Annotated in this window: 41 protein-coding genes (1 of these 41 cut by a window edge); 27 read left to right on the plus strand and 14 right to left on the minus strand. The window is 64.6% G+C overall.

Annotation, left to right across the window (positions count from 1 at the left end; genetic code table 11):
* Positions 1-983 carry the 3' portion of a replicative DNA helicase gene (locus VNT00_RS16550; protein WP_325589476.1) on the plus strand. The gene continues 397 nt to the left of window position 1, outside the view, so the window shows 983 of its 1,380 coding nt (coding positions 398-1,380); its start codon lies beyond the left edge, outside the window; it ends in the stop codon at positions 981-983.
* Between the two features lie 83 nt (positions 984-1,066).
* Here the strand turns inward: VNT00_RS16550 and pdxA are convergent, their stop codons facing one another.
* From pdxA to VNT00_RS16570, 4 genes are all read right to left on the minus strand, one after another.
* The gene (gene pdxA, locus VNT00_RS16555; RefSeq protein ID WP_325589557.1) at positions 1,067-2,065 is read right to left on the minus strand and encodes a 4-hydroxythreonine-4-phosphate dehydrogenase PdxA; all 999 of its coding nucleotides are present in this window, start codon (positions 2,063-2,065) and stop codon (positions 1,067-1,069) included.
* Entirely contained in the window at positions 2,065-3,690 is a 1,626-nt protein-coding gene (locus tag VNT00_RS16560; RefSeq protein WP_325589478.1) for a PhoH family protein, read from the minus strand. Before VNT00_RS16560 ends, pdxA begins: the two co-directional genes overlap by 1 nt.
* 207 nt (positions 3,691-3,897) lie before the next feature.
* Entirely contained in the window at positions 3,898-4,374 is a 477-nt protein-coding gene (locus tag VNT00_RS16565; protein WP_325589480.1) for a peroxiredoxin, read from the minus strand.
* A gap of 4 nt (positions 4,375-4,378) precedes the next feature.
* Positions 4,379-4,819 carry an Mth938-like domain-containing protein gene (locus VNT00_RS16570; RefSeq protein WP_325589482.1) on the minus strand — a complete coding sequence of 147 codons (441 nt, stop codon included), beginning with the start codon at positions 4,817-4,819 and terminating at the stop codon, positions 4,379-4,381.
* 303 nt (positions 4,820-5,122) lie between these two features.
* On the opposite strand from VNT00_RS16570, the gene alaC reads away from it, so the two are divergent.
* The 5 genes from alaC to crcB all read left to right on the plus strand — a co-directional run bounded on the left by alaC (position 5,123) and on the right by crcB (position 10,602).
* Positions 5,123-6,310, plus strand: a complete 1,188-nt coding sequence (gene alaC, locus VNT00_RS16575; RefSeq protein ID WP_325589484.1) for an alanine transaminase — start codon at positions 5,123-5,125, stop codon at positions 6,308-6,310.
* Positions 6,307-7,617, plus strand: a complete 1,311-nt coding sequence (locus VNT00_RS16580; protein ID WP_325589486.1) for a homoserine dehydrogenase — start codon at positions 6,307-6,309, stop codon at positions 7,615-7,617. The genes alaC and VNT00_RS16580 overlap by 4 nt, the downstream gene beginning before the upstream one ends.
* Positions 7,614-9,020 carry a threonine synthase gene (gene thrC / locus VNT00_RS16585; protein WP_325589488.1) on the plus strand — a complete coding sequence of 469 codons (1,407 nt, stop codon included), beginning with the start codon at positions 7,614-7,616 and terminating at the stop codon, positions 9,018-9,020. The genes VNT00_RS16580 and thrC overlap by 4 nt, the downstream gene beginning before the upstream one ends.
* Before the next feature lie 75 nt (positions 9,021-9,095).
* Positions 9,096-10,022, plus strand: a complete 927-nt coding sequence (rocF, locus tag VNT00_RS16590) for an arginase (RefSeq protein ID WP_325589490.1) — start codon at positions 9,096-9,098, stop codon at positions 10,020-10,022.
* A 196-nt stretch (positions 10,023-10,218) separates the two neighbouring features.
* Complete coding sequence (crcB, locus tag VNT00_RS16595; protein ID WP_325589492.1) at positions 10,219-10,602, plus strand: fluoride efflux transporter CrcB; 384 nt, start codon at positions 10,219-10,221, stop codon at positions 10,600-10,602.
* A gap of 16 nt (positions 10,603-10,618) precedes the next feature.
* On the opposite strand, the gene hpnE is transcribed toward crcB, so the two are convergent.
* From hpnE to hpnC, 3 genes are read right to left on the minus strand one after another with little or no spacing between them, the layout of a single operon-like run.
* Positions 10,619-11,947, minus strand: coding sequence for a hydroxysqualene dehydroxylase HpnE (hpnE, locus tag VNT00_RS16600; protein ID WP_325589494.1), 1,329 nt, complete (start codon positions 11,945-11,947; stop codon positions 10,619-10,621).
* Entirely contained in the window at positions 11,944-12,807 is an 864-nt protein-coding gene (gene hpnD / locus VNT00_RS16605; RefSeq protein WP_325589496.1) for a presqualene diphosphate synthase HpnD, read from the minus strand. The genes hpnE and hpnD overlap by 4 nt, the downstream gene beginning before the upstream one ends.
* Positions 12,804-13,673: a squalene synthase HpnC gene (hpnC, locus tag VNT00_RS16610; protein WP_325589498.1), complete on the minus strand. Its 870-nt coding sequence runs from the start codon at positions 13,671-13,673 to the stop codon at positions 12,804-12,806. Before hpnC ends, hpnD begins: the two co-directional genes overlap by 4 nt.
* 147 nt (positions 13,674-13,820) lie before the next feature.
* Between hpnC and alr the strand changes: the two genes are divergently transcribed.
* The 12 genes from alr (at position 13,821) to phoU (ending at position 26,318) form a co-directional block, all read left to right on the plus strand.
* Entirely contained in the window at positions 13,821-14,960 is a 1,140-nt protein-coding gene (gene alr / locus VNT00_RS16615; protein WP_325589500.1) for an alanine racemase, read from the plus strand.
* The gene (locus VNT00_RS16620; RefSeq protein ID WP_325589502.1) at positions 14,957-15,673 is read left to right on the plus strand and encodes an SDR family oxidoreductase; all 717 of its coding nucleotides are present in this window, start codon (positions 14,957-14,959) and stop codon (positions 15,671-15,673) included. Before alr ends, VNT00_RS16620 begins: the two co-directional genes overlap by 4 nt.
* A 21-nt stretch (positions 15,674-15,694) precedes the next feature.
* Positions 15,695-17,050 (plus strand): DNA repair protein RadA, encoded by a 1,356-nt coding sequence (gene radA, locus VNT00_RS16625; protein WP_325589504.1) that lies wholly within the window; start codon positions 15,695-15,697, stop codon positions 17,048-17,050.
* 35 nt (positions 17,051-17,085) lie between these two features.
* Entirely contained in the window at positions 17,086-19,593 is a 2,508-nt protein-coding gene (locus tag VNT00_RS16630; RefSeq protein WP_325589506.1) for an ABC transporter permease, read from the plus strand.
* A complete protein-coding gene (locus VNT00_RS16635; RefSeq protein ID WP_325589508.1) occupies positions 19,590-20,294 on the plus strand; it encodes a 3-deoxy-D-manno-octulosonic acid kinase in 705 nt (234 codons plus the stop codon). The genes VNT00_RS16630 and VNT00_RS16635 overlap by 4 nt, the downstream gene beginning before the upstream one ends.
* 101 nt (positions 20,295-20,395) lie before the next feature.
* Complete coding sequence (locus VNT00_RS16640) at positions 20,396-21,496, plus strand: polyamine ABC transporter substrate-binding protein (protein WP_325589510.1); 1,101 nt, start codon at positions 20,396-20,398, stop codon at positions 21,494-21,496.
* 4 nt (positions 21,497-21,500) lie between these two features.
* On the plus strand, positions 21,501-22,631 hold the full coding sequence (locus VNT00_RS16645; RefSeq protein ID WP_325589512.1) for an ABC transporter ATP-binding protein: 1,131 nt from the start codon (positions 21,501-21,503) through the stop codon (positions 22,629-22,631).
* A gap of 11 nt (positions 22,632-22,642) precedes the next feature.
* Positions 22,643-23,548: an ABC transporter permease subunit gene (locus VNT00_RS16650; RefSeq protein WP_414650948.1), complete on the plus strand. Its 906-nt coding sequence runs from the start codon at positions 22,643-22,645 to the stop codon at positions 23,546-23,548.
* Positions 23,545-24,348, plus strand: a complete 804-nt coding sequence (locus tag VNT00_RS16655; RefSeq protein WP_325589516.1) for an ABC transporter permease subunit — start codon at positions 23,545-23,547, stop codon at positions 24,346-24,348. The genes VNT00_RS16650 and VNT00_RS16655 overlap by 4 nt, the downstream gene beginning before the upstream one ends.
* Positions 24,345-24,704, plus strand: a complete 360-nt coding sequence (locus VNT00_RS16660) for a Spx/MgsR family RNA polymerase-binding regulatory protein (protein WP_325589518.1) — start codon at positions 24,345-24,347, stop codon at positions 24,702-24,704. The genes VNT00_RS16655 and VNT00_RS16660 overlap by 4 nt, the downstream gene beginning before the upstream one ends.
* Positions 24,705-24,708: 4 nt before the next feature.
* On the plus strand, positions 24,709-25,392 hold the full coding sequence (gene rpiA / locus VNT00_RS16665) for a ribose-5-phosphate isomerase RpiA (RefSeq protein ID WP_325589520.1): 684 nt from the start codon (positions 24,709-24,711) through the stop codon (positions 25,390-25,392).
* 197 nt (positions 25,393-25,589) lie between these two features.
* Complete coding sequence (phoU, locus tag VNT00_RS16670) at positions 25,590-26,318, plus strand: phosphate signaling complex protein PhoU (protein WP_325589521.1); 729 nt, start codon at positions 25,590-25,592, stop codon at positions 26,316-26,318.
* Between the two features lie 219 nt (positions 26,319-26,537).
* Here phoU and VNT00_RS16675 read toward each other — a convergent pair whose 3' ends face one another.
* Entirely contained in the window at positions 26,538-26,810 is a 273-nt protein-coding gene (locus VNT00_RS16675; protein ID WP_325589523.1) for an oxidative damage protection protein, read from the minus strand.
* A 92-nt stretch (positions 26,811-26,902) separates the two neighbouring features.
* Positions 26,903-28,258, minus strand: a complete 1,356-nt coding sequence (gene argA, locus VNT00_RS16680; RefSeq protein WP_325589525.1) for an amino-acid N-acetyltransferase — start codon at positions 28,256-28,258, stop codon at positions 26,903-26,905.
* Between the two features lie 84 nt (positions 28,259-28,342).
* Between argA and hrpA the strand changes: the two genes are divergently transcribed.
* From hrpA to VNT00_RS16715, 7 genes are all read left to right on the plus strand, one after another.
* Complete coding sequence (gene hrpA / locus VNT00_RS16685; RefSeq protein WP_325589527.1) at positions 28,343-32,170, plus strand: ATP-dependent RNA helicase HrpA; 3,828 nt, start codon at positions 28,343-28,345, stop codon at positions 32,168-32,170.
* 103 nt (positions 32,171-32,273) lie between these two features.
* Positions 32,274-35,765 carry a DNA polymerase III subunit alpha gene (dnaE, locus tag VNT00_RS16690; protein WP_325589529.1) on the plus strand — a complete coding sequence of 1,164 codons (3,492 nt, stop codon included), beginning with the start codon at positions 32,274-32,276 and terminating at the stop codon, positions 35,763-35,765.
* Positions 35,762-36,862: a glycosyltransferase family 4 protein gene (locus VNT00_RS16695; protein ID WP_325589531.1), complete on the plus strand. Its 1,101-nt coding sequence runs from the start codon at positions 35,762-35,764 to the stop codon at positions 36,860-36,862. The genes dnaE and VNT00_RS16695 overlap by 4 nt, the downstream gene beginning before the upstream one ends.
* Positions 36,859-37,701: a polysaccharide deacetylase family protein gene (locus tag VNT00_RS16700; protein ID WP_325589533.1), complete on the plus strand. Its 843-nt coding sequence runs from the start codon at positions 36,859-36,861 to the stop codon at positions 37,699-37,701. The genes VNT00_RS16695 and VNT00_RS16700 overlap by 4 nt, the downstream gene beginning before the upstream one ends.
* Positions 37,698-38,453 (plus strand): glycosyltransferase family 2 protein, encoded by a 756-nt coding sequence (locus VNT00_RS16705; RefSeq protein ID WP_325589535.1) that lies wholly within the window; start codon positions 37,698-37,700, stop codon positions 38,451-38,453. The genes VNT00_RS16700 and VNT00_RS16705 overlap by 4 nt, the downstream gene beginning before the upstream one ends.
* Positions 38,454-38,472: 19 nt before the next feature.
* Positions 38,473-39,183, plus strand: a complete 711-nt coding sequence (locus tag VNT00_RS16710) for a polysaccharide deacetylase family protein (RefSeq protein ID WP_325589559.1) — start codon at positions 38,473-38,475, stop codon at positions 39,181-39,183.
* Positions 39,184-39,274: 91 nt separating this feature from the next.
* On the plus strand, positions 39,275-40,423 hold the full coding sequence (locus VNT00_RS16715; RefSeq protein WP_414650949.1) for a glycosyltransferase family 4 protein: 1,149 nt from the start codon (positions 39,275-39,277) through the stop codon (positions 40,421-40,423).
* A gap of 33 nt (positions 40,424-40,456) precedes the next feature.
* On the opposite strand, the gene VNT00_RS16720 is transcribed toward VNT00_RS16715, so the two are convergent.
* The 4 genes from VNT00_RS16720 to VNT00_RS16735 all read right to left on the minus strand — a co-directional run bounded on the left by VNT00_RS16720 (position 40,457) and on the right by VNT00_RS16735 (position 43,361).
* On the minus strand, positions 40,457-41,272 hold the full coding sequence (locus tag VNT00_RS16720) for an alpha/beta fold hydrolase (RefSeq protein WP_325589537.1): 816 nt from the start codon (positions 41,270-41,272) through the stop codon (positions 40,457-40,459).
* Positions 41,273-41,342: 70 nt separating this feature from the next.
* Positions 41,343-41,612, minus strand: a complete 270-nt coding sequence (locus VNT00_RS16725) for a YkgJ family cysteine cluster protein (protein WP_325589539.1) — start codon at positions 41,610-41,612, stop codon at positions 41,343-41,345.
* A gap of 13 nt (positions 41,613-41,625) precedes the next feature.
* Positions 41,626-42,390 (minus strand): YdcF family protein, encoded by a 765-nt coding sequence (locus tag VNT00_RS16730; RefSeq protein ID WP_325589541.1) that lies wholly within the window; start codon positions 42,388-42,390, stop codon positions 41,626-41,628.
* Complete coding sequence (locus VNT00_RS16735; RefSeq protein ID WP_325589543.1) at positions 42,387-43,361, minus strand: glycosyltransferase family 9 protein; 975 nt, start codon at positions 43,359-43,361, stop codon at positions 42,387-42,389. The genes VNT00_RS16730 and VNT00_RS16735 overlap by 4 nt, the downstream gene beginning before the upstream one ends.
* Positions 43,362-43,444: 83 nt before the next feature.
* Here VNT00_RS16735 and msbA point away from each other — a divergent pair, with 83 nt between their 5' ends.
* Together msbA and VNT00_RS16745 are read left to right on the plus strand one after the other, a co-directional pair.
* The gene (gene msbA / locus VNT00_RS16740; RefSeq protein ID WP_325589545.1) at positions 43,445-45,217 is read left to right on the plus strand and encodes a lipid A export permease/ATP-binding protein MsbA; all 1,773 of its coding nucleotides are present in this window, start codon (positions 43,445-43,447) and stop codon (positions 45,215-45,217) included.
* Positions 45,218-45,335: 118 nt separating this feature from the next.
* Positions 45,336-45,800, plus strand: coding sequence for a hypothetical protein (locus VNT00_RS16745; protein WP_325589547.1), 465 nt, complete (start codon positions 45,336-45,338; stop codon positions 45,798-45,800).
* Between the two features lie 95 nt (positions 45,801-45,895).
* Here the strand turns inward: VNT00_RS16745 and rng are convergent, their stop codons facing one another.
* Positions 45,896-47,359, minus strand: coding sequence for a ribonuclease G (gene rng, locus VNT00_RS16750; RefSeq protein ID WP_325589549.1), 1,464 nt, complete (start codon positions 47,357-47,359; stop codon positions 45,896-45,898).
* Positions 47,360-47,781 lie beyond the last annotated feature (422 nt).

The following is a 47,781-nucleotide window of genomic DNA, read 5'->3' on the forward strand; positions in this document are numbered from 1 at the left end:
CCGCCTTCAACCCCAAAGGCAAAGAGGCCCGGCAACTGCTGGACGAAGCCGAGTCGCGCGTGTTCCAGATCGCCCAGGAGGGCTCGCGCGGCGTGTCCGGCTTCCAGGACATCCAGCCCTTGCTGACCCAGGTGGTCGAGCGCATCGACGAGCTCTATCACCGGGAGGGGGATTCGGACATCACCGGCGTTCCCACCGGCTTCAGCGACCTGGACCGAATGACATCCGGCCTGCAGCCAGGCGACCTCATCATCGTCGCGGGGCGCCCGTCCATGGGGAAGACCTCGTTCTCCATGAATATCGGCGAGCACGTGGCCATCGAGCAGGGTTTGCCGGTGGCGGTGTTTTCCATGGAAATGGGTGCGGTGCAGCTGGCCATGCGTATGGTCGGGTCGGTGGGCATGCTGGACCAGCATCGCATGCGCACCGGCAAGCTGACCGCCGACGACTGGCCGCGCCTGACTCATGCCGTGCAGCAGGTGCAGGAAGCCCAGATCTACATCGATGAAACCCCCGCGCTCAGCTCCATGGAGGTGCGCGCCCGGGCGCGGCGCCTGGCGCGCCAATGCGGCCAGCTCGGCCTGATCATCATCGACTACATGCAGCTCATGTCCGCCAATTCGGCGGGCGAGAACCGGGCGACCGAAATCTCCGAAATCAGCCGTTCGCTGAAGGGCCTGGCCAAAGAGCTCAACTGCCCGCTCATTGCTCTGTCGCAGCTCAACCGCAGCCTGGAACAGCGCCCCAACAAGCGCCCCGTCATGAGCGACCTGCGCGAGTCGGGCGCCATCGAGCAGGATGCCGACCTGATTCTTTTCATTTACCGGGACGAGGTCTACAACCCCGACTCTCCCGACAAGGGCACGGCCGAGATCATCATCGGCAAGCAGCGTAACGGCCCCATCGGCAGCGTGCGGCTTACCTTCCAGGGCGCCAGCACCCGCTTCCTGAACTTCTCGTCGGGCATGGGCGGCGGCATGTAGCGTGCGCCCGCTGCCGGGTGCATTCATGTAAATCGAATCCGATCCTTGCGGGGGCCGGCGTCCGGCGCGTTCCGGCGCCCCGTTCAGTCCCGCCCGGGCGTCATGGCCAGGGCCAGGTCGTAGGCGGCGCGCAGCGAGCTGGGATCCGCAATGCCCTGGCCGGCGATGTCGAAGGCCGTGCCGTGGTCGACGCTGGTGCGCACGAAAGGCAGGCCCACGGTGACGTTGACGCCGTGATCCACGCCCAGATACTTGACGGGAATAAGGCCCTGGTCGTGGTATTGGGCGACGACGATGTCGAATTCGCCCCGCCGCGCCCGCATGAATACGGTATCGCCAGGCCAGGGCCCGCTGGCGTCGATGCCTTCGCGGCGCGCCTGTTCGATGGCGGGGCCGATGACCTGTACTTCCTCGAGGCCGAAGCGGCCGTTTTCGCCGGCATGGGGGTTAAGTCCCGCCACGGCCACGCGCGGCGCCGCCACGCCTGCCTGCAGACAGGCCTTGTGCGCCAGGCGTATGGTGTTCAGTTCGGTGTCGGGCGTAATGAGGGCGCTGACGTTGGCCAGGGCGGTATGGATGGTTGCCAGGATGACGCGCAGTTCGGGGTTGGCGAGCATCATGGCGTAATGTTCGGTGCCGGTGCGCTCGGCCAGGATCTCGGTGTGGCCGGGGTAGTCGGCGCCGCCGGCCTGCATGGCTTCCTTGTTGAGCGGCGCCGTCACGATGGCCCTCAGCAGGCCGCGGCCTGCGTCGTCGATGGCCTGGCACAGGTATTCATAGGCGCCTCTGCCGGCCTGCGCGTTGAGCCTTCCGGGAGGAAGATCGGCCGGCAGGGGCAGCCAGCGATTGATCACGGGCACGACGCCGGGTGCGGCCGTGCCGCCGGCGGGGGAGTCCAGCTCCTGGATCCGCAGCATGGCGTCCAGCCCCAGGCGCCGCAGCGTGCTTTGCAGGACGCCCGCGTCGCCGTACACCACGCCGTGGTACGGCAAGCCCTGGGCGAACAGCTTGGCGATGATTTCGGGGCCGATGCCCGCGGCGTCACCCATGGTGATGCCGATGGGCGGGCCGGCCCGGGCCATCATAGCGCTTCGCTGGCGTAGTCGGCCAGGCGCGAGCGCTCGCCGCGCTGCAGGGTTATGTGGCCCGCGTGCGGCCATCCCTTGAAGCGATCCACGACATAGGTCAGTCCCGAACTGCCCTCGGTGAGGTAGGGGGTGTCGATTTGCGCGATATTGCCCAGGCACACGATCTTGGTGCCCGGACCCGCCCGGGTTACCAGGGTCTTCATTTGCTTGGGCGTGAGGTTCTGCGCTTCGTCGATGATCAGGAACTTGTTCAGGAAGGTACGGCCGCGCATGAAGTTCAGGGACTTGACCTTGATGCGCGAGCGGATGAGCTCCATGGTGGAGTTCTTGCTCCATTCCTGGGCGCCGTTGCCGCCGCCCGAACCCGACATGACCTCGTTGCCGGCCCCCAGGTGCAGGACTTCCAGGTTGTCCTCCAGGGCGCCCATCCAGGGCAGCATCTTTTCTTCCTCGGTGCCGGGCAGGAAGCCGATGTCGTCGCCGACCGGGACGGTGGCGCGGGTGATGATGATCTCGTTGTAGCGCTTGGTTTCCAGCGTCTGGGTCAGCGCCGCCGCCAGGGCCAGCAGCGTCTTGCCGGTGCCGGCCTGGCCCAGCAGCGAGACGAAGTCGCATTCGGGGTTCATCAGCAGGTTCAGGGCGAAATTCTGTTCGCGGTTGCGCGCGGTGATGCCCCACACATTGTTCTTGCCATGGCTGTAGTCGCGCAGCGTCGCCAGCACCGCGCTTTTGCCGGTGACTTCCTTGACCTGGGCGTACAGGGGCAGTTCGCCTTCAAAATAGACGAACTCGTTGACGATGAACTCGGAGCACAGGGGGCCCTTGATGCGGTAGTACGTCGTGCCGCCTTGCTGCCAGGACTCCACGTCCTTGCCGTGCTTGGTCCAGAAGTTCTCGGGCAGCGGCAGCACGCCGTCGTACAGCAGGTCCGAGTCGTCCAGGACATGGTCGTTGAAGTAGTCCTCGGCCTGCATGCCCAGGGACAGCGCCTTGAGCCGCATATTGATGTCTTTCGACACCAGGGTGATCTGGCGCTTGGGCATGGTTTCCTGCAGCGCGTGCACGACGCTGAGGATGACGTTGTCGGCCTTGCCGTGGGGCAGTTCGATGGGCAGTTGGGAGTGCAGCGCCGTGGTCTGGAAATGCAGGGATCCCAGCGCCTCCTGGTTGCCCAGGGTGTCGAGCGCTATGCCGTCCTTCAGTTTGCTGGAGGTGCCCACCAGGCCGTCCAGGAAGCGGCTGACCTGGCGCGCATTGCGCGCCACCTCGGACATGCCCTTTTTTTGGTGATCGAGCTCTTCGAGCACGATCATAGGCAGGAAGATGTCGTGTTCTTCGAACTTGAACAGCGAGTTGGGGTCGTGCAGCAGCACATTGGTGTCCAGGACGAACAATTTGCGCCGCGCCGCGGGCAGGCGGGTTTTCTTCTTGGGGCGCGCGCTGCCGACCACGGACAGGCGCGGCGACTCGGGAGACGGCGCGGGGGCTGCCGGGGGTTGTGCGGGTTGCTTGGCAACGGGAGCGGGCGGGACTTCGAGAATGTCAGACTCTTCCGCGAGCCGGGCTTCGGCGGCGCCAACGAGTGCTCCCATCAGGTTTGGCAGCTTGGGTAGCGGCATAAGGTGTGTGCTCCTGTGCGTTGTAAAGTCGTCGAAACAAAAATGTGCCCCCCACGCTGCGCCTTCGGCTTGCTGCCCCCCCAAGGGGGGCGCTTTTTGCCTTGGGGGCGGCCCGGCGGCAAAATATGCCCCTCACGCTGCGCCTTCGGCTTGCTGCCCCCCGAGGGGGCTTTTTTGCCTTGGGGCGGCCCGGCGGCAAAAATCGGGCTATTTATTGCCGGCGCGCTCCTTCAGTGTTTGCAGGACCTCGTCGACATGGCCCGGCACCCGCAGCTTGCGCCATTCGTGGACCAGGGTGCCTTCGGGGTCGATCAGGAACGTGCTGCGTTCGATGCCTCTTACCTGTTTACCGTACATGTTTTTCATTTTGATGACGTCGAAGAGGCTGCACAGCGTTTCGGCGCCGTCGGAAATGAGCGGGAAGGGCAGGCCCTGTTTTTCGGCGAAGCCGGCATGCGACTTGAGCGAATCGCGTGAAATGCCGATTACCGTGCATTCCGCGGCCAGGAAGTCCTTGTAATGGTCGCGGAAGTCCTGGGATTCGGTGGTGCAGCCCGGAGTGTTGTCCTTGGGATAAAAATACAGGACGGCCCATTTGCCCCGCAATGCGGCGGGGCTGATCTCGCCTTGCGTGCTTTGGGCGGTGAAGTCGGGCAGGGGCTGTCCAACGGTGACTTGGCTCATGGTTTTACGGCTCCAGGGGGAGAAGGGCGGCGACGACCCGCCGTCCTTCGGACATCAGAATGTTGTAGGTGCGGGCGGCGGCCTGGGTGCTCATGGCTTCGACGCCGATGCCAAGCTCGAGGAGGGGCTGGGTGACGTGGCGGGGCAGAAACCGCTGGGTATGGCCCGTGCCGATCAGCACGACCTCGGGGGCGCCATCGGGCTTTTGCGCGGGTTCGCCGTCGAGAAAGGCCATGGGATCGGCGGCGGCGTTTTCCAGGCCGGCAATCTGGCGCAGTTGCGCCGCGTTGATGTCGCCGACCTGGCTGACCTCCCAGCGCTGGATATCGCCTTCGGGACTAAAATAGACCGCGTGCTGGTAGGCGACGGCGTTGATTTCGATGTAGTCCGGACCGTAGGCGGTCACGGTGTTCAGCGCTGGATTCGATTCGGCTTGCAGTTGCACTCAAAAAACTCCCTTGATCACCTTGATCATAGCGCAATCCGGCGGCTTGCAGCATGCCGGGATTTCCGCCGTCCGCGTGCCCGGGAACCGCTCCGCAGGCTTCCGCCGGGGGCGAGGTTTCGTCGGTGGCCGGGTTTTGCCTGCCTACCCCTATCGTTTACACTAATGGGTTGTTTGCGGTATGTCCCGACTTCGGCTAGATTACATAGTTTGTTGCACTGCAACCAGTGCATCGCATGGGCGGCCGGGAAACAGGCCGCCGACAGGCCCGGTACCCACTTTTTCCTATCCCAAGGATACATAATGACGAGTTTTCCCCGCATAGAGCGTTTGCCACCCTACGTTTTCAACATCACCGGCGAATTGAAAATGGCGGCGCGGCGACGAGGCGAAGACATCATCGACATGTCCATGGGCAACCCTGACGGCCCCACGCCCAAGCACATCGTCGACAAGCTCATCGAGGTCGCGGGCCGGCCCGACACGCACGGCTACTCGGTTTCCAAAGGCATTCCGCGCCTGCGCAAGGCCATTACCGGCTGGTATCAGCGGCGTTACGGAGTCGAACTGAACCCCGACACCGAGGCCATCGTCACCATCGGCTCCAAAGAGGGCCTGGCGCACCTGATGCTTGCCACGCTGGACCGGGGCGACACGGTGCTGGTGCCCAATCCCAGCTACCCCATACACATCTATGGCGCGGTCATCGCCGGCGCCAACATCCGTTCCGTTCCCATGGTTCCGGGCCTGGATTTCTTCGAGGAAATCGAGCGCGCGGTGCGCGAAAGCATTCCCAAGCCCAAGATGATGATCCTGGGTTTCCCCAGCAATCCCACGGCGCAATGCGTGGACCTGACCTTCTTCGAGCGCATCGTGGCGCTGGCCAAAGAGCACGGCATCCTGGTGGTGCACGACCTGGCCTATGCCGACATCACCTTCGACGGTTATGTGGCGCCGTCCATCATGCAGGTCGAAGGCGCGCGCGACGTGGCGGTCGAGTTCTTCACCATGAGCAAAAGCTACAACATGGCTGGCTGGCGCATCGGTTTCATGGTGGGCAACAGCGAACTCGTCAACGCCCTGGCCCGCATCAAGAGCTATCACGACTACGGCACGTTCACGCCCATTCAGGTCGCCGCCATCGCCGCCCTCGAAGGACCGCAGGACGGCGTGGCGCGGGTGGTCGAGCAATACCGCAACCGGCGCGACGTGCTGGTCAAGGGGCTGCACGAAGCCGGCTGGATGGTCGACGTTCCCAAGGCATCCATGTACGTCTGGGCGAAGATTCCCGAACCCTACCAGGCGATGGGCTCGCTCGAGTTCTCCAAGAAGCTGCTGAACGAAGCCAAGGTCGCGGTTTCGCCTGGCATCGGCTTTGGCGAGTACGGCGACGGCTATGTGCGCTTCGCCATGATCGAGAACGAGCAGCGTACCCGCCAGGCTGTACGCGGCATCAAGGAAATGTTCCGCAAGGACGGGCTGGTCAAATGAGCAGTCGTCCCGTAAAAGTCGGTTTGCTGGGTCTTGGCGTGGTGGGCGGCGGCACCTGGAAGGTGCTTACGCGCAACGCCGAGGAAATCGCGCGGCGCGCCGGCCGCAGCATCGAGGTGGCCGCGGTGGCGGTGCGCGACGTTGAAAAAGCCAGGAGGCTCGTGGGCGGCGACGTGTTCGTCACCCGCGACGGCCTCGAGGTCGTGCGCCGCCCGGATATCGACATCGTGGTCGAGCTCATCGGCGGCGACACGCTGGCCCGCGAACTGGTCATGGAAGCCCTGAACCAGGGCAAGCATGTCGTCACCGCCAACAAGGCCCTGCTGGCCAAGCACGGCAACGAGATCTTCGCCGCCGCGCACGCCAAGGGCCTGATGGTGCTGTTCGAAGCGGCCGTGGCCGGCGGCATTCCCATCATCAAGGCCATGCGCGAAGGCCTGACGGCCAACCGCATCCAGTGGCTGGCCGGCATCATCAACGGCACGACCAATTTCATCCTGTCGGAAATGCGCCTGCGCGGCCTGTCGTTCGCCGAAGCGCTGGCCGACGCCCAGCGCCTTGGCTATGCCGAAGCCGATCCCACCTTCGACGTCGAAGGCGTGGACGCCGCGCACAAGCTCACCCTGCTGGCTTCGCTGGCTTTCGGCATTCCCGTGCAGTTCGACAAGGCCTATATCGAAGGCATTTCGCACCTGGCCGGCGAAGACATGGGGCACGCCAAGCGCCTGGGCTACCGCATCAAGCTGCTGGGCATCACCCGCCGCCGCGAAGACGGCATCGAACTGCGCGTGCATCCCACACTGGTGCCGGTAGAGCGCGTGCTGGCCAGCGTCGAAGGCGCCATGAATGCGGTGCAGGTGTATGGCGACGCCGTGGGCGGCACGCTGTATTACGGGCAGGGCGCGGGCGAGCTCCCCACGGCCTCCGCCGTGGTGGCCGACCTGGTCGACGTGGCCCGGCTGCAGGCGGCCGACCCCGAGCACCAGGTGCCGTATCTGGCCTTCCAGCCCGACGCCATGGTCGACACCCCCATCCTGCCCATGTCCGAAGTCGTGTCGTCGTATTACCTGCGCCTGCGTGTCGAGGACCGTCCCGGCGTTCTGGCCGACCTGGCCCACATCCTGGCCGATTGCAGCATTTCCATCGGCTCCATGTTCCAGGAACCGCACGGGGCCGATGACGCCGACATCATCTTCCTGTCGCATCAGGCGCGCGAAGGCGACGTCGACCAGGCCATACAGAAAATCCAGACGCTGCCGTTCGTCAAATCCGAAGTCACTCGCCTACGGGTCGAAAGCTTGCTATGAAATACAGATCCACCCGCGGCGGCATGCCGCCTCTTTCCTTCTCGGACATTTTGCTCGAAGGCCTTGCCCCCGACGGCGGCCTGGCCTTGCCCGAAGCGTTTCCCCAGATCGACGGGCAAATGCTCGAGTCCTGGCGCACGCTCAGCTATGCGGGGCTTGCCGCCGAAGTCCTGGGCCTGTTCATCGACGACATCCCCCAGGCCGAACTGAACCGCCTGGTGCATCAGGCGTACCGCCCCGATATTTTCGATGCCGCCGAAATCGTGCCGCTCAAGCCCTTGTCCGAGGGCATGAGCCTGCTCGGCCTGTCGCAGGGGCCGACCCTGGCGTTCAAGGACATGGCCATGCAGTTCCTGGGCCAGGTGTTCGAATATGTGCTGGCCCAGCGCAACGCCACGCTCAACATCCTTGGCGCCACCTCGGGCGACACCGGCTCGGCCGCCGAATACGCCTTGCGCGGCAAGCGGGGCATCTCGGTGTTCATGCTTTCGCCGTTCGGCCGCATGAGCGACTTCCAGCGCGCCCAGATGTATTCGCTGCAGGACCCCAACATCCACAACCTGTCGCTCAAGGGTGTCTTCGACGACTGCCAGGACATCGTCAAGGCGCTTTCCGGCGACCTGCAGTTCAAGGCCAAGTACCACCTTGGCGTGGTCAATTCCATCAATTGGGCGCGCATTGCGGCGCAGGTCGTGTATTACTTCTGGGGGTGGCTGCGCGCCACCTCCGGCCCGGGACAGCAGGTGTCCTTCGCCGTGCCGTCGGGCAATTTCGGCAACATCCTGTCGGGCCATATCGCCCGCTCCATGGGCCTGCCGGTGCGCCGGCTGGTGCTGGCCACCAACGAAAACAACGTGCTCGAAGAGTTCTTCCGCACGGGTATCTACAGACCGCGTTCCGCCGCCCAGACCCATGCAACCTCCAGCCCGTCCATGGACATTTCGCGTGCGTCGAATTTCGAGCGCTTCGTGTTCGACCTGGTCGGCCAGGATGGCGGCAAGGTGCGCGCCTTGTGGGACCAGCTTGCCCGCGAAGGCGAGTTCGACCTCAGCGCCATGCAGCCAAGGTTCGAAGCCGAGTACGGCTTCGTCGGCGGGCTGAGTACGCATGCCGACCGTCTGCAGACCATACGCTCGGTGTACGAAAGCTCGGGCGTGCTCATCGACCCGCACACGGCCGACGGCGTCAAGGTAGCCGGGCAATACGTCGAGCCGGGCATCCCGATGCTGGTGCTCGAAACCGCGCTGCCCGCCAAGTTCAGCGAAACCATCGAACAGGCCATAGGCCGTCCGGCCGAACCTCCCGCCCATTTGCGCAGCCTGGCCAGCCTGCCGCAGCGGGTCCAGGTCATGGACTGCGACGTGCAGCAGGTGCGCCGCTATATCGAGCAGCACGCTGCCTGACGTAAACGGCGCAGGCTCTTGTGCGGCTAAAATGCCGTACAGGAGCAACAGGCTTTGTTGCGCCGGGAGGTGACGATGTCCGCTACAGTGCCCAGGGTCAGCTTGATCGGTGTGCCCACCGATGTCGGCGCGGGAAGCCGCGGCGCGGGCATGGGCCCGCAGGCGCTAAGAGTGGCGGGCCTGCGGCCGGCGCTCGAACGCCTGGGGGTGCTTGTGGACGATCGCGGCGATCTTTCCGGCCCCGTCAATCCTGAATCCGCACCCTGCGGCGGTTATCGGAATCTGGCCGAGGCCGTGCAATGGAACCAGCGGGTGCACGAAGCCGTCTATCGCGAATTGTCCTTGCGGAACGTACCGGTGGTGCTGGGCGGAGATCACAGCATTGGCATCGGGTCCATCAGCGCGGTGGCGCGCCATTGCCGGGAGGCCGGCCGCCAATTGCGGGTATTGTGGCTGGATGCGCATGCCGATTGCAATACCGCGGCACTGACGCCCAGCGGCAATATCCACGGCATGCCGGTCGCCTGCCTGCTGGGCCTGGGGCCCGAGGCATTGACGGGCCTGGCCGGTTTCACCCCCGCCCTGCAAGCGGATGATATCCGCCATATTGGCGTGCGCAGCGTCGACCCGGGAGAAAAGCAGCTGGTGCACGATGCCGGCCTCGAAGTCTTCGACATGCGCTACATCGATGAGGCGGGCATGCAGGCGACGATGCGGGAGGCGCTGCGCGGCGTGGGCGACGGCGCGCACGTGCATGTCAGTTTCGACGTCGATTATCTGGATCCCGAGATCGCGCCGGGCGTGGCCACGACCGTGCGTGGCGGCCCCACCTATCGGGAAGCCCAGTTGTGCATGGAAATGGTGGCCGATACCGGCTGCCTGGCTTCGCTGGACATCGTCGAGCTGAACCCCGCCCTGGACGTGCGCAACCGCACGGCGGAACTGGCCGTCGACCTGGTGGAAAGCCTGTTCGGCAAAAGCACTTTGATGCGGCGGCGCTAGCGTGCTGTGTGACGGGGGGCTCTTCATGCCGGCCTGTGGCCGCTGCAGAGCTCCATGGCAAGCGCTTGCCATTGCCGGGATCGGGTAATATTGCTGAAATTCCCGAGAGGGGAGGCCGTGCGGGCCGCGGCGCTGCCATGGCGGCCCGTGCTCTGTCGGATTGCTGCCCTCGAATGCATCCTGAACAGGCTTATTCATGCTGACCTTCAATCATTTCTTCGCAGTAGGCATAGGTGCGGCCCTTGGCGCCATCTGCCGCTGGCTGCTCGGTATGTGGCTGAATCATTCCGGCGTGCTGGTGCCTTGGGGCACTCTGGCCGCCAACTTCATCGGCGGCTATATCATTGGCGTGGCGCTTGGGGCTTTCCTGTTCTATCCGTCGGTGCCCGACTGGGTCAAGCTGTTCATCACCACGGGCTTCCTGGGCGGGCTGACAACGTTCTCGACGTTTTCCGCCGAAGTGGTGGGCATGCTCGAACGCGGCGCCTATGCGTCGGCCCTGGCCTACGGCGGCGTCAGCCTGTTCGGCACGCTGGCCCTGACCGCCCTGGGCCTGGCCACGATGCACGCGCTGCGTTAGATCCTGCCAACCCTTGTCACGGAGTCGCACCGGGTTTTGAATCGGCCGCGATCAGCTCGGCCGCCCGCTTGCCGCTGCGCACCGCGCCTTCGAGCACGGCCGGGTAGCCGGTATCGGTCCAGTCTCCGCAAACCCAGATGCCTGGCCATGGCGTGGCATTGCCCGGGCGCCGCATCGCGGGCAGGGCCGCGAAAGTGGCCCGCTTTTCGACGATCAGTTCATCCGCGACGATTTCGGGCATGGGCGCAAAGCCTGCGGCTTGTTCCCGGACCTGCTCGATGATGGCGGCAACTACCTGGTCGCGGGGCAGGCGGGCAAGCGCTTGCGCGTCGCTGATGACGATGGACAGCAGGCCGGTCGGGGCGGAGGCGGGCGCGATGGCGCTTCGGTCGAACAGCCATTGGCCGAAATGCAGCCGTTGCGGCGCTTCGTCCAGCATGAGCATGGCATGCGGCAGGCCCCAGGGGCGTGCTGTTTTCAGCGACAGAGTGGCGATGGGGCGATGCTCCATCGCCGCCAGCCCGGCCAGCAGGGGGGCTGCAGCCGGTACAAAGGGCAAGGAGCGGAGCAAGCGGGCGGCTGGCAGGGCGCCGGCGGCAACGACCACGGCATCGAAGCTTTCGCCGTCGATGCCGGCCTGCGATGCCGTGCCTGTCAGCGAACGCACGCTATGGCCGCGGCGTATGTCGAGGGAGGCGGGCAGGCGATCGGGCCATAGCCGCGACAGATCCACCTTGGGGATCAGCACCCTGGAAGCGGACTTCGGGCCGCCCAGGCTGTCCCGCAGCACGGTGGCCAGCAATTGCGCGCTGGCCTCTGCAAGCGGCGTATTGAGAGCGGCCAGGCACAGAGGATGCCAGAAGCGGCGGATGAGATGCGCCGATTGGCGCTGCTGTTCCAGCCAGGGCAGAACGGCCAGGTGTTCGCCCACGATCCAGCGGCGGCGCCGCAACTGCCCGATTGCCGCGAGCAGTCGCCATTTTTCTCCCCACGATATGCCTCTTGCGGCGAGCACGGCGGCCAGCAGGTGCCAGGGGGCCGGCCAGTCGGGGGCGGCGAACCGGAAGCCGCCATTGGCGCTGCGCAGGGCCAGGGACTCTTCGTGCAGCACGTCGGCCCTGGCGATGCCCAGGCTTTCGATCAGGGCCAGGGTTTCGGTGTAGGCGCCAAGCAGAATATGCTGGCCATTGTCGATATCCAGGCCCAGCCTTGGCGCGTGCACGCGGCGGGCGCGGCCGCCCAGCGTATGGGCGGCCTCGAATACCGTTACCGCGTGGCCGGCGCCGTCCAGGTGAACGGCGGCGCTAAGGCCCGCCCAGCCCGCGCCGATCACGCCTATCTTCATCTGCCCAGGCGCTTGACCACGCTGCGTCCGCCGCTGACCCAGGTTTTCCAGGCCAGCCAGAACTTGCGTATGGGGGTCAGCGAAATGCGCTGATCCAGGACCTGCCAGTTCTCGCGTTCGATTTCGACGAGCAGGGCGTGGTAGATGGCCGCCATGGCCAGGCCGGGTCGTTGCGCGCGCCGATCGGCCTCGGGCAGCGCCTGCATGGCTTCGCGGTAGTATTGCCGCGCGCGTTCCGTCTGGAAGCGCATGAGATCGACGAAGCGTTCCGAGTGCTGGCTGTTCAGGATTTCGGAGGCCTTGACGTCGAAGCGCTGCAGTTCGTCGACGGGCAGATAGATGCGGCCTCTGCGGGCATCGTCGCCGATGTCGCGGATGATGTTGGTCAATTGGAAGGCCAGCCCCAGCTTGTCGGCGTATTCCAGGGTGGACGGATCGGTATAGCCGAATATACCCACCGAAAGCTCGCCCACCACGCCAGCCGCGTGCCAGCAGTATTTGCGCAGGCCGGGCCAGTCCAGATAGCGGCTTTGATCCAGATCCATTTCCATGCCTTGGACTATGGCATGCAGGCGGGAAGCTGTTATGCGGCAGGACTCCAGGTGCGGAGCCAGGGCCTGCATGACGGGGTGCTCGGCGCGCCCTTCGAACAGTTCGTCGATCTGTTTGTCCCACCATGCCAGCTTGACGCGGGCTACGGAAGGATCCGAGCATTCATCGACGACGTCGTCCACTTCGCGGCAAAAGGCGTAAAGCGCCGTGATCGCCCTGCGGCGCTCGGGAGGGAGAAACAAAAAGGCGTAATAGAAGCTGGAGCCGCTTTGTACGGCCTTGTTCTGACAATATTCGTCGGGACTCATGCGTTGTCGGGATCAGGGGAATCGAGTGCGTTTTTTTGGGGTTGATGCAGGGCGCGCCATAAAAGCAAAATCCAGTCGGGCTTGCCGATGGCCGGGCGACGAGTGAAGATGTCGTAGTGTAGCTGTTCCAGGCGCTCGAGGATACGCAGGCCGCCGTGCATGACCAGGCGCAGTTCGAACCCCGCGCGTCCCCCCAGGCGCAACGCCAGCGGCCATCCGCGCAGCAGCAGTCCGCGTGCGTGCAGCGCCTGCTCGCGCATCAGCGCCTGCCAGGACGCGCCGGCTTGGCGCTGGCCGATGTCGTCTTCGGTCACGCCGTGGCGCAGCAGGGCGTCCTGCGGAATATAGACCCGGCCCTTGCTCCAGTCGATGGCCACGTCCTGCCAGAAGTTGACGAGCTGCAGGCCGGTGCACAAAGCGTCGGCATCGCCGATGTTTTCGTCGCTGGCCGCGCCGTACAGGTGCAACATCAGCCGGCCAACCGGGTTGGCCGAGCGCGAACAGTAGTCGAGCAGGGCGGCCTGGTTCGGGTAGCGGTGCATGACGACGTCCTGCTCGAAGGCCGACAGCAAGTCGAAGAAGGGGGGCAGCGGCAGGCTGAATTGCCGGATGCTTCGGTGCAGCGGCTCGAACACGGCATGGCGCGGATCGGCCGGGCCGAGCAGCAGACTGCCGTCCTGGATTTGCCGCAGGGCCTCCCGGTAGCCGGCCAGCAGGGCCAGCCGCTGATTGGGCAGGGCCTGGCCCTCGTCGGCGATATCGTCGGCGCTGCGTGCAAAATGGTAAATATGCGTGACGGGTTCGCGCAGGGCCCGGGGCAAGAGCACCGAGGCGACGGGAAAGTTTTCGTAGTGTTCGACAGCCATGTATGGTCGTGAGATGGAATTCCGGTGTGCGGGCGGGCGCCTCGCGGCCAAGGCATTTTTACCCATTGTGGCAAAATTTTCCCTGGTTCGTTTCACGCGGGCGGACGACTTGGATTAGACTTTGGGCAACTAGGGAGCAGAGTAGTTATGCCACGTCCAATTTCGGCAACGATTTCGTTGCCGTCTTTACGTCACAATCTGGCGGCAACCGCAGCGCAATTCAATGACGCGAATGCTTTGCGTCCAGGCCCGAAGCCGAAAATATGGGCGGTCATCAAGGCCAATGCCTATGGCCATGGCATACATAATGCCGTACAAGCCTTCGAGCGCGCCGACGGGCTGGCCATGCTGGATCTGGACGAGGCGGTGCAATGCCGCGAGGCGGGCTGGAGCAAGCCCATCCTGCTGCTCGAAGGGGCGTTCCGGGCCGCCGATCTTGAAGTCATCGACCATTATAGTTTAACGGCCACGGTGCATAGCGCCGAACAGATCGCCATGCTGGAAGGCGCCCGGCCGGCGGCGCCCTTCGATGTCTTCGTCAAGCTGAACACCGGCATGAACCGCCTGGGATTTTCGCCCGCCGAATATCGCGGCGCCTATGCGCGCATCGAGCAACTGCGCCAAAGCGGCGTCGTGGGTTCCATGGGCAAGATGACGCACTTCGCGCGCGCCGACGACAGCCCCGAAGTCACCGCCGAACAGATTCGCATCTACAATGAAGTCACCCATGGCTTGCCGGGCGCCGACAGCGTCTGCAATTCGGCGGCGTCGTTCACCCGGGGGCTTTGGCAATCGCTTGCCTCGGGATTGCCGCAATGGATCAGGCCCGGGATCTGCCTGTATGGCGCTTCGCCGTTTGCCGCGCGCTCGGCGCAAAGCATGGGGCTGCTGCCGGCCATGACGCTGCGCGCCGAGCTCATCAGCGTGCGCGACATTCCCGCTGGAGCAGGGGTCGGCTACGGCCATGTCTTCACGGCAAGCGCGCCCATGCGCATCGGCGTCGTGGCTTGCGGCTATGCCGACGGCTATCCCCGCCATGCTCCCAACGGCACGCCGGTGGTCGTCGACGGGGTGCGCACCCGCCTGCTTGGGCGCGTCTCCATGGACATGCTCATCGTCGATCTCGATCCCGTGCCGGGCGCGCGCGCGGGGTCGCAGGTGGTATTGTGGGGCGAGGGCGGGCCTTCGGTCGACGAGGTCGCGGCGGCATGCGGAACCATTGGTTATGAATTACTATGCGCGGTTGCGCCACGGGTGCCGAAAATCATTGAAAAGGACGAATCGTGAAGAATAAGTGCGTGCTGGTAACTGGGGCGACAAAAGGCATAGGCTGGGCCATCAGCCGGCGGCTGGCCGACCTGGGCTGCCACGTCGTGGGCCTGGCGCGGCATACCCAGGACATCGATTTTCCGGGCTACCTGTATTCCTGCGACCTGCAGAACGCCGGCGAAACCGAAGACATCCTGCGCGTCATCCGCGAAAAGTATCCGGTCGACGCCATCGTCAACAATGTCGGCCTGGTCAAGCCCGAGCCGCTGGGCGAAGTGGACCTGGCTTCCCTTTACAACGTCCTGGATCTCAACGTGCGGGTGGCCGTGCAGGTTACCCAGGCTTTCGTGCCCTCCATGAAGGCGCGCCAGGAAGGCCGCATCGTCAATATATGCAGCCGCGCCACTTCGGGCTCGCTCGAGCGCACCAGCTATTCGGCGGCCAAAAGCGCGCTCATCGGCTGCACCAAGACCTGGGCGCTGGAGCTCGCCGAGTATGGCATCACGGTCAATGCCGTATCGCCGGGGCCCATCGAAACCGAGCTGTTCCGCGCCGGCCATCCGGCCGGCAGCGATGCCGAGAAGCGGGCGCTGGCCTCCATTCCCATGCGCCGCCTGGGGCAGCCGGCCGATGTCGCGGCCGCGGTCACCTTCTTCTTGTCGCCCGAGGCCAACTACATTACCGGGCAGGTCCTGGGCGTGGACGGCGGCGGCAGCCTGGCCGGCCGCTAGCGTCAGCCGGTACACTTGGGCATGGCCAAATCCAAAACCCTGTATGTCTGCAGCGAATGCGGCGGCACCTGCCCCAAATGGGAGGGCAAGTGCCCCCATTGCGGCTCCTGGAACACTCTGGTCGAATCGGTCGCGGCGCCGCCGGCGGCGTCGCATCGCTTTGCCCCGCTGGCCGAAGCCAGCCCGGTGCGCAGCTTGTCCGAGATTGAGGCGCGCGAGCTGCCGCGCCAGCCTTCGGGCATCCCCGAGTTCGACCGCGTGCTGGGCGGCGGCCTGGTGCCGGGCGGGGTGGTGCTTATCGGCGGCGACCCGGGCATCGGCAAGTCCACGCTTCTGCTGCAGGCGCTGGCGTCCTTGTCCAGCGTAGTGCCGGTGCTGTACGTCACGGGCGAAGAGTCCGCCGAACAGGTCGCCCTGCGCGCGCGGCGCCTGGATTTGTCCACCGGCAGCGTCAACCTGCTGGCTGAGATCCGCCTGGAGTCCATCGTGGCCACACTGGCCGAGCAGCGGCCTGCGGTGGCCGTCATCGATTCCATCCAGACCTTGTATTCCAGCGACCTGAGCGCGGCGCCCGGCTCGGTGTCGCAGGTGCGCGAGTGCGCGGCCCAGCTTACCCGCGTCGCCAAGCAGACCGGCATCGCCATCGTGTTGATCGGCCATGTCACGAAAGACGGCGCCTTGGCCGGCCCCCGCGTGCTCGAGCACATCGTCGACACCGTCCTGTATTTCGAAGGCGACACACATTCTTCGTTCCGCCTCGTCCGGGCTTTCAAGAACCGCTACGGCGCGGTCAACGAACTCGGCGTTTTCGCCATGACCGACCGGGGCCTGCGCGGCGTGGCCAATCCCTCGGCCCTGTTTCTGTCGCAGCACGACAGCGACGTGGCGGGCTCCTGCGTCATGGCCACCCAGGAAGGCACCCGGCCGCTGCTGGTCGAAATCCAGGCCCTGGTCGATAGCGCCCATGTACCCAATCCACGGCGCTTGTCGGTGGGGCTGGAAAGCACGCGCCTGGCCATGCTGCTGGCGGTATTGCACCGCCACGCCGGCGTGGCCACTTTCGACCAGGACGTCTTCGTCAATGCCGTGGGCGGCGTCAAAATAGCCGAGCCGGCGGCGGACTTGCCTGTGCTGCTGGCCATCATGTCCTCGCTGCGCAACAAGCCGCTGCCCAAGGGGCTGATCGTTTTCGGCGAGGTTGGCCTGGCCGGCGAGATCCGCCCGGCGCCGCGCGGCCAGGAGCGCCTGAAGGAAGCAGCCAAGCTGGGCTTCAACCTGGCTCTCATTCCCAAGGCCAATGCGCCGCGCCAGCCCATCGAAGGTCTGGAGGTCTGGGCGGTCGACCGGGTCGATGCGGCCATCGACCGGTTGCGCTAAAGTGATCCTTTTCCCGCAGCCAGCGAGGCCAGCTCGTGTCGTTTGACGGTTTGATCCATCTTCTTCTTCCCGGTGCGCGGGCGCTGCTGCGCGACGCCCGCTCGGGAGAGCTGCGCCTCTTGGCTCTGGCCCTCGTCATTGCCGTGGCGGCGGTCAGCAGCGTGGGCTTCCTGAGCGACCGGGTCGGCCGCGGGCTGGACCGCAATTCGGCCCAGATGCTGGGCGGCGACCTGGCCGTGCAATCCAGCAATCCGCTGCAGCCGGGGCTGATCGAGCGGGCGGCAGAGTTGGGCCTGACAACGGCCCGTACCGTGCAGTTTCCGTCGATGCTGAGCACGGCGGATGGTTCGCAACTGGTTTCCCTCAAGGCGGTTCAGGCGGGCTACCCTTTGCGCGGCACGCTCAAGCTGGCGCGAACGCCCGGCGGCCCGGGCGAGCCCGCCCACGGTGTGCCGGAACGAGGGACGGTCTGGGTGGACGCCCAGGTGCTTGCATTGCTGAACCTGCAACTGGGCGATGCGCTGCAGGTGGGCGATGCCAGCATGAAGGTGACGGGCACCATCGAGTTCGAACCCGATCGCAGCGTGCAGTTCATCAATGTGGCGCCGCGCGCCATGATCAATCTGGACGATCTGCCGGCCACGGGCCTGGTGGGGCCGGGCAGCCGCGTGCACTACACGCTGCTGGCGGCCGGCCCGGCTTCGGCCGTCGAGCGCTACGAAAACTGGCTCAAGCCGCAATTGCGCCCGGGGCAGGAGTTGCGCACGTTGGACTCGGCCCGGCCGGAGATCACCGGCTCGCTCAAGCGCGCCCATCAATTCCTGATCCTGGTGGCCTTGCTGGCCGTAATGATCGCGGCCGTTGCGATTGCCCTGGCGACCCGGCGCTTTGCGCTGCGCCACCGCGACGGCATTGCGGTAATGCGCTGCCTGGGGGCCGCCTGGCGCCAACTTAGAGTAATGCTGTGGGTGGAATTCTTGCTGTTGGCATTGCTGGGTTCCGCCGCGGGCTGCGCAATCGGCTACGGGATGCAGCATGCTTTGGGCGCCGTGGTCGCCCAGTGGTTCCAGACTGTCTTGCCCGCCGCCGGCTGGAGCCCCGTCTGGCAAGGCCTGGCCACGGGCGTGCTGTTGCTGCTTGGCTTCTCGCTGCCCGCGCTCGCCGCCTTGCGCCATGTGTCGCCGTCACAGGTCCTGCGCCGGGAATACACGCTGAAAAAACGCCATCGCTGGCCCTCCGCAATCGCGGGCGGGGCGGCGTTTTACGGGCTGGCCTGGTGGATTTCGAACGATGCCCGCCTCAGCCTGGTGATGTGCGCCGGATTCCTGGCGGCCCTGGGCCTGTTCACCTTGGCGGCCTGGGCTGCTGTCTGGCTGCTGCGGCGTGTCCGGCCCTTGGCGGCCGGCCGTCCGGCCCTGCGCTTCGCCCTGGCCGGCCTGGTGCGCCGCAAGGCCCTGACCATCACGCAGGCCGGCGCGCTGTCGATAGGCCTGATGGTGCTGTTGTTGCTTACGCTGGTGCGCACCGATTTGCTGACTGGATGGCTGAATACCGTGCCGGCGGACGCGCCCAATACATTTCTTATCAATATCCAGCCCGACCAGCGCGGGCCCCTCGGCCAACGCCTGGAGCAGGCGGGGTTGGGCGCCCAGGCGCTGTCGCCCATGGTGCGCGGCAGGCTGATCGCCATCAATGGCAAGGCTGTGCGCAGCGAGGATTACGACGGCGATCGCGCCAGGCGCCTGGTGGAGCGCGAGTTCAACCTGTCCTACCTGGATGCCTTGCCGGCCAGTAATACCATAGTCGCGGGGCGCTGGCTCGATCCGGCGCGCGACGAGGTTTCGCTGGAGGAAGGGCTGGCCGAGACCTTGGGCATCAAACTGGGCGACCACATAACCTTCGAGGTTGCGGGGCAGCCCGTCAAGGTGGCGGTAACCAGCCTGCGCAAGGTCAAGTGGGATTCCTTCGACGTGAATTTCTTTGCGGTGCTGTCGCCCGTTGCCTTGCGCGACGCACCGGCTACCTTCATTACGTCGTTCCACTTGCCGCCCGACAAGGCTTCCTTCAAGCCGCGGTTGATCCACGAGTTTCCCAACCTGACCATCTTCGACGTCGGCGCCATCCTGGAGCAGATAAAGAATATTCTCGGGCAGGCCGTGCAGGCGGTCCAACTGCTGTTCCTGTTTACCTTCGCCGCGGGCCTGGTCGTGCTGGCGGCCGCGTTTGCGTCCACGCGCGACGAGCGCATGCACGAAGCGGCGGTCTTGCGGGTGCTGGGCGCCAGTTCGAGCTTGTTGTCGGGTTCCCTGCGCCTGGAAATGCTGCTCATCGGCGCCTTGTCGGGTGTCCTGGCGGCGTCCGGCGCGGTGGCGGTCGCGGCGGCGCTGGCCCATTGGGTGTTCGAGTTTCCGTTTTCGCCGCCCTGGTGGCCATGGCCCGCGGGCATCGTCCTGGGCGGCGCAGCGGCCTGGGTTGGCGGCGGCCTGGCGCTTCGCGGGGTGTTGACCGCGCCTCCCATGGCTTCTCTTCGCGAGGTGGCATGACCGTTTCGTACTCCGCCCCCCGGACCCTGGCATTTACCGGCGGCGCGCTCCGGTTTGCGCCGGATCGCGTGGCCGAACCCGAGCCGCAACTGTTCGATCCCGCCAATCCGGCGCTGGGCGCACGGCCCGTGAGCGTGGGCGGCCGCCAGGCGGCATGGTACGTAAACAGGCCCGGCCTGGGAGCAGCGGTCTTGCGGCATTATCGGCGCGGAGGGCTGGTTGCCCGGATCAGCCTCGATCTCTATCTCTGGACGGGCGCGGCGCGCACGCGCTCGTTCGCCGAATTCGACATTCTGGATTTCCTGTACCAGAAAGGGCTGCCGGTGCCCAGGCCGCTGGCGGCGGCCTACTGGCGCGGCGGCTTGCGCTACCGGGCCGCCATCGTCACCGAGCTGATCCCCGGGGCTCGAACCCTGGCCCGGAGCCTGGACGACTGCCGGCCCGAGGCGGTTGCCCAGGCCATCCATGCCATGCACGAGGCCGGTGTATGGCACGCCGACCTCAATGCCTTCAATATCCTGATCGATGCGGCGGGCAAGGCCTGGCTCATCGATTTCGACCGGGGGCGCCGCTGCGTCGTCGATGCGGCGCGGCGTCGGGACAATTTGCTGCGGTTGCGGCGTTCTTTGTCCAAAGTGGCCGGCCAGGCCGGCGAGCAGTGCTGGGAAGCCATAAACCGCGCGTATGCAGAGCTTCCCTAATACGGGCGCAAATCGTCGCATGCCGTGTGAAAAAGCTTTATGATTTCGCCTTTTGGGCTTGCGGGTTTTGTCGTGGGCATCTTGTTTTCGGGGAGCTAACCATGAATATCGGCGAAGCGGGGCGTTTGCTTCTTGGGTTGGGGATGGCGTTGCTGGTATCGTCCGCGTCGGCGCAGGACAAGGTCGTGAACGTCTACAACTGGGCCGAGTACACGGCGCCCGACACCATTTCGGGCTTCGAGAAGCAAACCGGCATCAAGGTGCGCTACGACGTCTACGACAGCAACGATACCCTGCAGGCCAAGCTGCTTACCGGCAAGTCCGGGTACGACGTCGTGGTGCCGTCCACGCACTACGCCGCCCGCCAGTTGCAGGCCGGGCTGTTCCAGAAGCTGGACAAGGCGGCCATGCCCAATCTCAAATACCTGGATCCTGACATCATGGCGCTGGTCGCCGTCGTGGATCCCGGCAACCAATACCTGATTCCTTGGGGCTACGGCACCAACGGCCTGGGCTACAACGTGACCAAGGTGCGCGAAATCATGGGCGCCGACGCTCCGCTGGGAAGCTGGGACATGCTGTTCAAGCCCGAAAACGCCGCCAAGCTGAAGTCCTGCGGCATTTCCATACTGGATGAGGCCGCCCAGGTGTTTCCGGCTGTGCTGCACTATCTGGGCAAGGATCCCAACAGCAGCAATCCCGACGACTACAAGGCCGCCCTCGAACTCCTCAAAAAAATACGGCCCTACGTCAGGCAGTTCAGCTCGTCGGGCTATATCGACGAACTGGCGGCGGGCGACCTGTGCATGGTCTATGGCTATTCGGGCGACGTCCTGATCGCGCGGCATCGCGCGCAGGTCGGCAAGAAGCCGTATTCCATCGATTACTATCTGCCGTCGGGCGGCGCGCCCGCCTGGTTCGACACCATGGCCGTGCCCAAGGACGCCCCGCACCCCCAGGAGGCCATGGCCTTCATCAATTACATCGAAACGCCGCAGGTGCACGCGGCCATCACCAACACCATGTTCTATCCCAACGCCAACAAAGAGGCGCGCAAGTACGTCAACAAGGAAGTCGCTGGCAACCCCATGATCTACCCGCCGCCCGAAGTGGCGCGCACCTTGTTCCTCATCAAGTCGCAGCCCCTGCCCATCCAGCGCCTGCAAACGCGCTTGTGGGCCGAGCTCAAGTCGGGACGATAGCGCCATGTCGGACGATCTCCTGATGGCGCCGACGGGTTCCGCCCACCCCGACGATTTCGTGCGGATCGCGGACGTGGTCAAGATCTTCGGCGATACCGTGGCGGTCCAGTCGGTAAGCCTGTCGGTGCGTCGCCAGGAAATCTTCGCGCTGCTGGGCAGCTCGGGCTGCGGAAAGTCCACGTTGCTGCGGATGCTGGCCGGTTTCGAAGAACCCACCTCGGGCCGCATCTACCTGGACAACGAGGATATCACCGCCTTGCCGCCGTATCGGCGGCCGGTCAACATGATGTTCCAGTCCTATGCCTTGTTCCCGCACATGACCGTGGAATCGAACGTGGCGTTCGGCCTCAAGCAAGAGGGCGTTCCCGCCAATGAAATCCACGAGCGGGTTTTCGAGGCCCTGGACCTGGTGCAGATGGCGGGCTACTCGCGGCGCAAGCCCCAGCAGTTGTCGGGCGGCCAGCAGCAGCGCGTGGCGCTGGCGCGCAGCCTGGTCAAACGCCCCAAGCTGTTGCTGCTCGACGAGCCCATGTCGGCGCTCGACAAGCAAATACGCCAGAAGACCCAGATCGAACTCACCCGCATCCTGGAACAGGTGGGGGTCACCTGCATCATGGTCACCCACGACCAGGAAGAGGCCATGACCATGGCCGACCGGCTGGCGGTCATGTCGGAAGGGCAGATCGTGCAGTGCGGCTCGCCGCAAGAGGTCTACACCTTTCCCAATTGCCGCTTCGTCGCCGGCTTCATCGGCTCGACCAATTTTTTCGACGGCGTCATTTCGGTGGACGAGCCCGATCACGTGCTCATCGAATCCGACCAGCTTGCGCGGCCGCTTTATGTGAACCACGGCGTCAGCGAGCCCCTGGGCATGAACGTGCATGTTTCCATCCGGCCCGAAAACATCCGCGTCCAGCGCGAGCAGCCCGAACTCGACTACAACTGGGCGCACGGCATGGTCAATCATGTGGCCTGGATGGGCAGCTACGTGCGCTACCAGATCCGCCTGGATTCGGGGCTGGTGATCGAAGCCAGCGTACCGGCCCTGATGCTGACCCAGGACGATGCGCCCGGCCTGGATGAAGAAGTCTACGCCTGCTGGGCCAGCGGCACCGCTACGGTATTGCCGTCATGAGCCGGCAGTCCTTGGCGCGGTTTGCGCCGTCGCGCCGTACGCTGGCCATCGTCCCGCCGTTCGTGTGGCTGGGCCTGTTCCTGTTGCTGCCTTTCCTGCTGGTCCTGAAGATAAGCTTTGCGGACCTCAAGTTCGGCATTCCGCCCTATACCTCGTTGGCCGAGATCAAGGACCAGACGCTGACCATAGGCCTGCACCTGCGCACTTACGCGCTGCTGTTTACCGACAGCCTGTATATCGCTACCTACCTCAATTCGGTCAAGATGGCGGCGATCACCACATTGTGCTGCGGGCTTATCGGCTACCCCATGGCCTACTATATTGCGCGCTCGCGCCCGGCGCAGCGCAACCTGTTGCTCCTGGCTGTCATTCTGCCGTTCTGGACCTCTCTGCTGCTGCGCGTGTATGCCTGGGTGGGCATCCTGCGCAACGACGGCCTGCTCAATCATGTGCTGATGTGGCTGGGGCTTATTGGCTCCCCTGTGGAAATCTACCGCACCGACCTGGCCGTCTACATCGGGCTGGTCTACGCCTACCTGCCGTTCTTCATCCTGCCGCTTTACGCCAACCTGGTGAAAATGGACTTGCGCCTGCTGGAGGCCGCCCACGACCTGGGCGCCAGGCCGTGGCGCGTGTTCTTCAGCATCACTCTGCCGCTGTCCATGCCCGGCGTCGTGGCGGGCGCCATGCTGGTGTTCATTCCCACAGTCGGCGAGTACGTCATTCCCGAAATGCTGGGCGGAGCGAATACGCTCATGATGGGGCGGGTCATGTGGAACGAATTCTTCAATAACGCCGATTGGCCCATGGCGTCGGCCGTGACCTGCGTCATGGTGCTGCTGCTCCTGATTCCCCTGGTCCTGTTCCAGTACAGCCAGGTGCGGCAGTTGGACGACGGCAGGAAGGGGGCGGCATGATCCAGTCCAGCCGCAGCTTGCGAGCCGCCGTACTGTTCCTGGGTTATGGCTTTTTGTACGTGCCCATAGTCTGCCTCATGGCGTTCTCGTTCAACGATTCGCCCATGATGACGTCGTGGACGGGGTTTTCCTGGCGCTGGTACCATTCGCTCTTCAATGACCAGGCGCTCTTGAGCGCGGCCTGGCTGTCGCTGCGGATCGCGCTTCTCACGGCGACCGCCGCCACCATCATCGGCACCTGGGCCGGCTATGTGCTGGCACGCATGGGCCGGTTCCGCGGCTTCGCCCTGTACGTGGGCATGCTCAGCGCGCCGCTGGTCATTCCCGAGGTCGTGCTGGGCATTGCGCTGCTGCTTATGTTCGTCGAGCTCGGCGATTTGTTCGGCTGGCCATCGGGCAATGGCATTTTCACGATATGGGTGGGGCACGTCACGCTGTGCATGGCCTATGTGGCGGTGGTGATCCAGTCGCGCATCCGCGACCTGGACCGCTCGCTGGAAGAGGCGGCCCTCGACCTGGGCGCCACGCCGCTGAAGGTGTTCTTCAGCATCACGCTGCCCTTGATCGCGCCCGCCCTGGCGGCGGCCTGGCTGCTGGCGTTTACCCTGTCGCTGGACGACGTGGTGATTGCGTCGTTCCTGTCGGGGCCGGGCTACACCACCTTGCCGCTCGAGGTGTTCTCCCGGGTGCGCCTGGGCGTCAAGCCCGAGATCAACGCCCTGGCGAGCATTTTCATCGTGGTCGTGGGGATATGCGTTCTTGTGGCCAACCGGATACAACGACGCAAGGAGTCGATATGAGCGAAACCATACAGCTTTATGGGTTGAAACGTTGCAGCACGTGCGTAAAGGCCATGGGCTGGCTCGACGAGCACAAGGTTGCCTACCATTTCACCGATTACCGCGACAATCCCGTCGATCCCGGCAAGCTGTCGCAATGGTCAGCCGAGGCCGGCGGCTGGGAAAAGCTGATAAACCGCGCGTCCATGACATGGCGCAACCTGCCGGACGGGCGCAAGGCGCCCGCCAGCGACAAGGAATGGCTGGCTCTGGCCGTGGAGTTTCCCACCCTGATAAAGCGGCCCGTCATGGTGCGCGCCGGCGCGTTGCTGGGGCTGGGGTTCTCCGACAAGAAATACAGCGAATTACTAGGATAAAACCATGCTGACACAGCAGGAACTCAAACAGAACGTGGCCCAGGCGGCCGTCGACTATATTTTGCCCATGCTGCGTCCGGACGTCGTCATCGGGGTCGGCACCGGCTCCACCGCAGATCTGTTCATCGACGCGCTGGCCGCCCATAAGGCGAGCTTTCGGGGGGCGGTGTCCAGCTCCGAGCGCAGCTCGGCGCGGCTGGCCGCGCTGGGCGTGCAGGTCTTCGACCTGAACGACGTCGAAAGCATGCCCGTGTATGTCGACGGCGCCGACGAAATCGATGCGGGCCTGCATATGGTCAAGGGCGGCGGCGGGGCGCTGACGCGGGAAAAAATCGTGGCGTCCGTGGCCGAGCAATTCGTCTGCATCGTCGATGAGTCCAAGCTGGTCGGACAACTGGGCGGCTTTCCCCTGCCCATCGAAGTCATTCCCATGGCGGTCGGCGCCGTGGCTCGCGAGTTGGCGCGCCTGGGCGGCAAGCCAGTGCTGCGCGACGGCTTCGTCACCGACAACGGCTGCCGCATCCTGGATGTTTCGGGCCTGGCCATTGCCGATCCCGCCCAGTTCGAAGCGCGCGTCAACAATATTCCGGGCGTGGTCACCTGCGGCCTGTTCGCCATCGCCGGGGCCGATGTTGCGCTCATGTCCACGCAGGACGGCGTAAGGCAGCTGCGGCCCGCTTCGTCATAATTACGTCATATCTTTGCGTTAGGCTGGCTTCTTCAAGTGGTCGCCGCACCCGTTTGTGGGTGGCGGCGCAACGAACCCTGCTGCGCCATTGGGTGGATGCGTGTTTTCAGTGTACCCTTGGCGCTATTCGCTTTATTATTTTCGTATTGGCCCGCAAGGCGCCACTTTCTAGACATTTGCGATGAACGAAGGCTGATATGTCCGAACATACCAACAAGCAGTTTTCCACCGATCTTGAAACCACGCGGTCCCTGTTCCTGCAAATGGGTGGTCTGGTCGAGTCCATGGTTCGGGACGGCATGGAAGTCTTGATCAGCGGCGACCTGGCCCTGGTGGATCAGGTTCGCGAGCGCGAAAAAGAGGTCAACCGCCTCGAGGTGGAAATCGACGAGCGCATCGGCTACGTCATCGCCCGCAACCAGCCCACCGCCATCGACCTGCGCCTGCTGCTGTCGGTCTCCAAAATGCTGACCGACATGGAGCGCTGCGGCGACGAGGCCGAGAAAATCGCCAAGGTGGCGCGCCGCCTGCACGAAACCGACGGGCGCTACACGCCCATTGTCGAACTGCGCCACATGACCAACTACGTGGTCGGCATGATCCACGATTCGCTGGATTCGTTCGCCCGCGAAGACCCTTTGCTGGCGGCCCAGGTGGTGCGCAACGACAAGGAAGTCGACAAGGAATGGAAGGCGTCCCTGCGCCATATCATTACCTACATGATCGAGGATCCGCGCATCATCACGCGGGCCATCGACCTTGTCTTCATCGCCCGCTCGCTCGAGCGCATCGGCGACCACGCCAAGAACATGGCCGAACGCGTCATCTACATGGTGCGCGGCGCCGACGTGCGCCACACCGGCGTCAAGGCCACCGAACGCACCGCGCGCGGCGAAGACCCCTACGAGGAAGAAAACGAAGTCTAGGGTCGCTGGGAAGCCCGGCACCCGGTATCGCCCCCACGTAGCTGCTGTGCGTGCCACCACGACGTAGTCAGGCCGCTTCAGCTTGGCCAATTTTGTGAAGTTGGAGCACCGACCTGAACAAAATTGGCCAAGCTGAAACGGCCGCTTAAGAACCCAAAAAAAACGCTCCCAAAACAAAACGGCCTCCAGGGAAGCCGTTTTGTTTTGGGAGCGGCGGGATTACGCCGACGGAGGAACGTAGCCCTGGGCTTCGACGTTGGCGTCCTGGAACAGGAAGTTTTCCATTTGCTGGGCCAGGTACTTGCGGGCGCGGGCGTCGGCCAGGTTCAGGCGGTTTTCGTTGACCAGGCGGGTTTGGGTGTCCACCCACATCGCCCACGCCTCTTTCGAGATGTTCTGCCAGATGCGAACGCCCAGTTCTCCCGGATACGGGGGGAAGTCCAGCCCCTCGGCTTCGCGCTTGAGCTTTACGCAGTTAACCATACGTGCCATGAAAGTCTTACCTCGAACGAGTTATGCAATAAGGCACATTGTACCCAGACCCAGGGTGGTTCGTGCGCAAGCCCTTGGGGCGATTGCTGTTTTTACAGCCGCTTGATGAACACCAGGCTGTTGCGCGAGCGGTTGTAGTGAGCCTGGCGCTCTTTGGGCAGGTCGGCCACGCCGCCCTGGACGAAGCCGCGTTTCATGAACCAGTGCGAGGTGCGCGTGGTCAGCACGAAAAGACGCCGGGCCCCCATGGCGCGGGCGCGCGACTCGGTGTGGCGCAGCAGGATTTCGCCTTCGCCCGAGCCCTGCCATTCGGGATGGACGATCAGGCAGGCCATTTCCGCCATGCCTTCGCTCAGGTAGGGATTGAGCGCGACACAGCCGTAGATGACGCCGTCGTGCTCCAGGACGGTGAACTGCTCGACGTCGCGCTCGATGACCGCCCGGCCGCGCGGCACCAGCGTGCCGTCGGCTTCGAGGGGCTCGATCAGTTGCACGATGGCGCCCACATCGTCGACCGTGGCCGGCCGCAGGTCGTCCAGGGTGTCTTCGACCACCATGGTGCCGACCCCATCGTGGGTGAAGATTTCGAGCAGGACGCTGCCGTCCAGCGTATAGGGAATGAGGTGCGCCCGGGCCACGCCCCGCTTGACGGCCCGCGAGGCATGGCTCAGGAAGGAGGCCGTGTCTTCGTCCAGCGTGCCGGTGGCGAGCAGGGCGTCCGCGTCCTCGCGCGCCAGCTCGGTGTCCACCGAGCCGTCTTCGTCGCGCACGGTGCGGTCCTGGGTCATGAAGATAAGCTTTTCGGCCCGCAGGGCCACGGCGGCGCTGGTGGCCAGGTCTTCCATGGCCAGGTTGAACGCTTCGCCGGTGGGCGAGAAGCCCAGCGGCGAAAGCAGCACGATGGCCCCCTGGTTCATGACGGCGTTCAGGGCATTGATGTCAAGCTTGCGCACCGCGCCGGTGTGTTTGTAGTCGATGCCGTCGATGATGCCCACCGGCCGCGCGGTGACGAAATTGCCCGAGATGACCCGGATATGGGCGTGGGACATGGGTGTGTTGGGCAGCCCCTGGCTGAACGCCGCCTCGATGTCCAGGCGGATTTCGCCGGCGGCCTCCTTGGCGCATTCCAGCGCTTCCGGGCTGGTGGGCTCGGTGCCGCGCCCGAACTGGGTGTCGTAGCCCTTGAGCTTGAGCTGCTCGTTGACCTGGGGGCGCGAGCCGTGAACCAGAACCAGCTTGACGCCCAGCGCCGAGAGCAGCGAAAGATCCTGGATAATGGTGTTCAATACGCCGTCGTAGACGAGCTCCCCGCCGAAGGCCACGACGAAGGTCTTGCCCCGGAAATCGTGCACATAGGGCGCGACATCGCGAAACCAGCGCACGAACTGCGCCGGCGCGAATTCCGGGGCGTCTTGGGCTGAGAACGTGTCGACTTCATTTGTGGCCATGGCGGTGTCCGAAGATCCATAATGTTGGTATTGGGCGTGTCGTCAAAATTATAATGACCGCATCACCCGTTTATTAGAAAATTCATGCAAGAGTCCGTTGATTTGTCGGAAAACACACACACTGCTGGGCCGCAGCCGCAAGCCGAGCTGCGGCGGCCCCCGCCCATCGCGTATCCTGAAGACCTGCCCGTAAGCGCGCGGCGCGACGAGATCGCCGCGGCCATCCAGGCGCATCAGGTGGTCATTGTGTGCGGTGAAACCGGATCCGGCAAGACGACGCAACTGCCGAAAATCTGCCTGGAACTGGGCCGCGGGCTCAAGAAGATGATAGGGCATACGCAGCCGCGCCGCCTGGCGGCGACCTCGGTGGCCAAGCGCATTGCCGAAGAGCTCAAGACCGAGCTGGGCGACTGGGTGGGCTACCAGATACGCTTCAACGACCGCACCGGACCGCGCTCGGCCATCAAGCTCATGACCGACGGCATCCTGCTGGCCGAATCGCAGCGCGATCCCTTATTGCGCCGCTACGACACCATCATCATCGACGAGGCCCACGAGCGCAGCCTGAACATCGATTTCCTGCTGGGCTTCCTGCTGCAGCTATTGCCCAAGCGGCGCGACCTCAAGGTCATCATCACCTCGGCCACCATCGATGCCGACCGCTTCGCCCGGCATTTCGCCCAGCGCGGCAAGCCGGCTCCCGTGGTCGAGGTCTCGGGCCGCCTGTATCCGGTCGAGGTCCTGTACCGGCCCGTCCTGCAGGAAAGCGCCCAGCCGGAGGCGGACGCGGGCGGCCGCCGCGGCGCCGACGAAGAGCGCGACCTCATCGACGCCATCGTCGACGGGGTGGCGGAATGCGCCCGACACGGCACGGGCGACGTGCTGGTGTTCCTGCCCGGCGAGCGCGAAATCCGCGAAGCCACCGAAGCGCTGCGCAAAAGCCACCCGCCCAGCGTCGAGGTTCTGCCCCTGTTCGCCCGGCTGTCGCAAAGCGAGCAAGAGCGCATATTCCGGCCCCGCGGTAATGCGCGCCGCATCGTGCTGGCGACCAATGTGGCCGAAACCTCGTTGACCGTGCCGGGCATCCGGTACGTGGTCGACAGCGGGCTGGCGCGCGTCAAGCGCTATTCCTGGCGCAACAAGGTCGAGCAGCTGCGCATCGAGCCCATCAGCCAGGCGTCGGCCAACCAAAGGGCGGGGCGCTGCGGGCGGATCGGCCCGGGGGTCTGCATCCGCTTGTACGCCGAAGACGATTTCAAGCAGCGGGCTCCGTTCACGGATCCGGAAATCCTGCGATCGTCTCTGGCCTCGGTCATTTTGCGCATGCGGGCCCTCAAGCTGGACGACATCGAAACGTTTCCCTTCGTCGATGCCCCCACGGGCCGAGCCATTGCCGACGGCTATCATCTTCTGCAGGAGCTGGGCGCGCTCGACGACGCCAACCAGCTGACACCGACGGGCAGGGCGCTGGCCAGGCTACCGGTGGATCCCCGCCTGGCGCGCATGGTGCTGGAGGCTCGCGACCAGCAGTGCCTGGCCGAGATGCTCATCATCGCGTCGGCGCTGTCGGTCCAGGATCCGCGCGACCGCCCCATGAGCGAGCGCGAAGCCTCGGAAGCCGTCCATGCCAAGTTCGGCGACGATAAATCCGAGTTCCTGTCCTGGATCAAGCTGTGGCGCTGGTATGACGAACAGGTGGCGCACAAGGCCTCGCAGCGCAAGCTGGTGGCGCTGCTGCGCCAGAACTTTTTATCGCCGCTGCGGCTGCGCGAGTGGCGCGACGTGCACAGCCAACTGGCCGCACTGGTGGGCGAGCAGGGCTGGCGCGTCAATACACTGGACGCCACCTACGAGCAGGTGCACATGGCGCTGTTGTCCGGCCTGCTGGGCAACGTGGGGCTCAAAAGCGACGAAGGGTCTGGCTATCAGGGCGCGCGCGACATCCGCTTCCAGATCCATCCGGGTTCAAGGCTGGCCAAGAAGGCCGGGCGATGGATAGTCGCCGCCGAGCTGGTCGAAACCACGCGCCTGTATGCCCGCTGCGTGGCGCGGATCGATCCCTTGTGGCTGGAGAAGGCTGGCGCGCATTTGATCCGCCGCAACTGGTCCGACCCGCGCTGGGAAAAGAAGGCCGGCCAGGTGGTGGCCAACGAGCGTGCCACCTTGTACGGTCTGCCGGTCTATTCGGGCCGCCGCATCCACTATGGCAAGGTCGACCCGGTTCAGGCCCGCGAGCTCTTCATTCGCCAGGCGCTGGTGCCGGGCGAGATCGATACGCAACTGCCGTTCGTCAACCACAACCGGCAATTGATCGCCAAGATCGAAAAACTCGAGCACCAGGCGCGCCGCCCGGACATTCTGGTGGACGACACACTTATCTATGCGTTCTACGACCAGCGGATTCCCGCCGATGTGTATCAGACCGCCACGCTGGAAAAATGGGCCAAGGGCCTGGACAAGGCGGCCGCCCAGGCTTTGCAACTGACGCGCGACGACCTGATGCGCCACGAGGCGGCCGGGGTGACCACCGACGTCTTCCCCAGGAAGGTGCAATGGCAGGGGGTGGAAATGGCCCTGGACTACCATTTCGAGCCCGGCTCGGTACGCGACGGCGTCACGCTCGCCGTGCCGCTGTTCGCCCTGAACACCATCGACCCGGCACGCTGCGAGTGGCTGGTGCCCGGCATGCTCAAGGAAAAAGTGCATCTGCTGCTCAAATCGCTGCCGCAGAAAATGCGGCGCCATTGCGTGCCGCTGCCGGACTATGCGGCGGGTTTCTACGAGCGCTGGTTCGAGCGTGCCACCGACCCCGATCAAGGCTTGCTGGACGCCATCGCCGCGGACATGTGGGAACAGGTCAAGGTTCGGCCTGTGCGCAGCGACTTCAAGCTGGAAACCCTGCCGGCCCATTTGTTCATGAACTTCAAGGTGGTCGATGAACACGGGCGCATGCTGTCGGGCGGCCGCAATCTCGATCAGCTCAAGGCCGAACACGGGCGCGAGGCGCAGGCGTCGTTCCAGAAACTGGCCGTGCGCGACGAAAACGTGGCGCAGGCCCTGGCGCACGAACAGCTTACGTCCTGGACTTTCGGTCCTTTGCCCGAACTCATGGAAATCAAGCGCAAGGGGCAGTCCTTCGTCGGCTATCCGGCCCTGATCGACCATGGCACGCATTGCGACCTGGACGTTTTCGACGACCCGGCCGAAGCGCATGCCCAGCATCGCGCGGGTTTGTTGCGCCTGTTCAAGCTGGGCTTGCGCGAACAGGTCAAGTTCCTGGAAAAGAACCTCAACGACCTCACCCGCATGAGCATGCTGTACATGAGCCTGGGAACCCAGGAAGAGTTGCGCGACCAGATCATCGACTGCGCCATCGGGCAGGCCTGCCTGGCCGAGCCGTGGCCCGCCGACCAGGCAAGCTTCGATGCGCGCCGCGCCGAAGGCAAGACGCGCCTGGGCCTGCTGGCCCAGGAGGTTGCGCGCCTGGCGGGGCAGATACTGGCGGAATGGTCGGCGGTGCAAAAAAAGCTGCCGCAGGCCAAGGCGCACCAGGCTTGCTACGCCGACCTGCAAAAGCAGCTGGGTGCGTTGATGGGCAAGTGGTTCGTGCGCGATACGCCGTACCGGCAACTGGCCCAGTATCCGCGCTATCTGAAGGCGGCCCAGGCCCGCATCGACAAGCTCCGGGCCGACCCCGCGCGCGATGCGCGCCAGATGGCCGAGATGGCTCCCTTGCTGGTACAGTATCAACGCGCCCAGGCCGCGCTCAAGGGCGCTGCCGATGCCCAGCTCGATGAGTTCCGCTGGCTGCTCGAAGAGCTGCGGGTGGCCTTGTTTGCCCAGGAGCTGCGCACTCCCATGCCTGTGTCCGTAAAGCGCCTGCAAAAGGCGTGGCAGGCGCTGCAGCGGTAATGTTTCAACGAATTTCCCGGGCCGCCTCCGGCCAGGCCCGCGTGGAAAGCGAATGATTGCGACGCGATGACTTGTTCGGCGCTTCCTTAAGTACAATCCATCCATGACCGACGTAAACGATTCCTCGCCCTTCGTGCATCTGCGAGTCCACTCCGAGTTCTCGGTGGTGGACGGCATCGTGCAGATCCCCGAACTCATCAAGAAGGTGGCCGGCTATGGGCAGCCCGCCGTGGCCCTGACCGACCTCTCCAATATCTTCGGCCTCATCAAGTTCTACAAGGCCGGCCGCAAGGCGGGCGTCAAGCCCATTGCGGGCTGCGATATCTGGCTGCAGAACGACGAAGACCGAGACAAGCCCCACCGCCTGCTGCTTCTGGTGCGCACGCACCAGGGCTATCTGAACCTGTGCGACATCCTCACGCGTTCATGGCTGGACAACCAGCACATGGGGCGGGCCGAGGTGCGCGCCGAATGGCTGCTGGGCAAGGAAGGGCTCATTGTGCTGTCGGGCGGGCGCGGCGGCGACGTCGGCCAGGCCCTGGAGGCCGGCCGCGACGACGAGGCCAGGACGCTGGCGGCCAAATGGGCCAAGGCGTTTCCCGGCTCTTACTACATCGAGCTGCAGCGTTCGGGCGCCGACGGCGACGAAGCCTATGTGCAGGCCGCCTTGCGGCTGGCCGCGCGACTCGATCTTCCGGTCGTCGCCACCCATCCCGTGCAGTTCCTCGACGCCGGCGATTTCCGCGCGCACGAGGCGCGGGTCTGCATTGCCCAGGGTGAACAGCTGGCCAACCCCAAAAGGCCCAGGCGCTTTACGCAGGAACAGTATCTATTGTCGTCGCAGGACATGGCGCAGCGCTTCGCCGACGTGCCCTCCGCGCTGGCCAATACGGTTGAAATCGCCAAGCGCTGCAACCTGACCCTGCACCTGGGCACGCCTTGCCTGCCTAACTTCCCGACGCCCGAAGGGGTAACGCTGGACGACTACCTGGTGGAACTGGCCGAGACGGGGCTGCAAAAGCGCATGGCCCAGTTGTTTCCCGACGAGGCCGAGCGCCAGGCCAAGTATCCCGAATACGAAGAACGCCTGCGGTGGGAATGCAAGACCATCATCAGCATGGGTTTTCCGGGCTACTTCCTCATCGTGGCCGACTTCATCAACTGGGGCAAGAACAATGGCGTCCCGGTGGGTCCGGGCCGGGGCTCGGGCGCAGGCTCGCTGGTGGCGTTTTCCCTGGGCATTACCGACCTCGACCCAATCCGCTACGACTTGCTGTTCGAGCGCTTCCTGAATCCCGAGCGGGTTTCCATGCCCGACTTCGACATCGACTTCTGCCAGGACAATCGCGAACGCGTCATCGACTACGTCAAGCATAAATACGGCAAGGAGGCGGTCAGCCAGATCGCCACCTTCGGCACGCTGGGCGCCAAGGCGGTGGTGCGCGACGTCGGCCGGGTCCTGGAAATGCCGTATTCGCTGTGCGACGGCCTGTCCAAGCTTATCCCGTTCAACCCCGCCGATCCCTGGACACTAGAGCGCACCCTGGCCGAGGAGCCGGCCTTCAAAGAGCGCTACGAGCAGGACGAAGAAGTGCGCGCGCTCATCGACCTGGCGCGGCCGCTGGAAGGCCTGACCCGCAATATCGGCATGCATGCCGGCGGCGTGCTGATCGCGCCGGGCAAGCTTACCGATTTCTGCCCGCTGTATTGCCAGCCGGGCGTCGACAGCAATGCGGTTTCCCAGTTCGACAAAGACGACGTCGAGGCGGCGGGCCTGGTCAAGTTCGACTTTCTGGGCCTGCGCAACCTGACCATCCTGGATTGGTCCGTGCGCTATGTGCGCCGCTTCAACGAAACCAAGCGCGACTTCGACATCATGTCGGTGCCGCTGGACGACCACCGCACCTACGAACTGCTCAGCGAAGGCAACACCACAGCCGTGTTCCAGCTGGAATCGCGCGGCATGAAGGAACTGCTCAAGAACCTGCGGCCCAACACATTCGAGGACGTCATCGCCGTGCTGGCACTGTTCCGGCCGGGCCCGCTGGAATCGGGCATGGTGCTGGACTTCGTCAACCGCAAGCATGGCCGCGCCGAAGTCGATTATTTCCATCCCGACCTGGAGCCGGTGCTCAAAAGCACCTACGGCGTCATCGTGTACCAGGAACAGGTCATGCTGATCTCCCAGATCATCGGGGGCTACACGCTGGGCGGCGCCGACATGCTGCGCCGTGCCATGGGCAAGAAAAAACCCGAGGAAATGGCTAAGCACCGCGCCATTTTCGAGAAGGGCGCCATTGAAAAAGGCTATGACGGCGAGCTGGCTGTCAAGCTGTTCGACCTGATGGAAAAATTCGCCGGCTATGGCTTCAACAAAAGCCACTCGGCCGCCTATGCGCTCATTGCGTATCAGACCGCGTGGCTCAAGGTGTACCATCCCGCGGAGTTCCTGGCCGGCACCCTGTCATCCGACATGGACGACACCGACAAGGTGCAGACTTTCTGGAAGGACGCCCTGGCCAACGGCGTCGAGGTCCTGCCGCCCGACGTCAACGCTTCCAGCTACCGTTTCGAGCCGGTGGCCGACCAACACACCGCCAAGGGCCAGCCGCCGCGCACCATGCGCTATGGCCTGGGCGCGGTGAAGGGCGCGGGCCAGTCGGCGGTCGAAGAGATCATCCGCGTGCGCGACCAGGACGGCCCCTACAAAAGCCTGTTCGACTTTTGCCGCCGCGTCGACCGGCATACGGTCAACCGCCGCACCATCGAAGCCTTGATCCGCGCGGGCGCTTTCGACGGCATCGACGCGAATCGCGCAGCCTTGCTGGCCAGCATCGGCACGGCGGTCGAAGCCGCCGAACAGGCCGAGCGCAGCGCCAACCAGGTTTCCCTGTTCGCGGACGACAGCGACGACATCGTCGAAGGCGCGCTGGCCAATGTGGCGCCCTGGGATCTGCAAACCCTCCTCACCGAGGAAAAGACCGCCCTGGGGTTCTTCTTCAGCGCCCATCTGTTCGATGCCTGGCGCGACGAAGTGCGCCGCTTCGCGCCCACGCCGCTGGCGCGCCTCGAGCCGTCGCGCAGCCTGCAGTGGTTCGCCGGCGTGCTGTCTTCGGTGCGGGTCAAGATGACGCGGCGCGGAAAAATGCTGTATGCCTTGCTGGACGACGGGTCGTCGCAAATCGAGGTGGCCATTTTCAACGAGCTGTACGAACAGCACCGCAATCGTCTCAAGGAAGACAAGCTCATCATCATTCACGGCAAGGTCAGCAACGACGATTATTCCGGCGGCCTGAGGGTTTCCGCCGACCAGGTGTTCGACCTGCAGCTGGTTCGCGAGGCGCGCGCCAAGGCGTTGCGGGTTACGCTCAATGGCAATGCCGACGCGCTTCGGCTGCGCCAATTGCTCAACCCTTTCCGCGCCGAGCCCGAGAACGGCGTTCCGGGCGTGCCGGTCGAGGTCCGCCTCAAGCGCGGCGGGTTTCTGTGCACGGTGCGCCTGGGCGAGGACTGGCGCGTGCGCATGGCCGACGCCATGCTCGAGCAGCTGGAGCAGTGGGCCGAGCCGGACGGCGTGGAGATCGCGTATTCATGAGCCCATTGCGCATCATGCACTCCGAAGCGGCCACGAGTTTCGGCGGGCAGGAGCAGTACATCTACAGAATGATGCGCGCCATGCGCGACCGCGGCCACCATCTAGAAGCCATTTGCCAGCCGCACGCCGTGCTGGCCCAGCGGCTGCGGGACGATGGGTTCACTGTGCACACGCTGTACATGGACGGACCGATCAATTACGTCAAGGGCGTGCTGCAGCTGCGCAAAATATTGCGCGACGGCCGCTTCGACGTGCTGAACTCTCATAGCCGGCGCGATACGATGCTGGCCGGCTGCGCCGCCCGTCTGGCGGGCACGCCGCTTATCGTCCGCACCCGGCATCTGGCCAAAAAGGTAGGGTCGCTGCTGTCGTACACCATCGTGCCGCACCGGGTCACCACCGCCAGCGAGTTCGTTCGCAAACACCTCATCGACCGGGGGGCCAGGCCGTCCGACGTGGCGGTCGTGTATCCCGTGGTCGATCTGGCCGAATGGAGCCAACCTTCCACGCTGAGGCAAGAGCTGCAGCTCGGGCAGGACGACATCGTGGTCGGCTGCGTGGCGGTGATGCGGGCGCAAAAAGGGCATCGCGCGTTGATTGACGCCATGGAGCCCTTGCTGCGCCGGCGCGCCAGGCTGCATCTGGTCTTCGTCGGGGGCGGGTCGCCCACGTTCGAGCAGGTCCAGGCCCATGTTGCGGCAAAAGGGCTGGGCGGACAAATCCATCTCCTTGGCGCGCGCAAGGACGTTCCCAATCTATTGGCGGGATTCGATATGTTTGCGCTGGCCACCGAACAGGAAGCGTCGGGCACGGTGTTCGTCGAGGCGGCCAACGCCGGCCTGGCCGTGGTGGGCACGGACGTGGACGGCGTGCCCGAGATGATGAAAAACGGCGTAACAGGCCTGCTGGTGCCATTGCACGACCAGGCCGCGCTCACGGCGGCGCTTGAAAAACTCATCGACGATCCCGGCCTGCGCGCCCGGATGGGCGAGGCGGGGCGCCGCATGGTTCGCACCGAGGGTAAGTTCAGCCAGGAGGCCATGGTCCGGAATATCGAGTCCTGCTATTACCGCTGGCTAAGCGAGCTGAAAAAATGAAGTACGCGCAAACCGTCCCTGTGTTGATGTATCACCACGTTTCGCCGTCGGGCAGCTTCATCAATGCCTCGCCGCAAAACTTCGAAGACCAGTTGGCCTGGCTGTCGCGGCACGGTTACCGTTCGCTCGGCAGCGACGAGTTCGCCGGGCACCTGGCGGGGCAGCCCGTTCCCGCCCGCTCGGTGCTCATCACTTTCGACGACGGCTATCTGGACAACTGGGTCTACGCCTACCCGCTGCTGAAAAAATACGGTTTCCGGGCGCTGATTTTCCTGGTGACGTCCTGGATGGGCGATGGTTCTGTCCGTCCTCACCTTGGCCAGGAGGACTTGCCGCCCACGCCCGAGCATCGCGAATGCGAACGCCTGATCGATAGCGGGCGCGCCGATGACGTCGCGCTGCGCTGGAGCGAAATCCGGGCCATGCAGGCCGACGGCACGTTCGAATTCCACAGCCATACCCACACCCACACACGCTGGGACAAAAGCGTGCGCGCGGCCGAAAAAAACACGCTGATGGCGCGCGAACTGGCCGATTCGCGGGCCAGCCTCAAAGAACACCTGGGCGAAGTGTCGCAGCATTTGTGCTGGCCCCAGGGTTATTTCGACGACGACTACGTCAGGCTTGCCCAGGAAGCCGGATTCCGCTACTTGTACACCACCCAGGCCTTCGGGCAGAACCGGGCCGGCACGGATCCCGCCGGAATTTACCGGTTTGCCGTGCGCAACGCGCCAGGCGCCTCGGTGGGCCGGCGCGTCCGCATCGCGGCCGATCCCGTGGCGGGCCCTCTGTATAACCGCTGGAAGCTTTGGAAGCGCTCGCTCAGGGGCAAGGCATGACGACACTGTCGGTCATCGTCATTACCAAGAACGAGGCGCGGCATATCGGCGAGTGCCTGGACTCGGTGTCGTTCGCCGACGAGATCATCGTCGTCGATTCGGGCAGCACCGACGCAACGCGCGAGATCGCCCTGGCCAAGGGCGCCAAGGTGCACGTAACGCACGACTGGCCGGGCTTCGGCCCGCAAAAGAACCGCGCGCTCGACCTGGCCACCCAGGAGTGGGTGTTGTCCATCGATGCCGACGAGCGCGTCACGCCCGAGCTGGCCGGTGCCATCGGGCGGGTCCTGGCGGATCCGTCCGCCCAGGCCTACAAAATCGCCCGGCTCTCCAACTTTTGCGGACGCTGGATACGCCATAGCGGCTGGTGGCCCGATCATGTGCTCCGGCTGTTCAAGCGGGGCAGCGCGCGCTTCACCGACGCCGCCGTGCACGAAAGCGTCCAGGCTTCGGGGGCCGTCGCTGTCCTGGACGGCCACTTCCTGCATTATCCCTATGCGGATCTGGAAAGCATGATCGCCAAGGTCAACCGCTACTCCACCGACGCGGCCGCCATGATGCATGCCCGCGGCAAGACCACGTCGATGCCGGGCGTGCTGGGGCACGCGTTCTGGACCCTCGTGCGCATCTACGTGATCCGGCGTGGATTTCTGGACGGCAAGGAAGGCGTGATCCTGGCCGTCACGGCGGCGGCGGGCAGTTTTTTCCGCTACAGCAAGCTTTGGATCTTGAACCGGAACAAGTCGGAATAAGCCCATGATTCCTATCCTCATGTACCATCAGGTGGGGCAGCCGGCGGCCAAGGGGACGCCGTATCGAAGCCTCACCGTCCATCCAGCCGATTTCAGGCGGCAAATGGCGTGGATGCGCCGGCTGGGCTACCGCGGGCTGGCGATGCGCGATCTCGTTCCCTATCTTAGGGGCGAGCGCCAGGGCAAGGTGTTCGGCATTACTTTCGACGACGGCTACCGCAACGTCTATCAAAACGCCTTGCCCGTACTGGTCGAGCATGGCTTCACCGCCACCAATTATTTCGTGGCCCGGCAACTCGGCGGCGGCAATCGCTGGGACTACGAAAAAGGCATTCCGCATTCCGACCTCATGTCGCTGGACGAAATGCGCGGCTGGGCGGCGCAAGGCCAGGAAGTCGGTTCGCATACGCTGGACCACGTGTTTCTTACGCAGGTTTCGCCCGAGATCGCCGCTTATCAGATTGCCCAGTCGCGACGGGAACTCGAACAATTTCTGGGTGCCGAAGTCACGGCTTTTTGCTACCCTTACGGAGATGAAAGCCCCCGGATGCGCGCCCTGGTCCGCGAGGCCGGATACGCCAACGCCACCACCACCGAGGGCGGCCTGGCCAGGTCTTCCGACGATATATTCGGCCTGCCGCGCGTTACAGTGGCCCGTTCCACCAATATTTTCAGGTTCCTGCAAAAATGCCTGACTCGCCTCGAAGACAAGCGTCGCCGTGACCATTAAGCAAAACGCCAGTCCCGTCCGGCATGATGCTGCCGAGACCGCTGCCGCCGAATCTGGCGGAGCCCAGGGCGGCCAGATTTCCGCCGCCGCAATGGAGGGTGACCGCCTGAAAATCGCCTTCGTGGTGGACAGGTTCGGGGCGCGTTTCGGGGGGGCCGAAGCCTATGGCGTGGCGCTGATGCGCGAACTGGCCTCCAGCCACGATATTACAGTGTTTGCGCGCGAGTACGACACGGCTTGCGGCCTGGCCCTGCCTTACGTACCCTTGCGGTCCTGGCGGGGCTGGCCAAGCTGGGTGCGCGTTTTGCTGTTCGCCATACGCGCCCGGCGTGCCACCCGCCAGGGGTTCGACATCGTGCATTCGCACATGAACGGATGGAGCGGCGACGTCGAGGTCGTGCACGTTACGCCGGTGCGCTACAACTGGCGCGTTCGCAAGCTGCCGCTGCTGAAGCGCCTGCTGTCGTATGCCAGCCCCCGCGTGCAAACCTATCTGGGCCTCGAGCAAAAGCGGGTCCGGCCCCGCCCCGGGCATAGAACCGTGGCGGTGTCCGGCCTTATCGCCGACCAGTTGGCGCAGGCCTATGGCGGCGAGCTGCCCGTGCCGGTGATTCCTCCGGGGGTCACATCGCCCACCGACATCGACCCCGCCACGCGGGCGCGGCTGCGCGAGGCGCAAGGCTGGCTCGATACCGACCAGGTCTGCCTGCTGGTTGCCCGGAACCCCCTGCGCAAGGGGCTGCCTACCGTGCTGCAGGCGCTGGCCATGTTGCCCGACAACGTAAAGCTGCTGGTGGTGGGCGGCAATGCGGGCACGCGCGAGTTCGTCGTCAAGTTCAGGCAGGGCGAGCTCTTCGACCGGGTGCGCGTCATCGATGCCACGTCCGAAATCGGCCAGTACTACCAGGCGGCCGATGTCTATGTCCATCCCACCTTGAACGACAGCTTCGGCATGGCTCCGCTCGAGGCCATGTCCTACGGCCTGCCGGTGGTGCTTAGCCCCCAGCCCTGGTGCGGCTTCGCCCAGTACGTATGCCATGGCACCGAAGCGCTGGTGCTGGCCGATCCCGAAAATGCCGACCAGTTGGCCCAGTATTTGCGCCGCCTGGCGCAAGAGCCCGATTTGCGCGGGCAGCTCGTGGCGGGCGGTGCGCAAGTGGTCCGGCGGCATAGCTGGGCCGAAGCCGCGCTCCGTTATCTGGCCCTGTATCGCGAGGTCCGGGCCGAGCGGGCCGGCTGAGACCTGCCGCCCACGCTTCCCAAGGGGTTCCCGCTAGTTCCGGCCGGCCCGCTCACCGGCGTGCCGGCGCAGAAAGCCGCAGGCCAGCTCGATGAATTCGTCCGGCCGCTCCCATAAGGCAATATGGCCGGTTTCCATTTCCGCATACTCGGCATGGGGGATCAGGGCGGCCAGCCGGTGGGCATGGTCGACGGGCACCATCTGGTCGTGCCTGCAGCCTATTACCAGCGCCGGCCTGGTGATGCGCCGGGCCTGTTCGCATACGTTCAGGGTCCGATCCAGCTCGATCTGGCGCGCCATGCCTTCCCAGTTTATGTTGTCGAGCATGAAGTCGATGTTCTGGGTCAGGGCGGCTTCGTCCAGGCTCGACAAGAAGGCCGGGCTGAAGCCGGTCAGCAGCGCGATGCGCGCCATGGATGCACGGTCGCTGCGGATCAGGTCGCGCCACAGCTCGAATTGCATGGCCTGGCGGGGGCTGTCGCTGGAAGCAAAACCGGCGAGCAGCACGACGGATCGCACAAGCTGCGGGTATTCGGCGGCAATATGGACGGCTATGGGAGCCCCCAGCGAGAATCCCGCCAGATCGAACGGAACGGTCCCCGCCGCCCGTGCCGCCGCGACGACCTGGTCGGCCAGCGTGGCAACGGTCAGCGGCCCGCCTTGGTCGCGGGTCTGGCCCGAACCCGCGTATTCGGGGCGAACGACGGTCCAGTGCGGGGCCAGATGCGGGACAAGATGGCCCCAGTGGCTTTCGGAGTCGCCGCCAGTGCCGTGGACCAGCACCAGTCCCGGGCCCGCGCCGTCGACACGGTAGGCGATGCGGGCTCCGGCATGATCGATGGTGTGCATGCAAGGTATCCTTGGTTGCGCATGCCGCGCGGTTGCAAGACCCCGATCATCTCCAACGGCTCTACCGTCGTCAAGGCCCGCGCAAGTCAGGGGCCGTGCTCCGCTCCAGCTCTGTCAGCCATAGCAGGGCCTGGCCGCGCGTGGCGCCGCACATTTCCTCCGAAGGCTGCAGGCCCGAGCAGCAGGCGGGCCGCTCGGGCCTGCCGAAGATCAGGCAGCGGTTGTCCGGCGCGAGCTGTACGCAACGGACTCCGGCTGGCTTGCCGAGAGGCATGCCCGGGATGGGGCTGGAGATGGAGGGCGCGGTACAGCACGCGCCGCAGTTGTCGCGGCAATCCATGGTTTAAAGGGTTCTAGATCCAGCCGCGCACCCAATAGGCCAGCAGGCCGGCGTATTCCTTGATGATCGAGCGTGCGGCATCGAAGGCGCGTTCGTTGGGCTGCCAGAACGAGAAGTCCGGGTCGTCGGGCACGACGATCTGGGGAGGCGATGGCGCGGCGATGGCGGTGATGCCTTGCTTGTGGAAAACAGCCATGGCGCGCGGCATGTGCAGCGCCGAGGTAACCAGCAGCACGCGAGACAAGCCAAGGGCCTTGAGCTTCTGGGCCGTGTATACGCCGTTTTCGTGGGTGTTGTAGCTGTTTGTTTCCAGTACCAGGGCGTCTTCGGGCACGCCTTGCTTGCGCAGGACCGCGGCCATGTTTTCGGCTTCGCTGATCTTGCCTTCCAGCGCGGCCCCCGACAGCACCACCAGCGGGGCGCGGTGGGCTTCGTATATCTGGGCCGCCGTTTCGACCCGGGTGATGGCGCGGTTGCGGTGGTAGGGTTCGAACCAGTTCCTGCGGCCCCCGGCGGTGTTGCCGCCCAGGACGACGATGGCCTGGGCGGCCGGGAGGTCCTGTGGCGGTACATAGGGGTAGAGTTGTTCCAGCCTTCCTCCGGCCCAGAGCGAGGACGCCGGCAGCGACCAGAACACCCCCCAGCATAGCGACAGCCCCGCCAGCAGGGCAGCGGTCTTGCGGCGCCGGACGATAAAGCACAAGGCTGCCAGCACAAGCAGCGTGATGCACAGATTGAGCGGAATGATCAGGTTGGTGAAGAAACTGGAAAAATTCATGCAAACCGAGTTGTTGATGGCGTATGCAGGTCTGCCTGGCGCAGCACTTCGTCCACGGTGGGCCAGTGGCCTTCGGAGCCCAGGCATATTGCATTCTGCGACCAGGGGCCGGTGCGCTCGCGCCGCGTGACGCCGAAAAGCGTAAGCTGCTCGGCGCCGGCGGCGGCCGCCACGTGCGACACGCCCGAGTCATTGCATATTACCAGCGAGGCGGAACGAGTCAGTGTAGCAAATGCACCCAGCTTGAGGGGGGGCAGGCACAAGGCGTCCGGCGCGTTGCGCCTGGCGTCGTCGGCTTCGGCCGGAGGCGGGCACATGACTACGATTTGTCCCTGCTGCTGCAGCTTGCGGGTCAGCTCGGCAAAACCGGGCCAGACCTTGATTTTGCCATGGTGCAGTCCGGTGGCGGTGGGAGCGATGAGTATGAACTGCCCGGGCTGCAGGCCGGCCTCGGCCATGGCGCGGCGGCCTTCCTCGATGTGCCGGGGGGCAAGCCGCAGGTCCAGCGAGGCGGGGGCCTGGGAGGGCATCGCCGGCAAGCCCCAGCGCCGCGCGGCTTCGGTGGTGAGGTGGTACCAGGATTGCACGGCATGCAGGGAAGGCGCCGGCTTGGCGATGGGCCAGCGCAGGATCAGGCTGCGGCCGTCGTCCCGGTAGCCGCAACAGGCCAGTCCGGCAAAACGGAAGACCATGGCGCTGGACAGGGAGTCCGGCAGCAGCAGGCCGACGGCGCGGCGATGGCGCGCGGCGGTCTTGTGCGCGCTGACCGCCGCGCGGTCGGCGCGCCAGTTGCCCGTCATTTCGACGAACCCGGCCAGGCCGTAGCCCGCCAGCAGGTCTTTGGCCCATGGGCGGGCGCACGCGACGATGGGCAGCCCGGTGTCCAGCAAGGCATGCAAACTGGGTAAACTCATGCAGACGTCGCCGATCCAGTTTGGCAGGCGTAGATATATGGCTGAAAAATTGGGCATCGGCGGGTGAAAGGTTCGAAATTCGGGCCAGACTGCGGGAACGCTAAAATGATGCACTCAATTGTATAAGAGCGAGCTGATTCTTGAATTCCGTTCCACCATCCGGCGCATCCCATTCCGAGCCCACCAAGATCGATTTGTGGCGCCGCATCTATTCACGCCTTGGCCCGTACTGGAAGGCGGCCATCGTCGCCGCCATCCTGGTCAGCATCAGCGCGGCGACCCAGCCGACCCTCGCCGTCATCATGAAGCCCCTGCTGGACCAGGGCTTCAACGGCAACAAGCCTTCCTACATGTGGTCGATACCGCTGGCCGTAATAGGCCTGGTTTTGCTGCGCGGCATATGCACCTTCGGCAGCAGCTACGTGCTGGCCTGGATCGCCAACAACATGCTGCTGGGAATCCGGCGCGAAATGTTCGAGCGCCTGCTGGGCCTGCCCGACGAGGAATTCAAGCGCGGCGACACCGGGCGCCTGCTCAACCGCTTCACCATCGACGCCACCAACGTCACCAACCTGGCGACCGAGGTCATCACCGTCATCGTGCGCGAGACGCTGATCGTGGTGGCCTTGCTGGCGGTCCTGCTCTATATGTCGTGGCAGTTGACCCTGATCGTTATCATCATGCTGCCGGCGTCGGTGCTCGTGTCCCGTATCTTCATAAAGCGCCTGCGCCGCATCAATCGCGACACCATCAGCATGAACGCCGAACTGACCCGGGTGGTGGGCGAAGCCATAGACGGGCAGCGTGTCGTCAAGCTGTTCGATGGCTACGAGCGCGAGTCGGGCCGTTTCCAGTATGTCAACGGGCGCTTGCGGCGGTTCGCCATGCGGGCCGTGTCGGCCGATGCGGCCATGTCGCCGCTTACCCAGTTCTTCGTGGCGCTGTCGGTGGCGGCCGTCATTGCCGTCGCCCTGTATCAGGCCAATCATGGCGGCCTGACCGTGGGCAGCTTCGCTGCCTTCATGGCGGCCCTGGGTCAGATATTCGACCCGCTCAAGCGCCTCACGAACATCGCCGGCGCCATGCAGCGCATGCTGGTTTCGGCCGAAAGCGTGTTCATGCTGGTGGATCATCCGCCGGAAAGCGATAGCGGCACCGTCGTGCTGAAGGAGCCCATCGCCGGCAAGGTGGAATTCAGGAACGTCGTCCATCGCTTCGAGGGGGTGCAAAACGACACGATTTCCGATGTGTCCTTCACGGTCGAGCCCGGCCAGACCGTGGCGCTGGTGGGGCGTTCGGGCAGCGGGAAAACCACGCTGGTCAACATGCTGCCGCGCTTTGTCGTGCCGACCGCGGGGCAGGTGCTGATCGACGGGCATTCCGTCGCGGACTGCACCTTGCGCAGCCTGCGCAGCCATCTGTCCCTGGTCAGCCAGGACGTGGTGCTGTTCGACGGCACCATAGGCGAGAACGTCAGCTATGGGGCCTTGCACGAGGCCAGCACGCAGGAAATCCACAAGGCGCTCGAAGCGGCCAATCTGCATCAGTTCGTGGCCAGCCTGCCGCAAGGGCTCGATACACGGGTCGGCGAGAACGCCAGCAGCCTGTCGGGCGGCCAGCGCCAGCGCCTGGCCATTGCTCGCGCGCTCATCAAGAACGCGCCCATACTTATCCTGGACGAAGCCACTTCGGCGCTGGACAACGAGTCCGAGGCGCAGGTGCAGGCGTCGCTGGAGCGCCTGATGGTGGGACGCACGACCCTGGTCATCGCCCACCGCTTATCGACGGTGCAAAAGGCCGATAAAATCGTGGTGCTGGACGCTGGCCGCATCGTCGAGCAGGGGCGCCACGAAGAACTGCTGGCAAGCGAAGGGTTGTACGCGTCTCTGTACCGCATGCAGTTCAAGGATTGAGGCGGCCTTGCTGCGCCCGCGCCGCGGCCAGGCCCGGCATCGGGCGTGTTCGGGCCGGCCGGCAGCAGGGCAGGGGCCTTCCGGGCTATTGGGAATCACTACTGGGCAAAGGAACAAAATGAAGAAGCTGTTGTTGCTGTGCGGTTTGGCGGTGCTGGCGGGATGCGCCGGACAAGGCCAGGGCGGGATAGGGCTGAGCATCCTGGAAACGCAGCCTTATATGCGTGACGAGCGCTGGGTGCCGCGGACTTTCGTGCAGGTCCAGAAAGCGGTGCTGCTGCAGCAGACCAAGTGCGGCTCCAACATCCAGTTCGCCGTCGACGAGGACCACCCCAGCTATGCCCGGGTTACGCAAAAGCTCGATTCGCTGCCGGGACAGGACGACGGCGGCTGGAGCCGCACGCTGGTATTGGGCTTGCAGATGATGACGAGCCTGCGGCTGCGTGGAAATCTGTATAGCTATTACGAGATCGACAAGGCCCAGATACAGGCCATGTACAACGCCATCCTGCACCCCGATATCTGCCCTGGCCAGCCGATTCCCCCCGAGCCGCCCAAGCCCGCGGAAAACGAGGAAGAGTAGGACGTGGATGTTGCCGGCGGCGGGGTCGCTGCCCTGGCTGGGCAACCCGGCGTTGCCCGGTCCCGGCGCGGTCTCTTGGAATGTGTTGGCCGAGCTTAGATCAGCACAATATCGTATTGCTCCTGGGTGTAGCTGTTTTCAACCTCCAGCGAGACTGGTTTGCCGATGAAGTCGCCCAGCATGGCCAGGTGGGGGCTTTCTTCTTCCAGGAACAGATCGACAATGGCCTGCGAAGCCAGGATGCGGAATTCCTTGGGATTGAACTGCCGCGACTCGCGCAGGATTTCACGCAGGATCTCATAGCACAAGGTGCGCGCGGTGCGCACATTGCCGCGCGCCTGGCAGGTGGGGCAGGGTTCGCATAATTGATGCGCCAGCGAGTCGCGCGTGCGTTTGCGCGTCATTTCCACCAGGCCGAGCTGGCTGAAGCCGCTGACCGTCATGCGCGTGCGGTCCTTGCTCAGCGCCTTTTTCAGCTCGGCCAGCACCGATTCCCGGTGCTCGGCATCGTCCATGTCGATGAAGTCCAGGATGATGATGCCGCCCAGATTGCGCAGGCGCAGTTGGCGGGCCAGCGCCACGGCCGCCTCCAGGTTGGTCTTGAATATGGTGTCGTCGAAATTGCGCCCGCCCACGAAGCCGCCGGTGTTGACGTCCACCGTGGTCAGAGCCTCGGTCTGGTCGATGATGAGGTAGCCGCCCGACTTCAGGTCCACGCGGCGCGACAGCGCCCGGGCGATTTCCTCGTCGACGTGGGCAGTGTCGAACAATGGCCGCTCGCCGCTGTAGTGCCGGATCCGATCCTGCACCGAAGGGGTGTAGATCTTGGCCCATTCCAGGAGCTCCTGCGTGGTGCTGCGCGAATCCACCAGAATCGAGCCCGTATGGGGCCCTACCATGTCGCGCAGCACCCGCTGGGCCAGGGTCAGGTCGGCATGCAGCAGCGAGGGGGCGGGTTGGGTCTTGATGCGGTTCTGGAGATTGGCCCACAAGACACGCAGGTAGGACTGGTCTGCGGCCAGCTCTTCATCGGTGGCGCCTTCGGCCTGGGTGCGCACGATGAAGCCGCCGGTTTCGTCCTTGGGCATCAGGCGTTCCACCCGTTCCCTCAAGGCGATGCGCTCTTCCTCGGATTCGATTTTCTGGGAGATGCCGACATGCGGGTCGAAGGGGAGGTAGACCAGCATGCGCCCCGCAATGCTTATTTGCGTGGAAAGGCGGGCGCCCTTGGTGCCCAGGGGGTCCTTGATGACTTGCACCAGCAGCGACTGCCCCTCGAAAAGCAGCTTCTCTATGGGCGTGGGCGGGTTGCCGTTGGTGCGTTCAACGCGGTTCTGCCGCAGGTCGGCCACATGGATGAAGGCCGCCTTTTCGAGCCCGATGTCGACGAAGGCGCTTTGCATGCCCGGCAGTACACGCACGATCTTGCCAAGGTACAGGTTGCCGACGTGGCCGCGCTGGATGCTGCGCTCGATGTGCAGTTCCTGGGCAATGCCGTTGGCCGTGACGGCCACGCGGGTTTCAAAAGGGGTGACGTTGATGAGAATGTCTTCGGTCATGGTCTGGAAAGCCTGGTGTGGGCGGCAAGGCCCGCCCGGCGGCATGCCGCCGGGCTCAGGAGCATATTATGCCCTTCATGCGTCCCGGCGCCCGCCGGGCGGGCGCTTGGCGCGCGGCTGCGCCGTCGTCTTTTTTCTGGATATTCTGCTTTTGATTTGCCCCTTTTCAAAATGGTGTGCTATAGTCACGCTTCTTCGCAGCCGGGGCACCCGGGTTAACCCGGTAAGACGGGTTGGGTGCACGATCCAAGGGATTGATTTGATTGATCTTTTGGGGCGGATGGCGAAGGCGGCGCAAGCCGGGCGGATTGGGCGCTTGACAGGTTGATCTGGATAGTTCATAATTTCGCTTCTGTGCTGATTGCGGCACAACTGCTCTTTAACAACTTAACAGCCGATAAGTGTGGGCGCTTGAGGGATCA

The organism is Eoetvoesiella sp., from assembly GCF_035555955.1.
Classification (GTDB): domain Bacteria; phylum Pseudomonadota; class Gammaproteobacteria; order Burkholderiales; family Burkholderiaceae_B; genus Eoetvoesia.

Bases quoted from the DNA above. Each gene is read 5' to 3' on its own strand.
- argA (WP_325589525.1), bottom strand. From the start codon at position 28,258: ATGGCCACAAATGAAGTCGACACGTTCTCAGCCCAAGACGCCCCGGAA.
- VNT00_RS16710 (WP_325589559.1), top strand. From the start codon at position 38,473: ATGTACCATCAGGTGGGGCAGCCGGCGGCCAAGGGGACGCCGTATCGA.
- rpiA (WP_325589520.1), top strand. From the start codon at position 24,709: ATGCTGACACAGCAGGAACTCAAACAGAACGTGGCCCAGGCGGCCGTC.
- VNT00_RS16720 (WP_325589537.1), bottom strand. From the start codon at position 41,272: ATGCACACCATCGATCATGCCGGAGCCCGCATCGCCTACCGTGTCGAC.
- rocF (WP_325589490.1), top strand. From the start codon at position 9,096: ATGTCCGCTACAGTGCCCAGGGTCAGCTTGATCGGTGTGCCCACCGAT.
- pdxA (WP_325589557.1), bottom strand. From the start codon at position 2,065: ATGGCCCGGGCCGGCCCGCCCATCGGCATCACCATGGGTGACGCCGCG.
- VNT00_RS16660 (WP_325589518.1), top strand. From the start codon at position 24,345: ATGAGCGAAACCATACAGCTTTATGGGTTGAAACGTTGCAGCACGTGC.
- VNT00_RS16655 (WP_325589516.1), top strand. From the start codon at position 23,545: ATGATCCAGTCCAGCCGCAGCTTGCGAGCCGCCGTACTGTTCCTGGGT.
- VNT00_RS16560 (WP_325589478.1), bottom strand. From the start codon at position 3,690: ATGCCGCTACCCAAGCTGCCAAACCTGATGGGAGCACTCGTTGGCGCC.
- VNT00_RS16745 (WP_325589547.1), top strand. From the start codon at position 45,336: ATGAAGAAGCTGTTGTTGCTGTGCGGTTTGGCGGTGCTGGCGGGATGC.
- VNT00_RS16645 (WP_325589512.1), top strand. From the start codon at position 21,501: ATGTCGGACGATCTCCTGATGGCGCCGACGGGTTCCGCCCACCCCGAC.
- VNT00_RS16715 (WP_414650949.1), top strand. From the start codon at position 39,275: ATGGAGGGTGACCGCCTGAAAATCGCCTTCGTGGTGGACAGGTTCGGG.
- crcB (WP_325589492.1), top strand. From the start codon at position 10,219: ATGCTGACCTTCAATCATTTCTTCGCAGTAGGCATAGGTGCGGCCCTT.
- hpnE (WP_325589494.1), bottom strand. From the start codon at position 11,947: ATGAAGATAGGCGTGATCGGCGCGGGCTGGGCGGGCCTTAGCGCCGCC.
- VNT00_RS16580 (WP_325589486.1), top strand. From the start codon at position 6,307: ATGAGCAGTCGTCCCGTAAAAGTCGGTTTGCTGGGTCTTGGCGTGGTG.
- VNT00_RS16735 (WP_325589543.1), bottom strand. From the start codon at position 43,361: ATGCCCAATTTTTCAGCCATATATCTACGCCTGCCAAACTGGATCGGC.
- VNT00_RS16730 (WP_325589541.1), bottom strand. From the start codon at position 42,390: ATGAATTTTTCCAGTTTCTTCACCAACCTGATCATTCCGCTCAATCTG.
- dnaE (WP_325589529.1), top strand. From the start codon at position 32,274: ATGACCGACGTAAACGATTCCTCGCCCTTCGTGCATCTGCGAGTCCAC.
- VNT00_RS16635 (WP_325589508.1), top strand. From the start codon at position 19,590: ATGACCGTTTCGTACTCCGCCCCCCGGACCCTGGCATTTACCGGCGGC.
- VNT00_RS16565 (WP_325589480.1), bottom strand. From the start codon at position 4,374: ATGAGCCAAGTCACCGTTGGACAGCCCCTGCCCGACTTCACCGCCCAA.
- thrC (WP_325589488.1), top strand. From the start codon at position 7,614: ATGAAATACAGATCCACCCGCGGCGGCATGCCGCCTCTTTCCTTCTCG.
- VNT00_RS16695 (WP_325589531.1), top strand. From the start codon at position 35,762: ATGAGCCCATTGCGCATCATGCACTCCGAAGCGGCCACGAGTTTCGGC.
- alaC (WP_325589484.1), top strand. From the start codon at position 5,123: ATGACGAGTTTTCCCCGCATAGAGCGTTTGCCACCCTACGTTTTCAAC.
- VNT00_RS16700 (WP_325589533.1), top strand. From the start codon at position 36,859: ATGAAGTACGCGCAAACCGTCCCTGTGTTGATGTATCACCACGTTTCG.
- alr (WP_325589500.1), top strand. From the start codon at position 13,821: ATGCCACGTCCAATTTCGGCAACGATTTCGTTGCCGTCTTTACGTCAC.
- hpnD (WP_325589496.1), bottom strand. From the start codon at position 12,807: ATGAGTCCCGACGAATATTGTCAGAACAAGGCCGTACAAAGCGGCTCC.
- phoU (WP_325589521.1), top strand. From the start codon at position 25,590: ATGTCCGAACATACCAACAAGCAGTTTTCCACCGATCTTGAAACCACG.
- hpnC (WP_325589498.1), bottom strand. From the start codon at position 13,673: ATGGCTGTCGAACACTACGAAAACTTTCCCGTCGCCTCGGTGCTCTTG.
- VNT00_RS16675 (WP_325589523.1), bottom strand. From the start codon at position 26,810: ATGGCACGTATGGTTAACTGCGTAAAGCTCAAGCGCGAAGCCGAGGGG.
- radA (WP_325589504.1), top strand. From the start codon at position 15,695: ATGGCCAAATCCAAAACCCTGTATGTCTGCAGCGAATGCGGCGGCACC.
- VNT00_RS16640 (WP_325589510.1), top strand. From the start codon at position 20,396: ATGAATATCGGCGAAGCGGGGCGTTTGCTTCTTGGGTTGGGGATGGCG.
- VNT00_RS16705 (WP_325589535.1), top strand. From the start codon at position 37,698: ATGACGACACTGTCGGTCATCGTCATTACCAAGAACGAGGCGCGGCAT.
- VNT00_RS16725 (WP_325589539.1), bottom strand. From the start codon at position 41,612: ATGGATTGCCGCGACAACTGCGGCGCGTGCTGTACCGCGCCCTCCATC.
- hrpA (WP_325589527.1), top strand. From the start codon at position 28,343: ATGCAAGAGTCCGTTGATTTGTCGGAAAACACACACACTGCTGGGCCG.
- rng (WP_325589549.1), bottom strand. From the start codon at position 47,359: ATGACCGAAGACATTCTCATCAACGTCACCCCTTTTGAAACCCGCGTG.